Source organism: Fusobacterium sp. IOR10 (assembly GCF_010367435.1).
Classification (GTDB): Bacteria; Fusobacteriota; Fusobacteriia; order Fusobacteriales; family Fusobacteriaceae; genus Fusobacterium_B.
The window spans coordinates 1-54,780 of record NZ_WJWY01000014.1; the positions used below are offsets into that span (position 1 = coordinate 1).

At 27.9% G+C, this 54,780-nt stretch carries 44 protein-coding genes, 2 tRNA genes, 1 rRNA gene, 1 other RNA gene, 1 pseudogene and 1 other annotated feature; of the genes and pseudogenes, 40 read left to right on the forward strand and 9 right to left on the reverse strand.

The genetic code is table 11. The features are described 5' to 3' along the window. Positions 1-7 precede the first annotated feature (7 nt). The 31 genes from rrf to hcp all read left to right on the forward strand — a co-directional run bounded on the left by rrf (position 8) and on the right by hcp (position 31,539). Positions 8-124 (forward strand): 5S ribosomal RNA (gene rrf / locus GIL12_RS05360). A 14-nt stretch (positions 125-138) separates the two neighbouring features. Continuing rightward, positions 139-214: transfer RNA gene (locus GIL12_RS05365), tRNA-Asn, on the forward strand. Between the two features lie 179 nt (positions 215-393). Next, positions 394-561, forward strand: coding sequence for a 50S ribosomal protein L33 (rpmG, locus tag GIL12_RS05370; protein WP_203522527.1), 168 nt, complete (start codon positions 394-396; stop codon positions 559-561). Positions 562-593: 32 nt separating this feature from the next. Next, positions 594-669 (forward strand) — tRNA-Trp (locus GIL12_RS05375). A gap of 30 nt (positions 670-699) precedes the next feature. Continuing rightward, positions 700-885: a preprotein translocase subunit SecE gene (secE, locus tag GIL12_RS05380; protein WP_163469425.1), complete on the forward strand. Its 186-nt coding sequence runs from the start codon at positions 700-702 to the stop codon at positions 883-885. 1 nt (position 886) lies between these two features. Continuing rightward, positions 887-1,489, forward strand: a complete 603-nt coding sequence (nusG, locus tag GIL12_RS05385; RefSeq protein ID WP_163469427.1) for a transcription termination/antitermination protein NusG — start codon at positions 887-889, stop codon at positions 1,487-1,489. A 65-nt stretch (positions 1,490-1,554) separates the two neighbouring features. Then, a complete protein-coding gene (gene rplK / locus GIL12_RS05390) occupies positions 1,555-1,980 on the forward strand; it encodes a 50S ribosomal protein L11 (RefSeq protein WP_163469429.1) in 426 nt (141 codons plus the stop codon). A 68-nt stretch (positions 1,981-2,048) separates the two neighbouring features. Beyond that, positions 2,049-2,756 carry a 50S ribosomal protein L1 gene (gene rplA, locus GIL12_RS05395; protein ID WP_163469431.1) on the forward strand — a complete coding sequence of 236 codons (708 nt, stop codon included), beginning with the start codon at positions 2,049-2,051 and terminating at the stop codon, positions 2,754-2,756. Between the two features lie 58 nt (positions 2,757-2,814). After that, positions 2,815-2,957: a sequence feature (ribosomal protein L10 leader region), on the forward strand. Positions 2,958-2,975: 18 nt separating this feature from the next. After that, positions 2,976-3,482, forward strand: a complete 507-nt coding sequence (rplJ, locus tag GIL12_RS05400; protein WP_163469433.1) for a 50S ribosomal protein L10 — start codon at positions 2,976-2,978, stop codon at positions 3,480-3,482. A gap of 37 nt (positions 3,483-3,519) precedes the next feature. Then, on the forward strand, positions 3,520-3,885 hold the full coding sequence (gene rplL, locus GIL12_RS05405) for a 50S ribosomal protein L7/L12 (protein ID WP_163469434.1): 366 nt from the start codon (positions 3,520-3,522) through the stop codon (positions 3,883-3,885). A gap of 193 nt (positions 3,886-4,078) precedes the next feature. Beyond that, positions 4,079-7,603, forward strand: coding sequence for a DNA-directed RNA polymerase subunit beta (gene rpoB / locus GIL12_RS05410; RefSeq protein WP_163469436.1), 3,525 nt, complete (start codon positions 4,079-4,081; stop codon positions 7,601-7,603). Between the two features lie 79 nt (positions 7,604-7,682). Then, positions 7,683-11,630, forward strand: a complete 3,948-nt coding sequence (gene rpoC / locus GIL12_RS05415; RefSeq protein WP_163469438.1) for a DNA-directed RNA polymerase subunit beta' — start codon at positions 7,683-7,685, stop codon at positions 11,628-11,630. A gap of 60 nt (positions 11,631-11,690) precedes the next feature. Next, entirely contained in the window at positions 11,691-12,563 is an 873-nt protein-coding gene (locus GIL12_RS05420) for a YicC/YloC family endoribonuclease (RefSeq protein ID WP_163469440.1), read from the forward strand. Positions 12,564-12,587: 24 nt separating this feature from the next. After that, positions 12,588-13,142, forward strand: coding sequence for a guanylate kinase (gene gmk, locus GIL12_RS05425; RefSeq protein ID WP_163469442.1), 555 nt, complete (start codon positions 12,588-12,590; stop codon positions 13,140-13,142). A gap of 8 nt (positions 13,143-13,150) precedes the next feature. Then, positions 13,151-13,366, forward strand: a complete 216-nt coding sequence (rpoZ, locus tag GIL12_RS05430; RefSeq protein ID WP_163469444.1) for a DNA-directed RNA polymerase subunit omega — start codon at positions 13,151-13,153, stop codon at positions 13,364-13,366. Continuing rightward, positions 13,341-14,330, forward strand: a complete 990-nt coding sequence (locus GIL12_RS05435) for an FAD:protein FMN transferase (RefSeq protein WP_163469447.1) — start codon at positions 13,341-13,343, stop codon at positions 14,328-14,330. Before rpoZ ends, GIL12_RS05435 begins: the two co-directional genes overlap by 26 nt. A 74-nt stretch (positions 14,331-14,404) precedes the next feature. Then, positions 14,405-16,408 carry a sodium-translocating pyrophosphatase gene (locus tag GIL12_RS05440; RefSeq protein WP_163469449.1) on the forward strand — a complete coding sequence of 668 codons (2,004 nt, stop codon included), beginning with the start codon at positions 14,405-14,407 and terminating at the stop codon, positions 16,406-16,408. A 113-nt stretch (positions 16,409-16,521) separates the two neighbouring features. Further along, complete coding sequence (gene uppS, locus GIL12_RS05445) at positions 16,522-17,220, forward strand: polyprenyl diphosphate synthase (protein WP_255461035.1); 699 nt, start codon at positions 16,522-16,524, stop codon at positions 17,218-17,220. Then, on the forward strand, positions 17,210-18,025 hold the full coding sequence (locus GIL12_RS05450) for a phosphatidate cytidylyltransferase (RefSeq protein ID WP_163469451.1): 816 nt from the start codon (positions 17,210-17,212) through the stop codon (positions 18,023-18,025). Before uppS ends, GIL12_RS05450 begins: the two co-directional genes overlap by 11 nt. 10 nt (positions 18,026-18,035) lie before the next feature. Then, a complete protein-coding gene (gene dxr, locus GIL12_RS05455) occupies positions 18,036-19,187 on the forward strand; it encodes a 1-deoxy-D-xylulose-5-phosphate reductoisomerase (RefSeq protein ID WP_163469453.1) in 1,152 nt (383 codons plus the stop codon). 11 nt (positions 19,188-19,198) lie between these two features. Continuing rightward, positions 19,199-19,879, forward strand: coding sequence for a thymidylate kinase (locus GIL12_RS05460; RefSeq protein WP_163469455.1), 681 nt, complete (start codon positions 19,199-19,201; stop codon positions 19,877-19,879). Next, positions 19,880-20,905 carry an RIP metalloprotease gene (locus GIL12_RS05465; RefSeq protein WP_163469457.1) on the forward strand — a complete coding sequence of 342 codons (1,026 nt, stop codon included), beginning with the start codon at positions 19,880-19,882 and terminating at the stop codon, positions 20,903-20,905. It begins immediately after the preceding gene. 141 nt (positions 20,906-21,046) lie between these two features. Next, positions 21,047-22,432, forward strand: a complete 1,386-nt coding sequence (locus GIL12_RS05470; protein WP_163469459.1) for a sigma-54 dependent transcriptional regulator — start codon at positions 21,047-21,049, stop codon at positions 22,430-22,432. Positions 22,433-22,447: 15 nt separating this feature from the next. Then, positions 22,448-24,157: a peptidylprolyl isomerase gene (locus GIL12_RS05475; RefSeq protein ID WP_163469461.1), complete on the forward strand. Its 1,710-nt coding sequence runs from the start codon at positions 22,448-22,450 to the stop codon at positions 24,155-24,157. Positions 24,158-24,295: 138 nt separating this feature from the next. Further along, positions 24,296-26,101 (forward strand): DNA primase, encoded by a 1,806-nt coding sequence (dnaG, locus tag GIL12_RS05480; RefSeq protein ID WP_163469463.1) that lies wholly within the window; start codon positions 24,296-24,298, stop codon positions 26,099-26,101. Positions 26,102-26,125: 24 nt separating this feature from the next. Beyond that, positions 26,126-27,355, forward strand: coding sequence for an RNA polymerase sigma factor RpoD (gene rpoD, locus GIL12_RS05485; RefSeq protein WP_163469508.1), 1,230 nt, complete (start codon positions 26,126-26,128; stop codon positions 27,353-27,355). A gap of 45 nt (positions 27,356-27,400) precedes the next feature. Next, positions 27,401-28,174: a sigma factor gene (locus GIL12_RS05490; protein WP_163469465.1), complete on the forward strand. Its 774-nt coding sequence runs from the start codon at positions 27,401-27,403 to the stop codon at positions 28,172-28,174. After that, on the forward strand, positions 28,171-28,959 hold the full coding sequence (locus GIL12_RS05495) for a Nif3-like dinuclear metal center hexameric protein (RefSeq protein ID WP_163469466.1): 789 nt from the start codon (positions 28,171-28,173) through the stop codon (positions 28,957-28,959). Before GIL12_RS05490 ends, GIL12_RS05495 begins: the two co-directional genes overlap by 4 nt. A 15-nt stretch (positions 28,960-28,974) precedes the next feature. Further along, complete coding sequence (locus GIL12_RS05500) at positions 28,975-29,406, forward strand: hypothetical protein (protein ID WP_163469468.1); 432 nt, start codon at positions 28,975-28,977, stop codon at positions 29,404-29,406. Positions 29,407-29,434: 28 nt separating this feature from the next. After that, positions 29,435-29,767: RNase P RNA component class A (gene rnpB / locus GIL12_RS05505), an RNA gene on the forward strand. 140 nt (positions 29,768-29,907) lie between these two features. Beyond that, on the forward strand, positions 29,908-31,539 hold the full coding sequence (gene hcp / locus GIL12_RS05510; RefSeq protein WP_163469470.1) for a hydroxylamine reductase: 1,632 nt from the start codon (positions 29,908-29,910) through the stop codon (positions 31,537-31,539). Positions 31,540-31,732: 193 nt separating this feature from the next. On the opposite strand, the gene GIL12_RS05515 is transcribed toward hcp, so the two are convergent. Both GIL12_RS05515 and GIL12_RS05520 read right to left on the reverse strand, forming a co-directional pair. Then, positions 31,733-32,434, reverse strand: coding sequence for an ATP-binding protein (locus GIL12_RS05515; RefSeq protein WP_163469472.1), 702 nt, complete (start codon positions 32,432-32,434; stop codon positions 31,733-31,735). Positions 32,435-32,505: 71 nt separating this feature from the next. Next, a complete protein-coding gene (locus GIL12_RS05520) occupies positions 32,506-33,174 on the reverse strand; it encodes a Crp/Fnr family transcriptional regulator (RefSeq protein WP_163469474.1) in 669 nt (222 codons plus the stop codon). A gap of 159 nt (positions 33,175-33,333) precedes the next feature. Between GIL12_RS05520 and GIL12_RS05525 the strand changes: the two genes are divergently transcribed. After that, positions 33,334-34,629, forward strand: a complete 1,296-nt coding sequence (locus GIL12_RS05525; RefSeq protein ID WP_163469476.1) for an NCS2 family permease — start codon at positions 33,334-33,336, stop codon at positions 34,627-34,629. A 90-nt stretch (positions 34,630-34,719) separates the two neighbouring features. On the opposite strand, the gene GIL12_RS05530 is transcribed toward GIL12_RS05525, so the two are convergent. The 3 genes from GIL12_RS05530 to trpS all read right to left on the reverse strand — a co-directional run bounded on the left by GIL12_RS05530 (position 34,720) and on the right by trpS (position 38,776). Then, a complete protein-coding gene (locus GIL12_RS05530) occupies positions 34,720-37,332 on the reverse strand; it encodes a cation-translocating P-type ATPase (RefSeq protein WP_163469478.1) in 2,613 nt (870 codons plus the stop codon). A 184-nt stretch (positions 37,333-37,516) separates the two neighbouring features. Continuing rightward, the gene (locus GIL12_RS05535; protein WP_163469480.1) at positions 37,517-37,750 is read right to left on the reverse strand and encodes a hypothetical protein; all 234 of its coding nucleotides are present in this window, start codon (positions 37,748-37,750) and stop codon (positions 37,517-37,519) included. Positions 37,751-37,786: 36 nt separating this feature from the next. After that, entirely contained in the window at positions 37,787-38,776 is a 990-nt protein-coding gene (trpS, locus tag GIL12_RS05540; RefSeq protein WP_163469482.1) for a tryptophan--tRNA ligase, read from the reverse strand. A gap of 389 nt (positions 38,777-39,165) precedes the next feature. Here trpS and GIL12_RS05545 point away from each other — a divergent pair, with 389 nt between their 5' ends. The 5 genes from GIL12_RS05545 (at position 39,166) to kdsA (ending at position 45,426) form a co-directional block, all read left to right on the forward strand. Continuing rightward, positions 39,166-40,824 carry an alpha-glucosidase gene (locus GIL12_RS05545; RefSeq protein ID WP_163469484.1) on the forward strand — a complete coding sequence of 553 codons (1,659 nt, stop codon included), beginning with the start codon at positions 39,166-39,168 and terminating at the stop codon, positions 40,822-40,824. Between the two features lie 9 nt (positions 40,825-40,833). Continuing rightward, positions 40,834-41,793 carry an ROK family protein gene (locus tag GIL12_RS05550; protein ID WP_163469486.1) on the forward strand — a complete coding sequence of 320 codons (960 nt, stop codon included), beginning with the start codon at positions 40,834-40,836 and terminating at the stop codon, positions 41,791-41,793. Between the two features lie 102 nt (positions 41,794-41,895). Beyond that, positions 41,896-42,915, forward strand: a complete 1,020-nt coding sequence (locus GIL12_RS05555) for a YeiH family protein (protein ID WP_163469488.1) — start codon at positions 41,896-41,898, stop codon at positions 42,913-42,915. Between the two features lie 142 nt (positions 42,916-43,057). Next, positions 43,058-44,500, forward strand: coding sequence for a UDP-N-acetylmuramoyl-L-alanyl-D-glutamate--2,6-diaminopimelate ligase (locus GIL12_RS05560; protein WP_163469490.1), 1,443 nt, complete (start codon positions 43,058-43,060; stop codon positions 44,498-44,500). An 83-nt stretch (positions 44,501-44,583) separates the two neighbouring features. Then, on the forward strand, positions 44,584-45,426 hold the full coding sequence (kdsA, locus tag GIL12_RS05565) for a 3-deoxy-8-phosphooctulonate synthase (RefSeq protein ID WP_163469492.1): 843 nt from the start codon (positions 44,584-44,586) through the stop codon (positions 45,424-45,426). 57 nt (positions 45,427-45,483) lie between these two features. Here kdsA and GIL12_RS05570 read toward each other — a convergent pair whose 3' ends face one another. Genes GIL12_RS05570 through GIL12_RS05580 form a run of 3 tightly spaced genes read right to left on the reverse strand, consistent with a single transcriptional unit; the run spans position 45,484 to position 51,095 of the window. Further along, positions 45,484-48,522, reverse strand: a complete 3,039-nt coding sequence (locus GIL12_RS05570; RefSeq protein WP_163469494.1) for an efflux RND transporter permease subunit — start codon at positions 48,520-48,522, stop codon at positions 45,484-45,486. A 9-nt stretch (positions 48,523-48,531) separates the two neighbouring features. After that, entirely contained in the window at positions 48,532-49,653 is a 1,122-nt protein-coding gene (locus GIL12_RS05575; protein ID WP_163469496.1) for an efflux RND transporter periplasmic adaptor subunit, read from the reverse strand. 5 nt (positions 49,654-49,658) lie between these two features. Then, complete coding sequence (locus tag GIL12_RS05580) at positions 49,659-51,095, reverse strand: TolC family protein (protein ID WP_163469498.1); 1,437 nt, start codon at positions 51,093-51,095, stop codon at positions 49,659-49,661. A gap of 157 nt (positions 51,096-51,252) precedes the next feature. Here GIL12_RS05580 and GIL12_RS05585 point away from each other — a divergent pair, with 157 nt between their 5' ends. Genes GIL12_RS05585 through GIL12_RS05595 form a run of 3 tightly spaced genes read left to right on the forward strand, consistent with a single transcriptional unit; the run spans position 51,253 to position 53,918 of the window. Next, complete coding sequence (locus GIL12_RS05585; RefSeq protein WP_163469500.1) at positions 51,253-51,735, forward strand: GDSL-type esterase/lipase family protein; 483 nt, start codon at positions 51,253-51,255, stop codon at positions 51,733-51,735. Further along, positions 51,729-52,553, forward strand: coding sequence for a putative RNA methyltransferase (locus GIL12_RS05590; RefSeq protein WP_163469502.1), 825 nt, complete (start codon positions 51,729-51,731; stop codon positions 52,551-52,553). The genes GIL12_RS05585 and GIL12_RS05590 overlap by 7 nt, the downstream gene beginning before the upstream one ends. A gap of 39 nt (positions 52,554-52,592) precedes the next feature. Then, positions 52,593-53,918, forward strand: coding sequence for a YjiH family protein (locus GIL12_RS05595; RefSeq protein ID WP_163469504.1), 1,326 nt, complete (start codon positions 52,593-52,595; stop codon positions 53,916-53,918). Between the two features lie 68 nt (positions 53,919-53,986). Here the strand turns inward: GIL12_RS05595 and GIL12_RS05600 are convergent. After that, positions 53,987-54,780: pseudogene (locus GIL12_RS05600) on the reverse strand (glutamine synthetase type III); the annotation flags it as partial.

Consider the following 54,780-nt stretch of genomic DNA (forward strand, 5'->3'; position numbering starts at 1 on the left):
AATAATGATTGGCAAGAATAGCTATGAGGGTACACCTAGTAACATACCGAACCTAGAAGTTAAGCTCATAAACGCTGAAAGTACTTGGGGGGCAGCCCTCTGGGAGGATAAGTACTTGCCAATCTTTAATAATATAATGCTTCTTTAGCTCAGTTGGTAGAGCGCACGACTGTTAATCGTGTTGTCGTTGGTTCAAGTCCAACAAGAAGCGCCATATGAATTTAAAGCAATCAAAAGGTTGCTTTTTTTAATTACAAAAAGATACATAAAAAAAAGCTTGACAGATATAGAAATAAGAGGTATAATCTTTTAGTCTTAATTAAACTAGAATCATTAAAAGCTCTATTACCATACAATAAAGTATGGGAGGATTAAAAAATATCCGGTAAGTAAATGGAGGTGTATAAGTTGAGAGTAAATATTCAATTAGAATGTACAGAATGTAAAAGAAGAAATTACAGTACTTCAAAAAACAAAAAGAATACTACAGAAAGATTAGAATTAAATAAGTATTGTAAATGGTGTAACAAAGAAACATTACATAAAGAAACTAAGAAGTAAGATTTAGAAAAAGTTAATAGTTATCAACATGCAGGTCAATGGCTCAATTGGTAGAGCATCGGTCTCCAAAACCGAGGGTTGTGGGTTCGAGTCCCTCTTGACCTGCCATTTTTATTAAATTAAAAAGGTGGGAAAACTATGAAATTGTTAAAAGATGTAGAGATGGAATACTCAAAAGTAGAATGGCCGAAAAAAAAGGCAATAAAACACGCAACTGTGTGGGTTTTAGCTATGAGTGTTTTATTGAGCATATATTTGGGAGTTTTTGATATGGTTGCTTTAAGACTTTTAAAGATACTTGTATCTCTATTCGGAGGACAATAAAATGAAGACAGTTGTAGAAAAAAAGTGGTTTATGATACACACTTATTCAGGATATGAAAAAAAAGTAAAAACTGATTTAGAACAAAAAATAGAAGCGTTATCAATGAATGAAATTGTTACTGATATTTTAGTTCCAGAAGAACAATCAGTTGAACTTAGAAGAGGAAAAAAGAAAGTTATTAGTAGAAAATTATTTCCAGGATACGTGATGTTAAATATGTTTACTACTAGAGAAGAAAGTGAAGAAGGAATTAATTATAAAGTTGATTCAGACGCTTGGTATATAATTAGAAATACTAACGGTGTCACTGGATTTGTAGGTGTTGGTTCAGATCCTATACCTATGGAAGATTATGAAGTAGAAAATATATTTAGAGTTATTGGATATAGTTTGGAAAATAGTGAAAATGAAGATTCAGAATTAGTTGCTGTGGACTTTGGAATAGGAGATTATGTAACTCTTCTAGATGGAGGATTTGCAAATCAAAAAGGAAAAGTAGCAGAAATTAATCTAGAAAATAAAAAAGTTAAAGTAATGGTTGAGATGTTCGGAAGAATGACTCCAGTTGAAGTAAACATTACTGATGTAGAAAAAGAAGATTAGATTTGGTCTAGTCTAGTGGGAGAAAAATCATTAGTACCACAACATTTTGGAGGTGTAATAAAAAAATGGCAAAAGAAATCATTCAAATAATAAAGTTACAATTACCTGCAGGGAAAGCTAATCCTGCACCACCAGTTGGTCCAGCTTTAGGACAACACGGTGTAAATATAATGGAATTTTGTAAAGCATTTAATGCAAAAACTCAAGATAAATCTGGTTGGATAATTCCAGTAGAAATATCAGTTTATAATGATAGATCATTTACATTTATCATGAAAACTCCTCCTGCATCTGATTTATTGAAAAAAGCAGCAGGAATATCTAAAGCTGCTGGAAATTCATTAACAGAAACAGCAGGAACAATAACTAAAGAAAAATTAAAAGAAGTAGCAGAAACTAAAATGCCTGACTTAAACGCTGGGTCAATAGAAGCTGCAATGAAGATAATAGCAGGATCAGCAAGATCTATGGGAATAAAAATAGAAGATTAGTCTTAATCTTTTGAGATATTAAGTGGTAGGATAAAATCCATTGACCACAGAAGGAGGAAAATTAAAAGATGGCAAAACATAGAGGAAAAAAATATATAGAAGCTGCGAAACTAGTAGATAGTACAAAATTATATGATGTAAAAGAAGCATTAGAAACTGTAGTAAAAACAAAAACAGCAAACTTTTTAGAAACTGTAGAAGTTGCATTAAGATTAGGGGTAGATCCTAGACATGCAAATCAACAAATAAGAGGAACTGTTGTTTTACCTCATGGAACTGGTAAAGATGTTAAAATACTAGCAATTACTCAAGGGGAAAATATTGAAAAAGCACTAAACGCTGGTGCAAATTATGCAGGAGCTGAAGAATATATAGAAAAAATCCAACAAGGTTGGTTAGATTTTGATATAGTAATAGCAACTCCAGACATGATGCCTAAATTAGGAAGATTAGGAAGAATTCTAGGAACTAAAGGATTAATGCCTAACCCTAAATCAGGAACAGTAACTCCTAATATAGAAGGAGCAGTTTCAGAATTTAAAAAAGGTAAATTAGCTTTCAGAGTAGATAAATTAGGATCTATTCATGTTCCTATTGGAAAAGTAAACTTTGAAGATGAAAAAATATATGAAAATTTTAAAACTTTCATGGCTGAAATAATCAGATTAAAACCTTCAGATGCTAAAGGTCAATATTTAAAAACAGTAGCAATTTCATTAACTATGGGACCTGGTCTTAAATTAGATCCAGCTTTAGTAGTAAAAGAAATAGGATAAAATCAAAAAACTCTTGAAAAAAAATCTTTGATAGAGTATAATGTTTTGTTGGATAAAAATTTAATATAAATCCAAACTAAAGACAGTGGGTGAAAAGATAGTAAATCCCACCGAGGTTGGAATCAGGTATTCATAGACCTCATTGCAAGATTACAACCTTCGTTCCACTTTAAAATGGCACGAAGGTATTTTTTTTAAAAAAAGAGGAGGTGAAATGAAGTGGCAAATCAAGCAAAAAAAGAAGCAGTAGCATTACTTGTTGAAAAAATAAAAAGAGCACAATCTATAGTTCTTGTTGACTATGAGGGAATAAAAGTTAAAGAAGAAACTCAACTTAGAAAATCTTTAAGAGAATCAGGTGGAGAATATTTAGTAGCTAAAAATAGATTATTTAAAATAGCTCTTAAAGAAGCAGGAGTTGAAGATTCTTTTGATGATGTTTTAGAAGGAACTACTTCATTTGCATTTGGATATGATGACGTTGTAGCTCCGGCTAAAGTTATGCATGAAGTATCTAAAGCAAATGTAAAATCAAAAATATTTAACATCAAAGGTGGATATTTAACTGGGAAAAGAGTTTCTGTAGAAGAAGTTTTGGAACTAGCAACTTTACCATCAAGAGATCAATTATTATCTATGATATTAAATGGAATGTTAGGACCAGTAAGAAAACTTGCTTATGGTGTAGTAGCAATTGCAGATAAAAAAGAAGAATCTGCAGAATAAAAATTAAAATTAATAAAAAATTAGGAGGAAAAATAAAATGGCATTCAATAAAGAACAATTTATAGCTGACTTAGAAGCTATGTCAGTACTAGAATTAAGAGAATTAGTAACTACTCTAGAAGAACACTTTGGAGTAACAGCAGCGGCTCCAGTAGCAGTAGCAGCAGTAGGTGGAGCAGCAGCAGCAGAAGAAAAAACTGAATTTAACGTAGAGTTAGTTTCAGCAGGAGCTAAAAAAATAGCAGTTATCAAAGAAGTTAGAGCAATAACTGGTTTAGGTTTAAAAGATGCAAAAGCATTAGCAGATAACGGTGGAATGATTAAAGAAGCTGTGTCTAAAGAAGAAGCAGAAGAATTAAAAACAAAATTAGAAGCTGCTGGAGCAACAGTAGAAGTTAAATAGTTTAATTTAATACATAAATTTTGTATAAAAAAAAAGAAATAGGCACTCAGAAAGAGTGCCTATTTTAATCATCTTTACAATAAAGTTGTGTTTAATTTTTTAGTAGTTGATACTTAATCCTTTAAAATTAATAATTATTTATTAATTTCAAAAGGTTAGGTATTGACATTAAAAGTTGAAGGAGTGTGAGTAAATGGGGAAACTCGTTGAAAGATTTAATTATGGAAAAATACAAGAAAGAGGTGTGATGCCTCACTTCCTTGAATTCCAATTGAATTCTTATGAAGATTTTATTCAATCAAAAAACAATCCATTATCAAGAGAAGATAAGGGTTTAGAGTCTGCTTTTAGAGAGGTGTTTCCAATAGAGTCTTCTAATGGAGATATTCAATTAGATTATATCTCATATGAATTACATGATGCTGAGCCGCCTTTAAATAATGAATTAGAATGTAAAAAAAGAGGTAAAACATATTCAGCTTCATTAAAAGTAAGATTAAGATTAACAAATAAAAAAAGTGGAAATGAGATACAAGAAAGTTTGGTCTATTTCGGAGAAGTTCCTTTAATGACAAAAAGAGGAACATTTATAATAAACGGAGCTGAAAGAGTAGTTGTATCACAGTTACATAGATCTCCAGGAGTTTCATTTGATAAGGATACAAACTTACAAATAGGAAAAGATTTATTTGTAGGGAAAATTATACCTTATAAAGGAACTTGGTTAGAATTTGAAACTGATAAAAATGATTTTTTAAATGTTAAGATTGATAGAAAGAAAAAAGTATTAGCTACAGTGTTTTTAAAAGCTATTGATTTCTTTAATACAAACGAAGAAATTATGGAAAAGTTTTTAGAAACTAAAGAATTAGATTTAACAACTTATTATGAAGAATATAAAGATAAACAAGAATTAGTAGATGCTTTAAAATTAGAAATTGAAGGAAGTTTCTTAAAAGAAGATATTTTAAATGAAGAAGATGGAGAATTCATTGGAGAAGCTCAATCTATTGTAGATGAAGAACTTATAATGAATTTAATAGAAAACAAAGTTTTAAGTATTACAATCTATAAAGTAACTCCAAGAGAAAAAGTTTTAGCAAATAGTTTATTAAATGATGCTACAACATCTAAAGAAGAAGCAGTAACAGAAGTGTTTAAGAAATTAAGACCAGGTGATTTAGTAACTGTAGATTCTGCTAAATCATTAATAAGACAAATGTTCTTCAATCCACAAAGATATGACTTAGAACCTGTTGGAAGATATAAATTAAACAAGAGATTAGGTTTAAAAGTAGATGAAGAAGAAGTATTGTTAACAAAAGAAGATATTACTAGAACTGTTGAAATTATAATGGACTTATTCAATGGAGAAGGGCATACAGATGATATTGATAATTTATGTAATAGAAGAATAAGAGGTGTTGGAGAACTTCTATTAATGCAAATTAGAACAGGATTAACAAAAATGTCTAAAATGGTTAAAGAAAAAATGACAATACAAGACGCTGAGACTTTATCATCTCAATCTTTATTGAATACAAGACCTTTAAATGCATTAATTTTAGACTTCTTTGGATCAGGTCAACTATCTCAATTTATGGATCAGTCTAATCCATTGGCAGAATTAACTCACAAAAGAAGAATATCAGCATTGGGACCTGGAGGTCTTTCGAGAGAAAGAGCAGGGTTTGAAGTAAGAGACGTACATGATTCACATTATGGTAGAGTTTGTCCAATAGAAACTCCAGAAGGACCAAACATTGGATTAATCGGTTCTCTTGCTATATATGCAAAAGTAAATAGTTACGGATTTATAGAAACTCCATTTGTAAAAATAGAAAATGGTGTTGCTCAATTTGATAAAGTAGTTTATTTAGCAGCAGATGAAGAAGATGGTCTATTTATTGCACAAGCAGATACAAAAATATCTGAAGATGGTGTTTTAGAAGGAGAAGTTACTTGTAGATTTGGACATGAAATAGTTCAAGTTCCAGGTCAAAAAGCAGATTACTTGGATGTTTCTCCTAAACAAGTTGTATCAGTTTCAGCAGGATTAATACCTTTCTTAGAACATGATGATGCCAATCGTGCGTTAATGGGATCAAACATGCAAAGACAAGCAGTTCCATTACTTAGAACAGAAGCTCCATATGTAGGAACAGGGTTGGAAAGAAAAGTAGCAGTGGATTCAGGAGCAGTAGTAACAAGTGATGTTGAAGGAACTGTTTCTTATGTAGATGCAAACTTAATAAAGATCATGTCAGTAGATGGCATAGAATATTCATATAAATTATTAAACCATGAAAGATCAAACCAAGCAATGTGTTTACATCAAAAACCTATTGTTGATTTAGGTGAAAAAGTGGTAACTGGAACAGTAATTGCTGATGGACCAGCAACTAAAGGCGGAGATTTAGCGTTAGGTAGAAATATTCTAATGGCATTTATGCCTTGGGAAGGTTATAACTACGAAGATGCGATTTTAATTTCAGAAAGATTAAGAAAAGATGATGTGTTTACATCAATCCATATAGAAGAATATGAAATAGAAGCAAGAAATACAAAATTAGGTGACGAAGAAATAACAAGAGAAATTCCAAATGTTTCAGAAGAAGCTTTAAGAAACTTAGATGCAAATGGAGTAATTGTTGTTGGAGCGGAAGTTAAAGCTGGGGATATATTAGTTGGAAAAACAGCTCCTAAGGGAGAAACTGAACCACCAGCAGAAGAAAAGTTATTAAGAGCTATTTTTGGAGAAAAAGCTAGAGATGTTAGAGATACTTCTCTAAAAATGCCACATGGATCAAAAGGAACAGTTGTTGAAGTTTTAGAATTATCTAGAGCAAATGGAGATGATTTAAAAGCTGGTGTAAATAAAGTTATAAGAGTTTTTGTAGCTGAAAAAAGAAAAATAACTGTTGGAGATAAAATGTCTGGTCGTCATGGGAATAAAGGGGTTGTATCTAGAGTTTTACCAGCAGAAGATATGCCATTTTTAGCAGACGGTACTCATTTAGATGTAGTGTTAAATCCATTAGGGGTTCCATCTCGTATGAATATTGGACAAGTACTAGAAGTACATTTGGGACTAGCATTACAAAAAATTCCAGAAAAAGATAAAAGATATGTAGCGACACCAGTTTTTGATGGTGCTACAGAAATGGAAATAAAAGATCGTTTAGAAAGTTCAGGATATTCTAGAAGTGGTAAAGTAACACTTTATGATGGAAGGAATGGAGAAGCATTTGACAACAAAGTAACAGTTGGAATAATGTATATGTTAAAATTGCATCATTTAGTAGAAGATAAAATGCATGCAAGAGCAATAGGACCATACTCTTTAGTTACTCAACAACCACTTGGAGGAAAAGCTCAATTTGGTGGTCAAAGACTAGGAGAAATGGAAGTATGGGCTTTAGAAGCCTATGGAGCTTCTAATATATTACAAGAAATGCTTACAGTTAAATCAGACGATATTAATGGAAGAACAAAAACTTATGAAGCTATAGTAAAAGGTGAAGATATGCCTGAGGCAGGTTTACCAGAATCATTTAAAGTTTTGTTAAAAGAATTTAGAGCTATAGCACTTGATATAGAGTTATTTGATAAAGAAGGAAATATTATAAATGTTGACGAAGATCATAATAAAGAAGAAACAATAACAGAGTTTTCTTTAGGTTCTATGGAAGAAAAAGAACAGTCGTCAGAAAAATAAGATAATTTATCAATTATAATTTAGATAATAATATAAAGTGTAAGAACTTTATCTCGATTAAGGAGGCATTATATTTAATATGGGAATAAAAAGTTTTGAAAAAATAAGAATAAAACTTGCTTCGCCTGAAAAGATTTATGAATGGTCTCATGGGGAAATAATGAAACCAGAGACAATAAATTATAGAACACTGAATCCAGAGATGGATGGTTTATTTTGTGAGAGAATATTTGGACCAAGTAAAGATTGGGAATGTGCTTGCGGAAAATATAAAAGAATGAGATATAAAGGTCTTGTTTGTGAAAAGTGTGGTGTAGAAGTAACTAAATCAAAAGTTAGAAGAGAAAGAATGGGGCATATAGCATTAGCTGCCCCAGTATCTCATATTTGGTATTCAAAAGGAACTCCTAATAAAATGGCATTAGTATTGGGAATTTCACCTAAAGAATTGGAATCAGTTCTTTATTTTGCTAGATATGTTGTTATAAAAAGTTCTGAAGAATCTTTACCTGTAGGGAAGATTTTAAATGAAAAAGAATACAAATTATTTAAACAAATGTACAAAAATGCCTTTGAAGCTAAAATGGGTGCAGAAGCTATTTTAAGATTACTAGAGGACTTAGACTTAGTTGCTATTAAAGAAAGTTTAGAAAAAGATTTAGACGAAGTAACTTCTAGTCAAAAAAGAAAAAAAGTAGCAAAGAGATTAAAAATTGTTAGAGATTTTTTAGAATCAGGGAATCAACCTGCTTGGATGATATTAAAAAATGTACCAGTTATACCTGCTGACTTAAGACCTATGGTTCAGTTAGATGGTGGAAGATTTGCAACTTCAGATCTTAATGATTTATATAGAAGAGTTATAAATAGAAATAATAGACTTAAAAAATTATTAGAAATTAAAGCTCCAGAGATAGTTGTAAAAAATGAAAAAAGAATGCTTCAAGAAGCAGTGGATGCTCTAATTGATAATGGTAGAAGAGGAAAACCTGTTGTTGCTCAAAATAACAGAGAATTAAAATCATTGTCAGATATGCTTAAAGGGAAACAAGGAAGATTTAGACAAAATTTACTAGGGAAAAGGGTTGATTATTCTGCAAGATCAGTAATCGTTGTAGGACCATCTTTAAAAATGGATCAATGTGGAATTCCTAAAAAAATGGCGTTAGAATTATATAAGCCTTTTATTATGAGAGAGTTAGTTAAAAGAGAACTAGCGACTAACATAAAAACAGCTAAGAAATTAGTTGAAGAAGCAGATGATAAAGTTTGGGACGTTATTGAAGATGTAATAAAAGGACATCCAGTTTTATTAAATAGAGCCCCAACTTTACATAGATTATCAATTCAAGCTTTCGAACCAGTGTTAATAGAAGGAAAAGCTATAAGATTACATCCATTAGTATGTTCAGCCTTTAATGCAGATTTCGATGGAGACCAAATGGCAGTACATTTAGTGCTATCTCCAGAAGCTATAATGGAAGCTAAACTATTAATGTTAGCTCCAAATAATATAATTGCTCCTTCAAATGGTCAACCAATAGCAGTTCCAGGTCAAGATATGGTTATGGGATGTTATTACATGACTAAAGATAGACCAGGATGTAAAGGGGAAGGAAAACAATTTTCAAATAAAGCTCAAGTATTGACAGCTTATGAAAATGGTGTAATAGAAACACATTCAATTATAAAAGTTAGAATAAATGGAGAGTTAGTAACAACAACTCCAGGAAGAGTTCTGTTTGGAGAAATATTACCAGAAGAAATAAGAGATTATACTTTAACTTATGGAAAAGGACCTTTAAAAAAATTAATTGCAGACTTATATGATGGATTTGGATTTACAGTAACAGCTGAAATAATAAATAAAGTTAAAAACTTTGGATATCATTATTCTACATTTGCTGGTGTTTCTGTAGGAATAGAAGATTTAGAAATTCCTGAATCAAAAAAAGCAATTTTAGAAGAAGCAGATAAAGAAGTTACAAGTATAGAAGAAGAATACAAAGCTGGAAAAATCATAAACGAAGAAAGATATAGAAAAACAATATCTGTATGGGCAAAAGCTACTCAAGATGTTACAGATGCAATGATGAATGGTCTAGATGAATTCAACCCAGTTTATATGATGGCAACTTCAGGAGCCAGAGGATCTGTTCAACAAATGAGACAACTAGCAGCAATGAGAGGAAACATGGCCGATACAAGAGGAAGAATAATAGAAGTACCTATTAAAGCTAACTTCCGTGAAGGGTTAACTGTATTAGAATTTTTCATGTCATCTCATGGAGCTAGAAAAGGATTAGCTGATACAGCTTTAAGAACAGCCGATTCAGGATACTTAACAAGAAGATTAGTTGATATTTCTCATGAAGTAATAGTAAACGCAGAAGATTGTGGAACTCATGAAGGAATTGAAGTTTCAGACTTGATTTCTGAAGGAAAAGTTATAGAAACATTAGCAGAAAGAATAAATGGAAGAGTTTTAGCAGAAGATTTAATTGTTGATAAAGAAGTAATAGCCACAAGAAACACTTTAATAAATAAAGAATTAATTGCTAAGATTCAAGAGTTAGAAATAAAAAAAATAAAAATAAGATCACCACTAACTTGCTCATTGGAAAAGGGTGTTTGTAAAAAATGTTATGGTATGGATTTATCAAATCATCAAGAGGTCCTAGAAGGGGAAGCAGTTGGAGTTATTGCTGCTCAGTCAATAGGAGAACCTGGAACACAACTTACAATGAGAACTTTCCATACAGGTGGGGTAGCTATGGCAACTGCTTCAGCAACAACTAAAAGAGCTGATAACAGTGGTATTGCTAAATTCAAAGATATGAAGGTATTGATTAATGAAACTGGAGAAGAAATTGTTGTAAGTCAATCAGCAAAAGTTTCTATAGAAAATAATGATCATGAAATTCCTTCTGGTTCTGTATTGAAAGTAAAAGATGGAAGCAAAATAAATAAGGGAGATGTATTGGCAAACGTCAATCCATATCATATTCCTATTATTTGTGACCAAGATGGTGTAGTTGCTTTTAAAGAGATTACTATAAAAGAAAACTATGATGAAAAATATGGAGTTACAGAATACTTAGCAGTAAAACCTGTAGAGTCAGGAGATAGTAACCCAAGATTAGTAATATTAGATGAAAACAAAGAAGTAAAAGCAAGTTGTCCAATTCCATTTGGGGCTTATATGATGGTTCACGAAGGGGAAAAAGTAACAACAGGACAAGTTATTGCTAAGCTTATAAAAGAAGGGGAAGGAACTAAAGATATCACTGGTGGTCTTCCAAGAGTACAAGAATTATTTGAAGCAAGAAATCCTAAGGGAAAAGCACTGTTAACAGAAATAGATGGTAAAGTAGAAATAACTAATAAAAAGAAAAAAGGAATGAGAATTTTAATAGTTAGAGATGTTAATGATGTAGAAACATTTAAAGAATACTTAGTTTCTGTAGGGGATCACTTAGTTGTAACAGATGGTATGCTAGTAAAATCTGGAGATAAAATAACAGATGGTGCTATTTCTCCTTATGATGTATTGAACATAAAGGGTCTTGTAGCAGCAGAACAATTTATACTAGAATCAGTTCAACAAGTATATAGAGATCAAGGTGTTACAGTAAATGATAAACATATAGAAATTATAGTAAAACAAATGTTTAAAAAAGTAAAAATTATTAATTCTGGATCTTCATTATTATTAGAAGATGAAGTAGTTGAAAAGAGAATAGTAGACTTAGAAAATGAAGAATTAAAAGCAAAAAATAAAAAATTAATTCAGTATGAACCAGTTATACAAGGTATAACTAAAGCTGCAGTTAATACAGAAAGTTTCATTTCAGCAGCATCATTCCAAGAGACAACGAAAGTTCTTTCTAATGCCGCTATAGAAGGAAAAGAAGATTATCTTGAAGGATTAAAAGAAAATGTAATTATTGGGAAAAAGATTCCAGCAGGAACTGGTTATATAAAATATAAACATATAATCCCAAAAGAAGTTAAAGAAGAACAATAAAAAAATAGGCGACTCTTGTCGCCTATTTTGATATAATCTTAAAAATAAAGAGGTTACTATATGAGAAGTATGACAGGTTATTCTAAAATTTCATATCAAAATTATAACTTTAATATTGGTATGGAAATAAAAAGTGTTAATAACAAAAATTTGAATTTGAAAATTAAAATTCCAAATACTTTAAATTTTTTAGAAAATAAAATAAGAGCAACAGTAGCTTCAAGAATATCAAGAGGAAGCGTAGATTTAAGAATAACTTTTGAGGATAGAAGAGATTTTGAAAACTTGTATGAATATGATCAGAAAATGTGTGAAGCATATTTAAATATTTTAAATAAAATGGAACAAGATTTGAATGAAAAATTTTCTAACAAAATAGACTATTTAGTTAATAACTTTAATGTTATTAAAAAGAAAGAACAAAACTCAAATGATTATGAAGAAATAATCGAAACTCAGCTGCAAAATCTTTTGAATTCTTTTATTTCATTTAAAGAGGATGAAGGAAATAGATTAAGAGAATATTTTAAAGAAAGAATTATTTTTATTGAAAAAAGACTAGAAAAAATAAAATTACATAAAGAAGAGATTGTTGAGATATATAAAGAGAAACTTTTAAAAAGACTAGATAGAATAAAGGGAGAAATTGAATTTTCAGAGGAAGACATATTAAAAGAAATTTTATTGTTTACAGACAAAAGTGATATCTCAGAAGAGGTTTCTAGATTAGACAGTCATTTGAAACAACTTCATATTGAACTTGATTCTGACAGTGAAGTAATTGGGAAAAAAATCGATTTTATACTTCAGGAAATGTTTAGAGAACTTAATACAACAGGAGTGAAGTCAAACTCATACGAAATATCAAAGCTTGTGGTAGAATGCAAATCAGAAATAGAAAAAATAAGAGAACAAGCTATGAATATAGAGTAATTAAATTATTAAGGAGACATTAAAATGAAAAAGGGAAATTTGTTTATAGTTTCTGGGCCGAGTGGTGCTGGGAAATCTACAATATGTAGACTCGTTAGAAAAATGTTAAATATAAATTTAGCAACATCAGCAACAACAAGAAAGCCAAGAAAAGGTGAGATTAACGGGGCTGATTATTACTTTTTATCAGTAAAAGAATTTGAAGAGAAATTAAAAAATGGAGATTTTTTAGAATATGCAAAAGTTCATGAAAATTATTATGGAACTTTAAAATCTGAAGTAGAAAATAGATTGTTAAATGGAGAAAATGTTATACTAGAAATAGATGTACAAGGTGGTTTACAAGTTAAAGAAGTTTACAAAGATTCAAATATGATATTCTTTAAAACACCGACTTTAGAAGATTTAGAAAAAAGATTAAGGGGTAGAAAAACAGATGATGAGGAAACTATCCAATTGAGATTGAAAAATTCTTTAAAGGAATTAGAATTTGAAAGCAAATATGATATTTCTATAGTGAATTATACAGTTGAAAAATCTTGTGAAGAATTGATTAATATAATAAAGAGTAAAAATTAGGAGGAAAAATGAAAACAGAAGTAGTTTATGATCAACTTTTAAACAAAATTGAAAACAAGTATGTTTTAACAATAGTTGCAGGAAAAAGAATGAGAGATTTAAATAAGGGAAATCCAGCATTAGTAAAAACTAGTAAAAAAGCTAATTTAATGACAAAAGTATTTAAAGAAATTTTAGAAGATAGAATAACTTTTGGTTATGAAGAAAATCCAACAGAAGATTAGAAAAGGAATAGTTTTTTTATTACTAGTAATTTTATCTGGATGTGGAAATTCAGTAAAAAAAATAAGTGAAGAAAAGTTTTTATTTGGAACATATATTAACATTATAATCTATTCTAATAATGAAACTAAAGCTAAGAAATCAATAGAATTAGCCTTTGAAAAAATAAAAGAAATAGATGAAAAATATAATAGTAAAAATAGTAAGTCAGTAATATATAAAATAAATAATGAAAAAAATAAAGAAATAGAGATAGATTCAGAATTGAAAAATATTTTAAATAGTGTAAGAAAAATTTATGTTGAAAGTGGGAAAAGATATGATATAACAATTTCTCCCCTTCTTGATCTTTGGGGATTTGGAAAAAATCCAAGAGATGAAGTTCCAAAAAAATCAGAGATAAAAGAAGTGTTAAAGCTTATAAATTTTTCAGATGTTGTTGTGGAAAAAAATAATTTAAAATATTTAAACAATGTAAAAAAAATTGATACAGGATCTTTTCTCAAGGGATACGCAATAGAGAAAGCTAAAAATTTATTAGAAAAAAGAGGGGAAGAACATGCATTTATAACCTCTATTTCTAGTATAGCAACAATAGGAAAAAAATTAGAGAATAAGCCATGGAGAGTAGGGATACAAGACCCTTTTAATTCGGAGAAAACCTTAGGTATTATTGAATTATCAGGAAATTCTTTAGGTGTAAGTGGAGATTATCAAACTTATGTTGAAATAAATGGGAAAAAATATCATCACCTTATGGATAAACAAACAGGATATCCAATTGACGACAAAAAATTAGTGGCTGTAATTTCTAAATCAGCTTTTTTAGCAGATATGTATTCAACAGCTTTATTTTCCATGTCTGAACAAGAAATATTTAAATTTGCAGAAAAAAATCAAATAGAAGTTTTAATTGTAAAGAGTAACGGAGAGAAAATAACTACAAAGAATTTTATACTTAAATAATAAAACACTTGAAATAAAAGATATAAACTACTATAATACAAATGAGCAAAAATTTTTTTATGGGGGGGTTCAAGATGGAAAAAATTATGTATCTAGGTATAGGAGCTGGGATTTTATCGTTATTAGCAGCGTTTTTTTATTCAAAAAAAGTGGATAGTTATGAAATTAACATTCCAAAGGTAGCTGAAATAACTGAGGCAATTAGAGAAGGGGCGATGGCTTTTTTAACAGCAGAGTATAAAATTTTGGTTTGGTTTGTTATAGGTGTAGCATTAGCTTTAGGATTTTTAATTTCTTTCAATACAGCAATAGCCTTTGTACTTGGGGCGATTACTTCTGCTTTAGCTGGTAATATTGGAATGAGAATAGCAACGAAAGCAAATGGTAGAACAGCTGTGGCAGCTAAAGAAGGTGGATTAGCAAAAGCACTTGATGTTGCCTTTGCAGGTGGTGCTGTAATGGGACTTTCTGTTGTAGGATTAGGAATGCTAATGTTATCTGTTTTAGTTCTAGTAATGGGTAAAGATGTAACATCATTTACTGACATAACAGGTTTTGGAATGGGAGCTTCTTCAATAGCTTTATTTGCGAGAGTTGGCGGAGGAATATATACCAAAGCAGCAGACGTTGGAGCAGACTTAGTTGGTAAAGTTGAAGTAGGAATACCAGAAGATGATCCAAGAAATCCAGCAACAATAGCTGATAATGTTGGAGACAATGTTGGAGATGTTGCAGGAATGGGAGCAGATTTATTTGAATCATATGTAGGATCAATAATAGCAGCTATAACTATTGGTTTCACAATGAAAGAAAATACATTAAACTATGCTTTTGCACCAATCTTGATTTCAGCCTTGGGGATAATAGGATCAATAATAGCAACATTTACAGTAAAAACAAATGATCCAGAAAAAGTTCATGCTAAATTAGAAGGCGGAACTAGAATAGCTGGAATATTAACAATAATAGCTTCTTATGGAGTGGTTTCAATATTAAAATTAGAAATTGGAGTATTTTATGCAATAGTTTCTGGATTAGTTGCAGGATTAATAATAGCTTATTTTACAGGATTGTATACTGATACAGGAAAAAGAGCTGTAAATAGAATATCTGATGCAGCAGCAACAGGAGCAGCAACAGCTATAATAGAAGGTTTAGCAGTTGGAATGGAGTCCACTGTTGCTCCAATATTAACAATAGCGGCAGCTATTTTAGTTGCCTTTAAAGCAGCAGGACTATATGGAATAGCAATAGCAGCAGTTGGAATGTTAGCAACAACTGGAATGGTTGTAGCAGTTGACGCTTATGGTCCAGTAGCTGATAATGCTGGTGGAATTGCTGAAATGTCAGAACTTCCAGAGGAAGTAAGAAATTGTACTGATAAGTTGGATGCAGTTGGAAATTCAACTGCAGCAGTTGGAAAAGGATTTGCAGTTGGTTCAGCAGCTCTTACAGCTTTGTCTTTATTTGCAGCATATAGAGAAGCTGTAATTGTTCAAAGTGGAAAACCATTATCAATAGATGTTACCAATCCAGATGTAATAGTTGGATTATTCCTTGGTGGGATGTTAACATTCTTATTTTCAGCTTTAACAATGACTGCAGTTGGAAAAGCAGCTATGGAAATGGTTGAAGAAGTAAGAAGACAATTTAGAGAAATGCCAGGAATTATGGATAAAACAGTAAAGCCTGACTATAAAAGATGTGTTGAAATTTCAACTCATTCTTCATTGAGACAAATGGTTTTACCAGGTATATTAGCTCTAATGGCTCCAATTTTAGTAGGAATTTGGTCAGTTGAAGCTTTAGGAGGATTACTAGCAGGAGCATTAGTAACAGGTATTCTAATGGCTATAATGATGGCCAATGCAGGTGGAGCTTGGGATAATGGTAAGAAACAAATAGAAGCAGGTTATAAAGGTGATGGTAAAGGTTCTGATAGACATAAAGCAGCAGTTGTTGGAGATACAGTTGGAGATCCCTTTAAAGATACTTCTGGTCCAGCATTGAATATACTAATAAAGCTAATGACTATAGTTTCTTTGGTTTTAGTACCGTTCTTTGTAAAATTTATGTAATTTGAAATAATAGAAAAAAAAGAGTTGCTAAAATATTATTTTAGTAACTCTTTTTAATATAGAAAAAAAAGGATATATGTGATAAAATTTAGTAGATTGAAAGGAGGTAAAAATTGGAGGAAAAAATAAAAATACCAAAACACATAGCTATAATAATGGATGGAAATGGAAGATGGGCTAAATTAAATAATAAACCTAGAGTTTTGGGACATAAGGCAGGAGCAGAAACTCTAAGAAAAATAGTAACTCATTCTAAGAAAATAGGAGTAAAATATTTAACAGTATATGCTTTTTCTACTGAAAATTGGAAACGATCAAAGGAAGAAATAGAAGCATTAATGTTATTATTTAAGTTATATATAAATTCAGAAAGAAAAACTTTATTGAAAAATAAAATTAGATTTGTAGTATCTGGGAGAAAAGAGGGAGTTAGCCCCTCTTTATTAACATTAATTGAAAGCCTTGAAGAATTAACTTCAAAGGATTATGAAATGACTCTAAATATTGCCTTTAACTACGGAGGGAGAGCAGAAATTATAGATGCTTTTAACAAAGCAAATGAACAAGGTATGAAAATTACAGAACAAAATTTCAGTAATTTTTTATATAATAAAATTCCAGATCCAGAATTATTAATAAGAACAAGCGGAGAATTTAGAATATCTAATTTTTTATTATGGCAATTAGCTTATTCAGAAATATATGTCACTGATATCTATTGGCCTGATTTTACAGAAAAAGATTTAGATGAAGCAATAAAAGATTACAATAAAAGAGAGCGAAGATTTGGGGGGAGATTAAATGTTAAGTAGGATATTAGTAGCAATATTAGGTATACCTATACTAATATATATTTTTTATGTGGGGGGATTTCCTTTATTAGTTTTTTCTAATGTAATTATAGGGATCGGTCTATACGAATTTTATAAAATGTCAGAAGAGATAGGGAACAAACCGTATTTAAAAATAGGAATTTTAACAGGACTGTTAATTCCAAATTTTATTTACTTTTCAAATTTTTTAGAAAATAAAATTAATTTATTTTCACCATTAATATTTATATTTATATTAATAATGATAATGAGAATGGGTAAAAGTCAAATAGAAAATACAAGTAGAGATGTAGGGATAACCCTTTTAGGAATATTTTATATATCAGTTTTATTTAGTCATATATTATTATTGGAAAAATTACCAAATGGTGGGAAATTAATTCTTTTAATTCAAATTTCAGTATGGGTATGTGATAGTGCAGCATATTTTGTAGGAATGAAATTTGGAAGAAAATTTTTTAAAGAAGGACTTTCTAAAATTAGTCCTAAAAAATCAAAGGAAGGAACAATTGGAGGTATATTATTTACAACTATCACAGTTATAATATTAAATAGCTTATTTAATATTCTGGATGTAAATATAATTTTAATTTTATTTTTAGGTTTAATTATAAGTATTACAGCTCAAATTGGAGATTTAGCAGAGTCAATGTTTAAAAGAGAATTTAAAATAAAAGATTCAGGAAAATTATTAGGGGAACATGGTGGTATTTTAGATAGATTCGATAGTATGATTTTTGTTCTTCCAGTTGTTTATAATTTATTAAAAATATTTATTTATTAGAAAGGAAGATATGAAGAATATAGTTATATTAGGATCTACAGGTAGCATTGGAACAAACGCTTTGGAAATTATCAGAAATAAAAGAGAAGAATTTAAAGTATTAGCTTTAAGTGGGCATAGTAACTACGATTTATTAATAGAGCAAATAGAAGAATTTTCTCCTAAATATGTATCAATAGGAAGTGAAGTTGGATACGATAAAATCACAAAAAAATTTCCTAAATTAAAAGTTTTTTTAGGAAGAGAAGGGTTAAAAAAATTAGGTCAATTATTGGAAATGGATATTATTTTAATTTCAGTAACAGGAGCTATAGGTATAGAAGCAACAGTTGAAGCAATTAAATTAGAAAAAAGAATAGCTTTAGCAAATAAAGAAACAATGGTTGCAGGTGGGAGTTATATAAATAAATTATTAAAAAAATACCCAAAAGCAGAGATAATACCAGTTGATAGCGAACATTCAGCTATATTTCAATCATTACTTTCTGGAAAAAAGAAAGATGTTCAGAATATAATTATAACAGCCAGTGGTGGAACTTTTAGAGGAAAAAGTAGAAAAGACTTAGAAAATATAAAAGTATCAGAAGCGTTAAAACATCCAAATTGGTCAATGGGGAAAAAAATAACAATAGACTCATCCACTCTAGTAAATAAAGGTTTAGAAGTTATAGAAGCACATGAATTGTTTGGAGTTGACTATGATAAAATAAAAGTTATAGTACATCCAGAAAGCATTGTTCATTCTTTGGTAGAATTTAAAGATGGAGCTGTAATCGCACAACTGGGAGTAACTGATATGAAACTTCCAATTCAATTAGCTTTTACATATCCAGATAGAGAAAGTAGCTTAGCTTTGGAACATTTAGATTTATTGAAAATTAAAAATTTAACTTTTGAAGAACCTGATAGAGAGGTTTTTAAGGGATTAGATTTAGCATTTAAAGCTGGAAAAATTGGGAAATCTATGCCAACAGTTTTAAATGCAGCAAATGAAGTTGCTGTTGAATTATTTATGAAAGAAGAAATAAAATTTTTAGAAATATATGATATTATAGAAGAAGCAATGAAAAATCATACAATTAAAGATGTAGAAAATTTAGAAGACATTTTAAAGATAGATTTAGAAACAAGAAACTGGGTTTATAAAAATTTCAAAAAATAAAGAGGTCATATATGGGAAAAATTATAGTTATAGAGGGAACAGACTCAAGCGGAAAAGAAACACAGACAGAAGAATTATATAAGAAATTTAAAAAAGAAGGATATAATGTAAGAAAAATAAGTTTTCCAAATTATAAAAGTCCTGCTTGTGAACCAGTTAAAATGTATTTAGCTGGAGAGTTTGGGGAAACAGCTTTAGATGTAAATCCTTATCCTGTTTCAACAATGTTTGCAATAGATAGATATGCTTCTTACAAAAAAGATTGGGAAGATTTTTATAATAATGGAGGAATAATAATTACAGATAGATATGTTCAGTCAAATATGATTCATCAAGCTTCTAAAATAGAAAATAAAACTGAAAAAAATAAATTTATAAGTTGGTTAGAAGATTTGGAATTTGATAAGATAGGTATTCCTAGAGCAGATTTAGTAGTTTTTATAAATATGCCTCTAAAATTTGCCAAGGAACTTATGGAAAAAAGAAATAATAAAATAACAGGAAAATCAGAAAAAGATATACATGAAAAAGATGATATTTATATGAAAAAATCATATGATAATGCATGTGAAATAGCTAAAATTAAAGACTGGAAAGAAATAAAATGTGAAAAAGAAAATAAATTAAAATCAATTGAAGAAATATCAAATAATATATATGCTGTTGTAAAATCTAATGTTTTTGGAGGGTAAATGAAGATAATAATTTCTCTTATTGTACTAGGTATAGTTATAATAATACATGAATTAGGCCATTTTTTAAGTGCTAAATTTTTTAAAATACCAGTTTCTGAATTTTCAATAGGAATGGGACCAGAAGTTTATACTTATGATGGAGATAGAACAAAGTATTCTTTTAGAGCGATTCCCATTGGCGGGTATGTGAATATAAAAGGAATGGAGATAGGAGACGATATTGAAAATGGTTTTAATAAAAAAAATCCCTTTGTAAGATTTATTGTTTTAATTGCAGGTGTTTTTATGAACTTTTTGTTAGCATATGTTATTTTATTTGGAATGTATTATTCTAGTGGAGAAATCATTTTAAATAATAAACCGATTATAGGCCAAGTCTTAGAAAGACAAAGTAATTATAAAAATCCTTTGAAAGTAAATGATAAAATTTTGAAAATAAATGATGAAAAAATAGTAGAATGGAATGATATAAAAACTTCTGTTTATAATTTGAAAAACAAAGGACAAGCTGTAAATATATTAGTTTTAAGGGATAATCAAGAAAAAAATATACAAGTGAAGTTAGAGAAAAACGATAGAAATAATGAGTATTATTTTGGAATAATTCCTGAATATACAGTGAGAAAGAATGGAGTATTAAAAACATTGAAATTATCTTCCCAAGGATTTGTAGAGACTTTTAAACAAATTTTTCTAGGTTTTGAAAAACTAGTTAAAGGAGAAGTGAACAAAAAAGAAATAAGTGGACCTATTGGAATAATAAATATAGTAGGGGAAGCTAGTCAAAATGGTATAGGATCATTAGTTTGGTTGGTAGCAATATTATCTATAAATATAGGAATTTTTAATTTATTACCATTTCCTGCATTAGATGGTGGAAGAATATTATTTATTATTTTAGAATTGTTAGGAATAAAAATAGATAAAGAGAAAGAAGAAAGTATTCATAAGGTAGGAATGATAATGTTATTTCTTTTAATAATATTTGTTACGACAAATGATTTTTTTAATTTAGGTAACTAGTATATAGGATATTTAAAAGATATAGAAGAAATTAGAACGCCAATTAATAGAAATAGTACATCTTTTCAATAAAAGTCTTGAAAAAACACAGAATATCTATTATAATACAGGTAGTACTATAAAATAAAATAGGAGGTCGATATGAAAAAATCGATTTTAGCGATATCAGAGAGAAAAGAAGTATTAAAAGAAATAAGAAAAGAACTTTTAAAGTATTATGAAGTTATAACATTTAATAATTTATTAGATGGGCTAGATATGTTAAGAGAAAGTGATTTTGATGTGGTTTTATTAGATCAATATTTAACTTGGTTCAATTTTTCAGATGCAAAGAAAAAATTAAATGGAGTAGGGAAAGAATTTGTAACAATTGGTTTGGTAGATGAAGAAACAGAAGAAATCTTAGAAGAATTAAATAAAGCTAAAATATACAGCTATTCCTTAAAACCAATAAAGGGTGAAGAAATAGTAAAATTAATAAAACCTGCATTGGAAAATGTTGAGAACACAAAAAAATATAAAAAATTACAAGAAAAATTTAATGAATTGGAAGAACAAAAAGAGATAGTTGGTCAATCTTCTAAAATTAAAGAAGTGAAAGTGAAAATAGATAAAATGGCTTCTACAGATTTACCTATATTAATCACAGGAGAAGCAGGCGTAGGAAAAACTCTAGTGGCTAGAGAAATTTATAAAAAAAGTGATAGAAGAAAAAAAGATTTCATAACTATAAATTGTGGAACAATGACAAGTGAAAATTTAGAGAGAGAATTGTTTGGTTATGATAGAGGAGCTTTTTCAGGAGCCCTTTCTTCAAAAAAAGGAGTACTAGAAGAATTAGATGGTGGCACTCTATTTTTAGATGAAATAGCAGGAGTAGAAAATAAGATACAATCAAAAATATTAAGAGTTGTAGAATATGGTGAATATAAAAAAGTTGGTGGAACTAGATCTAAAAGAACAGATGTAAGATTTATAGTTTCAACAGATAAAGATTTAAGAGAAGAAGTGGAAAAAGGAAAATTTAGAAAAGATTTATATCATAGATTAACTGGATTTAAAGTAGAGGTTCCACCTTTAAGAGAAAGAAAAGAAGATATTCCTCTATTGGCAAATTATTTTATAAATGGGATAGCAAAGGATTTAAATAAATCTATACCAGTTCTTTCAGGAGAAGTTATGAAATATTTAATGGAATATTCATTTCCTGGAAATATAAGAGAATTAAGAAATATGTTAGAAAGAATGATAATATTATCAGACGATAAAATTATAGGAATAGAAAATTTACCGTTGGAAATCAAAATGAAATCAGATACTGTGGAAAATAAAACTGTAATAGGATTAGGTCCTCTTAAAGAAATATTAGAAAAAGAAATATTTAGTTTAGACGAAGTAGAAAAAGTTGTAATAGCAATGGCTTTACAAAGAACTAGATGGAATAAACAAGAAACTGCAAAAATATTAGGAATAGGAAGAACAACTTTATATGAAAAAATTAGAAAGTATAAACTAGATGACAAATAAAAAAAGGGGATACTAATGGCTATAAGAAAATTCAGAAAAAAAATGAAAGTAATTACTTATGTTATAACAATAGCATTTGTCGTTTCATCACTAGCATTGTATATAATAACTCAAATGGGTTATTCACAAACAAAGAATTACGCATTTAAATTAAATGATAATAAAATAAGTTTTAATGACATTGCAAGAAATAAATATATACTTTCAAGAGGAAATGGAACTAAAGTTGATGAAAATATATATGAAGTATTAGCTTTAAATAAAACAATTGAAGAAGAATTAACACAACAGTTAGCAGACAAGTTAAAAATAAAAATATCAAACAGGGAAGTAAATAAAGAATATTTTAAGATAGAAAAGAGTGTTAATGATAAAAAACAATTTAAAAGAATGATTAAAGCTCAAGGTTATACAAAGGCTTCTTTAAAAAAAGAAATAAGAAAAAATTTAAGAGCTATGAAGGTTATAGAATATTATGTTGAAAATGCAAAGGTTTCAGAAAATGATATATTAACTGTTTATAATGAAAATAAAGATACTATTTTTCAAGGTAAGGATTTAGAGGCTGTTAAAGAAGAAATAAAAGAATCTTTATTAAAAGAAGAAGGAAATAAAGAATATTTAAAAGAGATTAACAATCTAAAACAATCTATGAAAATAGAAGATATTAGAGAACAGATTAAAAATAATTTTGAGAAGAAAGCATTGGATAAAAATGGAGTAGAATTTTCTAATGTTGAGTATGATGAAATAATTTTAGGATTTGCTAATAGTGGCTTAGAAGAAGCAAAGGCAAAAGAAAAAGCAGAGTCTTATTTAGAAAATCAAGCTAAATTATTAAATTTAGCTAAGGAATATAAAATAGTTCTTGAAGAAAGTTTGCCTATTAATTTAAGAGTAAGAGAAGCTTATAAAGAAATTTTTCAAACTTTAAAAACTAATGTTAGTTATACAGAAGAAGATTTAAAGAAATTTTTTAAAGAAAATAGAAGTAATTATGATATATATGCTTCAGTAAACTCTTATATAGCAGAATTACAAATAAGTCCTTCTTTAATGGATAAAAAAACAGCTCACGGAAAAGCTGAAAAAATATTAGAAGAAGTTAATGTAGATAATTTTGCAAATATGGCTAAGAAAATTTCAGAAGGGCCAAGTTCTAAAAATGGTGGAGATTTGGGAACTTTCTCCAAAGAAACAATGGTTAAAGAATTTTCAGATGCAGTATTTAAAGGTAAAGTAGGAGAAATATATCCAGAGGTAGTGGACACTATTTTTGGTTCTCATATAATATATGTAACAGAAAAAGATGAAAAAGCTGGAACAGCAAGAGCAAGTCATATTTTAATAAAAAATAAAATATCAGATGCAACAATTTCAGAATATTTAAAAATAGCTGAAGAATCTGCTGAAAAAATATCAAGTGGAGATATTAAATTTACAGATTTACCTAAGGACAAATACACATTAAATTCATTGTATAAAAATATAAATGAGGCAGGATATATTCCTGGGTTGGAATTTAATGAAGAATTAGTAAATGAAATCTATAAATCTCCATTAAATAAAGTTTCATATGAAAAAATTGATAAAAAGATATATATATTCAAAAAAATAAAAGAGATATCTTTTAAAAAAGCTGAATATAATAATGTCAAGTCGAAGGTAAAAGAAGACTACATTATCAAGAAAGCAACAGAAGCACTAGCAGATCAGCTAAAATAAAAGAAAAAAGAAAAAGGGTAGTAAGATCTATCCTTTTTTTAAGCAAAAAAATTGCACTTTTAAAAAAAATGTAATATACTTAATAGCAGCAAAAAAAATAAAAATAAGAGTTATTCAGGATAAAGTTGGAGATAATTAATGAAATATTATTCAGAGGATGTAGATAAACTAATTGACGAGTTAAAGATAGAAGATGTTATAGGTGATATAGTTCCTTTAAAAAGAACAGGTGCTAATTATAAAGGGTTATGTCCATTTCATCCAGATACAAATCCTTCCTTTGTAGTAAGTCCGAGCAAAAAAATATGCAAATGTTTTGTTTGTGGAGCAGGTGGGAATGTAATAAAATTTTATTCTATGTACTATAAAATATCTTTTGAAGAATCCATAGAGGCTCTTTCTAAAAAATATAATATTTCTTTAAGAGTTTATTCTAAAAATAAGGTTAGAGATGAAAAAGATGAAAAATATTATAAAATAATGAAAACTGCCCATAAATTTTATCAAGATAAAATATTTGAAAACGAGGGACAAATTGCATTGGAATACTTTTCAAATAGAGGGATAACTCCTAAAATCATAAGAGAAAGTATGCTGGGATATGCACCAAGTTCTTGGGATAGTTTATATAATTTTTTAGTAACAAAAGGATATGATAAAGAAGATATTGTTACCTTAGGTCTTGCAAAAAAAGGAGAAAAAGGCATATATGATTCTTTTAGAAATAGAGTTATGTTTCCTATTTATTCTATTAAAGGTGATATTATAGCTTTTGGGGGAAGAAGTTTAGAAAACAGAAAAGAAGTTCCAAAATATATTAATTCTTCAGATACTCCTATATTTAAAAAAGGTAAAAATTTATATGGAATAAAGAATAGAGGTAGTATTTTAAAAAAGAAAAACTACGCTTTATTAATGGAAGGATATATGGATGTTCTTTCAGCTCACAATTATGGATTTGATGTGGCTGTGGCTTCATTAGGAACAGCTTTTACTTATGAACAAGGAAATCTTTTAAAAAAATATACTAAAAATGTAATTTTATCCTTGGATATGGATAATGCAGGGCAAATGGCAACAGAAAAAACAGCCTTTATATTAAAAAATTTAGGATTTAATATAAGAGTTTTAAAGTTGGATAATGCTAAAGATCCAGATGAATTTTTAAATAAATTTGGTAAGGATAAATTTTTAAAAGCAGTTAAAAATTCTTTAGAAATTTTTGATTTTCTCTTTGAAATTTATTCTAAAGAATATGATTTGTCTAATATAATGTCTAAAGAAAAGTTCCTAGATAGATTTAAAGAATTCTTTAAAAATGTGGAGTCGATATTAGAAAGAAATTTGTATCTAGATAGGTTATCAAAAATTTTAAATATTGACAAAAAAATATTAGAAGAAATATTGATAAAAAAAAATAAGTTTATACAGTTGAAGAACAATGAAGAAATTTATTTTAAAAAAGAAAAAATAAGTAAAAATAAAATTAGTCATTTGGAAGAATTGACAATTGAATTAATTTTAGCTAATGTAGATTACTATAAATATTTTAAAGATAAAAAAATTGAGTCTATTTTATGTAAAAAATTGTTCTATTATTTTGAAAATAAAATAAGTGATGGAGAAGAGATAAAGTCTAAAGATTTAAAAGAATTTTTTAATTCTCAAGACATTACAAAAGAAGAAAAAGAAGAGATTTTTATTTTTAATTGTCGTTCTATAGAATTTTCAGATAAGGAAAAATTAGAAGAAAATCTTAAAGAAGTATATAAATCTTGGTTTATAAAAGAAATAAAAGAGTCTCAAAAAATAAGAAGAAGTATAGTTATGACAACTAAACTAAAAAAGATAGAATCTGAATTGTATAGGGATACAAAATTTGAAAATCTTTTAAAAGAGTATGATAATTTTAAAAATATTTTAATAGAGAATGATGTGTTATAGAGGAGGCTCGCTAAAATGAAAGAGTTGAAAGAACTTGTAAAAAATGAGAAAGTTTTAATTCTTCTTCGTAAAGCTATGAAAGATAATATAGTTACCTACGAAGAAATTAACAGAGAATTAAAAGAGGAATTATCTCTTGAAAATATACAACGTTTAATTGAAGGTATGATTGATCAAGGAATAGAAATAATAAGAGAAGAAGATTTAAAAATAAGGGAAAAATTAAAAAAATCTTCTAAAAAAGTTAGGAAAGAAAAAGTTGTAAAAGCTGATAAGAATTCTAGAAAAAGTACTACAGATATGAAAGAATTTGAAAATGCTGAGTTTAAGGATTTAAGCGCTAATGAATTGGAAGATATGGAAGAATACGCTAAGGAAGATGCAGCTTCTTATGAAGAATATATTGCAAGTTTATCAACTGCTATGGGAGTAGACGAACCAATAAAAATGTATTTAAGAGAAATAGGACAAATTCCATTGTTAACTCATGCAGAGGAAATTGATTATGCAAAAAGAGCCTACGAAGGTGATGACTATGCAGTAAAACAATTAGTTGAAGCTAATTTAAGACTAGTTGTAAGTATCGCTAAAAAACATACAAATAGAGGATTAAAATTATTAGATTTAATTCAAGAGGGTAACATAGGATTAATGAAGGCAGTTGAGAAATTCGAGTACACAAAGGGGTATAAATTTTCTACTTATGCTACTTGGTGGATAAGACAAGCAATAACTAGAGCAATAGCAGATCAAGGAAGGACAATAAGAATACCTGTCCATATGATTGAAACTATAAATAAAATAAAAAAAGAAGCAAGAATTTATCTTCAAGAAACAGGAAGAGATGCCAAAGCTGAAGTTTTAGCAAGCAGGTTAGGTATGGAAGTTGAAAAAGTTAAGGCTATTCAAGAAATGAATCAAGATCCAATTTCACTAGAGACTCCTGTTGGTAGTGAAGAAGATAGTGAATTAGGAGATTTTGTAGAGGATAATAAAATGTTAACTCCTTACGAGGAAACAAATAGAGTATTATTAAGAGAACAATTAGACGAAGTTTTAGATAGTTTAAATAGTAGAGAAAAACAAGTTTTAAGATATAGATATGGTCTTGATGATGGAGCTCCCAAAACTCTAGAGGAAGTTGGAAAAATATTTAAGGTAACTAGAGAGAGAATAAGGCAAATAGAGGTTAAAGCCCTTAGAAAATTAAGACATCCAAGCAGAAGGAAAAAATTAGAAGATTTTAAAAAATAGGAGCTTATAGCTCCTATTTTAGCTAGATAATTAAGAGGAGAAAGAATGTTAATAGAAAATTTTAGTAAATTAGTGAGCAAGAAATATAGAGATGATATTGATTTTGATAAATTTATAACTGAAAATAAAGACTTTCAAGTTGAATTTGAAAGGGAGGATGATTCTTTAAAATTTCAAAAAAAATTATTAGCTTATGATTATGGGGAAGTTTTAGAGTATTTAGAAGATATTAGTTTAAATGAAACCCTATCAGCTGAAGAATCAATAGAGTTATTTAAAAATAATAATGAAGAAAGCATAGAAAAAATAATTTTGGATAATATTTGTGATATAGCTGTGATATCATTAAACTTTTGTAAGAGAGGAATAGAATTTTTAGAACTTACTCAAGAGGGAATGATAGGTGTTTTAAAGGGAATAAATAATTATTCTTTAGAAAAGGGAGATTTCAAAAGATATTTAAGAAACTGGATATCTAGAGAAATATCAATTTATATTGAAGATAGATTTTTACAACAAAAAGCTGAATTTAAATATTATTTAGAAAATACAAATAATGAAGAGTTAGATTTAACAAATGAAGAAAAAAAAGAAAAATTAGAAGAAATCAATAAATTAAGAATAGAAGATATTCCATTTACAATAAATAATTTAGAAATAAGATTATTAAAATTATACTTTGGATTAAATAAAAGCAAAAGATTCTCAATTTATGAAATAGAAAAGGAATTAAATTTAGAAAAAGGAAAGGGAGAAGAAGAATTTTATAAAATATTAATAAGATTATCAATCATTGATGGAGGGATGTTTTTAATATGAAACTCTCAAATATAATTAAAATATTAGAAAATAGATTTCCTTTAAATAATGCAGAGGAATGGGATAATGTAGGATTAATAATAGGAAATAGAAAACAAGAGATTAAAAAAGTTCAAATTTCTTTAGATATAACTGATAAAGTAATTGAGAATGCTATAAATTCTAAAGTTGATTTAATAATTTCTCATCATCCATTTATATTTAGTCCTAAAAATAAAATAAATACAGATTTTTCAGTTGGAAGAAAAACATTAAAACTTATTTCAAATGGCATTTCTGTGTATACGCTACACACAAATCTAGACTCTTCTATGGATGGATTGAATGATTTACTGGTGAAAAAGTTAAAGCTTGTTAGCACAAGAATAATAGATGGCAAAACAGATGGAGACAAAACCTGTGGAATAGGAAGAGATTGTAAAATGAATGAGCCTATTTTATTGAAAGATTTTATAACCAATGTAAAATCATTATTATCCCTTGAGAAAATAATAGTTTCAGGAAAAGATATAGAAAGTAAGAAAATTTCTAAAGTAGCTGTTGTAAATGGCAGTGGAAGTAGCTACTGGAGAAAATCTAGATCAGTTGGAGCAGAAGTTTTAATTACAGGAGATTTAAAATATCACGATGCTCTTGATGCTAAAGAAGATGGAATGATAATAATGGATATAGGACATTATGAAAGTGAAAGATTTTTTTATGAAATTATATTAAAGCTTATTGAAAATATTGAAGAATTAGAAACAATAGTTTATAATGATGAGAAAGTTTTGGAAATTTTTTAAAATAAAGGAGAAAAAATGTTTAGAATAGTATTTTTATTTTTAATGATAAACATATTATCTTTTGGAAAAATAGAAGACGGGCTAAATTTATTAAATTTAAAAGATAAAAGAAGAATTGAAAAATTAATAACAAAAATAGAAAACAGTAAAGATATAATCATTTATATAAAAACAGTTAATGGAGAAGAAAGTATACAATTGGAAAATCCACAAAAAACTGTAATGATTATTGTTCAAAAAATTAATGATGAAAAAGTAGCTTCAGAGTTAAAATTCACTGAAGATTTGAGAATGGAAGACAGAGAACATGATTTGAATTTAATTTTAGTTAATAACAAGGATTATATGTTTGATGCAAAATATGAAGATTATTTTGAAAATGTTTTAATGGAAATAGATAAATTGGTAGATTATTCAGAAAAAGAAGAAAAAGTTACAGACAAATAACGGAATTTATGATAGAATAGTTAAGGTTTGGGTATTACAGTTGGTTACTTGGATTTATTCAAGAGGAAAGTCCGGGCTCCGTAGAGCAAAAGGGTAGCTAACGGCTACTGAAAGTAATTTTAAGGAAAGTGCCACAGAAAAGAAACCGCCGTAAGGTAAGGGTGAAAAGGTGGTGTAAGAGACCACCAGTTTTTTAGGAGACTGAAAAAGCTAGGTAAACCCCCTTTGGAGCAAGACTAAAAGGTAAAGGATAAGGGCTGCTCGTCCGTCTTTCGAGGTAAGTCGCTAGATCTTTTAAGCAATTGAAAGGGTAGATAAATTATCAACAAAAACAAAACCCGGCTTATGTAATGCCCAGCTAAAATAATAAGTAAATTTTGAAATCGTTAATTTTATTAATTAACGATTTTTTATGTTGCAGATGCAACATAAAAAAGAAAAAGAATAAGATATAATAAATCATATTAAATATGAATTAAAAATATTAGGAGGATGAAATTAATGGAAGATAAAATGTTTTGTTATCAATGTCAAGAAACATCAAAAAATCAAGGGTGTACAATGGCAGGAGTTTGTGGGAAAAATTCAGAAGTAGCATGGCTTCAAGATTTATTAGTTTATGTAACAAAAGGATTATCAGAAGTAGCTACAAAATTAAGAAATGAAGGAAAAGAAATTTCTAAAGAAGTAAACCATAGAGTTTCATTAAATATGTTTACTACAATAACAAATGCAAATTTTGATGATGAATCAATAAAAGATACAATAGAAACAACTATAGAATTAAAAAATAATTTATTAGAAAAATTAGAAAATAAAGAAAATTTATCAAAGGCAGTTTTATTTAATATAAAAAGAGAAGAATACGATATTAGAAATAAAGAAATAGGAGTTTTAGCCACTGATAATGAAGATGTTAGAAGTCTTAGAGAATTAATAACTTATGGAATTAAAGGATTAGCAGCTTATTTAAAACATGCCAATGTTTTAGAAAATGACAATGAAGAAGTAGATGCATTTATGCAAAGAGCTCTAGCTAGCACATTAGATGATAGTTTAACAGTGGAAGAATTAATAGCATTAACTTTAGAAACTGGAAAATTTGGAGTAGATGGAATGGCATTATTGGATCAAGCTAATACAACTGCTTATGGTAACCCAGAAATAACAGAAGTAAATATAGGAGTTAGAACTAACCCTGGAATACTTGTATCTGGTCATGATTTAAGAGATTTAGAAATGTTATTAGAACAAACTAAAGGAACAGGAATAGATGTTTATACTCATGGGGAAATGTTACCAGCTCATTATTATCCTAAATTCAAAAAATATGATAATTTTGCAGGAAACTATGGAAATGCTTGGTGGAAACAAAAAGAAGAATTTGAATCTTTTAATGGTCCAATTTTAATGACAACAAATTGTATAGTTGCTCCAAGAGCTTCATATAAAGAAAAATTATTTACAACAGGTGCAACAGGATTCCCAGGATGTAAACACATTTCAGGAGAAATTGGAGAAGTTAAAGATTTTTCTGAAATAATAGAATTAGCAAAACATTGTGAAGCACCAAAAGAGATAGAAACAGGAAAAATAATAGGTGGATTTGCTCATAATCAAGTATTAGCTTTAGGAGATAAAATAGTAGAAGCAGTTAATTCTGGAGCAATAAAGAAATTTGTAGTAATGGCAGGTTGTGACGGTAGAGCTAAGTCTAGAAACTATTATACAGATTTTGCAAAAGCATTACCAAATGATGCAGTAATATTAACAGCAGGTTGTGCTAAATATAAATATAATAAACTAGCTTTAGGAGACATTGGTGGTATCCCAAGAGTTTTAGATGCTGGACAATGTAACGATTCTTACTCACTTGCAGTAATAGCTTTAAAATTAAAAGAAATTTTTGGATTAGATGATATAAACGAACTTCCAATAGTATATAATATAGCTTGGTATGAACAAAAAGCTGTAATAGTTTTACTAGCATTATTACACTTAGGAATTAAAAATATTCATTTAGGTCCTACATTACCAGCATTCTTGTCTCCAAATGTAGCTAAAGTATTAGTAGATAATTTTGGAATAGCTGGAATCGGAACTGTAGAAGAAGATATTAAATTATTCTTCTAAAAAGAGTAATTAAAAGAATATAATTTTTTAAAGATATATATTTTAGGTATTAGTACTTTTGTAAGTACTAATACCTTTATTTTTTTAGATAATTTAATTTTATATAAAATAAATTTAATAAATAAAAACAACTCTTAAATTTATTTCAATTTAAGAGTTGTTTTTTTAGTTGGGTATTTAAAGTTTATATTGTTTAGTCCTTAAGTATTTTCCCATCATTTGAAATTGTTACAATTTGCCAAGGAATAAATTTCCCACTTTCTTTTAAAGCTATTTTGCTGGCATTTTCTATTCCTCCACAACAAGGAACTTCCATTCTTACAACTGTAACAGATTTAATATCATTATTTTTAATAATAGCTGTTAATTTTTCACTATAATCAATCATGTCTAATTTTGGGCACCCTATTATAGTAATTTTATTTTTCATAAATTCATTATGAAAATTAGCATAGGCATAAGCAGTACAATCAGCAGCAATTAATAAATTAGCATTTTGAAAATATGGAGCGTTAACAGGAACTAATTTAATTTGAACTGGCCATTGTCTTAATTGACTTTTAGGTTTAGGAGAATCAACAGTTATAGATTCCTCTTTTTCTTTTTCCAAAGATTTTGCTAAAGTACCAGGACATACAAAGGGTTTTTCATTTGCATTTTTCTTTTGATTTTCTAAAACAGCTTTTTCATCATAAGCTTCTGCTTCTCTTTCTTCAAATGAAATAGCATTTGTAGGGCATCCAGGAAGACAATCTCCCAAGCCGTCGCAATAATCATCACGCATTAATTTAGCCTTACCATTAACCATTTGAATAGCCCCTTCATGACATGCTTTTACACATAATTCGCAACCATTACATTTTTCTTCATCTATTTTTATTATTGTTCTAATCATATTTTATCCTCCTTAAGCATTATACGTTATTATATAATATTAATTTAAAAAAATGAGTTGCCAATGCAACATTAGTATTTTTTTATTAATTTAAACTCATTGTTTTTGAAAGAAATTAAATTTTCTTCCTGCATTTTACTAAGCTCTCTAGAAAGAGCAGTTCTTTCTACAGATAAATAGTCAGCTAATTCTTGTCTATTGAAAGGAATTTTAAAAGAATCATTTTCACATTTAAAAGAGTAGGCTGAAAGATAAGAGAATACTTTTTCTCGAATAGATTTTTTAGTTATATGTTCAATTTTTTCAGTCAAAAGTACACTTTTTTTAGTAACAATAGAGAACATATTCAAAACAAGCTTTTTATTATAAGATTCTAAAACTTCATCAGAATCAAATATTTTTTTAAAGTCTAAAAATAAAATTTCACTTTTTTTAGAAACTTCAACATTAATGTTTGGATTTTTATTTTTTTGAAAACTCATAACTTCTCCAAAGATATTTCCTTTTTTTAGTTGAGTTAATATAGTTCTGTTTCCCCAAAAATCTTCTTTTATAACATGTGCATTTCCAGAAATGACTAAACCTATTTTATCAATTGGCTTTCCAAGTTCATAAATAAGATTATTCTTTTTGAAACTTTTCTTTTTTGCATTTAAATCTTTTAAAGATTTTTTTATTTCATCAATTGTTAAATTTTTAAATAATTCAGTTTTTTCTAAAACAATTAAAACTTCTTCCATTATATCTCCTTTTTAAAAAATAATTAATTAATTAAATTTTACCTTGAATCTAAAATAAAAACAACAAATAAAATTAAAAAAGAAAAGATTTCATGATATAATATAGCGTACGTTTAAAAGAAAGGCTATAAAATCTACTAATATAAAGGAGAAAAAATTGTGAAAGATCTTTTGGAAAAACATTTTAAGATTTTAGAAAGAGGAAGTACAATAAAAACTGAAATTGGAGCAGGATTAACAACTTTTATGACAATGGCGTATATATTAATAGTTCATCCTATGATTATGAAAATTGCAGGAATGCCTATGGGATCAGTTTTTACAGTAACTGCTTTAATGGGATGTGTGATTACTTTATTAATGGGAATTTATGCTAATTTACCTTTTGCACTAGCTCCAGCTATGGGGACAAATGCATTCTTTTCAATAACACTTGTAGCAACAGGAGCAGTTACTTGGCAACAAGGTTTAGCAATGAACTTCATATCTGGAGTAGTATTTTTAGTGTTATCAATGTTTGGATTTAGAGAGTTAATTGTAAAATTTCTTCCTAAAAGTTTAAAGTTAGGAATAGGAGCAGTTGTAGGAATTTTTTTAATAGAATTAGGTTTCAAATCAGGTGGGATATTTAAAATAACAGATAATGGTTTGGCTCTTGGAGACTTAACTAGTAATATAGCAATAGTAGCTATAATAGGAATAGTTGTAACATCTATTTTGGTTGCTAATAAAGTTAAATTTGATATGCTGTTAGGTATTTTTATAACTACAATTATAGGAATTCCTTTTGGAGTAACTCATCTTCCAGATAGTTTTATATCTTTACCTGCTTCAATAAGGCCAATTGCTTTTCATTTGGATTTTACAGATATGTTAAGCATAAAAGTTTTGCCAATTTTATTTGTGTTTTTTGTTGGGGATTTTTTCTCAACATTGGGAACTCTTTTAGGGGTTTCAGAAAAAGCTGGTTTACTAGATGAAAATGGAGATTTACCAGATATTCAAAAACCTTTTCTAGTAGATGCTTTAGGAACAGTAACAGGAGCATTATTAGGAACAACAACAATAACAACATTTATTGAGTCAGCATCAGGTGTTGGTGCAGGGGGAAAAACTGGTTTAACTGCTATAACAACAGGGATATTATTTTTCTTTGCTCTTTTTTTTAGTCCAATTGCATTACTAATACCTGCAGCAGCAACAGCTCCAGTATTGATAATTATGGGGATTATTATGTTAGAATGTATGAGAAATATAGATTATGATGATTTCACAGAATTCTTTCCTGTATTTTTTATGATTGTATTTACAGCTTTTACAAATAGCATTTCAAATGGAGTTGGGTCTGGTATAATTTCTTATGTTTTAATTAAAGTAGGAACAAGGAGACACAAGGAAGTTGGAATAGGATTATATATTTTAGCTTTGATTATGGTCTTCTATTTTATAAATTAAATAAAAAATACCATAAAAAAATGGCTACAAAAGTTAGATTTTGCATTAACTTTTGATAGCCATTTTTTTTATTAAAGATAGAATATTAATTTATATTTTAATTTTTCTATCATATTTTATATATCTAGAAATTTGAACTATTACTGTTGGAATAAAAGCAAATAAATATATATATAATAATTGACTCAAAGTAAGAGAAGACACTTCAAAGAAACTTCCAACAGAATCATTTAAAAGTAAAAGATTTAAAAGAAAAGTTCCAATTAAAAATGCATATACAGAAAACATATTAGACCTAATTCCTAATTTAAGTAAACTATTTTTTCCACGGCAGTTAAACCCATGAAATAATCTTGCTAAGCATAAAGTGGCAAAGGCCATTGTCATACCAACAGAAGGAGAGGTGTGTAGTCCAATATGAAAACTAATCATTGTGAATATTCCAATTAATCCTCCCTCTAAAAGGATTTTAAATGATAGATCTTTATTTAAAATTGGCTCTTTAATGTCTCTTGGTTTTTCTTTTAAAACATTATTTTTACTAGGTTCCATACCAATAGCAATGGCAGGTAAACTATCAGTTAAAAGATTGATAAACAAAAGATGTACTGGAGCAAAAGGCATTGGTAAATTAACAATTGAAGAATAAAGCACTGCTAAAATTCCAGCCATATTTCCAGATAATAAAAATCTAATAGAATTTTTTATATTAGAATAAATATTTCTTCCTGTAGCAATAGCTTTAATTATTGTGGCAAAATTATCATCAGCAAGTATCATAGAAGCAGCGTCTTTGGAAACTTCAGTTCCAGTTATTCCCATGGCAATACCAATATCAGCTTTTTTTAAAGCAGGAGCATCATTTACTCCATCTCCAGTCATAGCACAGATATTACCTTTTTTTTGCCACATGGAGATAATTCTAATTTTATCTGATGGGGATACCCTAGCATATACAGTTATGTGCTCAATTTCTTGAATAAATTCTTCATCAGATAACTGAGAGAGTTCCGTTCCTGTTAACGCCTTGTCACCTGGTTTCAAAATTCCAATTTCTCTAGCAATGGCAGATGCAGTAATTTTATGATCACCAGTTATCATAATAGGTTTTATTCCAGCTTTAAGACAATCTTTAACTGCCTGTTTCGATTCCTTTCTTGGAGGATCGATCATTGAGATAAGTCCTAAGAAAATAAAATCTGTTTCATCTTTTAGACCAATAAAATTCTTTGAATTAAAAATTTTATATCCAAAAGCTAAAACTCTTAGGCCATTATTAGATAGATCAAAATTTGTTTTTTCAATTATATTAATATCTTCTGAAGAAATGTCTTTTATTCCCTCAGATGTTAGTATGTACTTAGTTCTTTTTAAAATAACATCTAAAGCTCCCTTGGTAATCATAGTGCTTTCATTATTAATGTTATATAATGTGCTCATTAATTTTCTATCAGAATCAAAGGGAATTTCTGATAATCTTTTGTACTTTTTCCTAAGTTCAATTTCTTTTAAATTAAATTTATTTGCAAGTGTTGTTAAAGCTGTTTCAGTAGGGTCTCCAATCTCCTTTCCATTACTGCTAATAGCATCACTGCAAAGGCAACTAAATTTAAGTAATTTAGATTCTATAGGGTTATGAATATCAATATTTTCAACGCTTTTTAAGATGTGATCAGAAAAAATATTTTTAGCTGTCATCTTGTTTTGAGTTAAAGTTCCAGTTTTATCTGAACAAATTATAGATACAGAACCTAGTCCTTCCACAGCTTTTAATTTTTTTATAATAGCATTTTCTTTTGACATTTTTTGAGTACCTATAGCGAGAACAATAGTAACAATAGAACTTAAAGCTTCTGGAATAGCAGCAACAGCTAATGCAACAGCAAATAACAGAGAATCAATTGTACTAGTACCGTGATAGATATTAATAGTAAAAACAAAGGCACAAAGGATCATGATAGCTATAGATAAATTTTTTCCAAATTTATCTAAGGATACTTGAAGAGGAGTTATTTTCTCTTTAGTTTGTTTTATTAATTTAGCTATTTTTCCAATTTCTGTTGTCATACCAATATCTGTAATTAAAATAGTTCCTTTTCCATAAGTTATAAGACTTCCAGAAAAAATCATATTTTTTTGATCTCCAATGGATAGATTTTCTTCAGTTAAAATAGCATCAGTTTTTTCAACACTTTCAGATTCACCTGTTAGAGAACTTTCATTAACCATTAGAGAAGAGCATTTAAGAACCCTTCCATCAGCAGGAGCTATATCACCTGCTTCTAAAATAACAATATCTCCAACAACAATTTCCTTTGATGGGATTTCAAAAATTTCATTATTTCGAATTACTTTAGCCTTAGGTGAAGAGAGATTCTTAAGACTTTCTAAAGAGGCTTCAGCTTTTAAATGTTGAACAGTTCCCAAAATAGCGTTCATAGTGATAACAAAAAAAATAACAATTGAACTTTCAATATTCCCTGTAAACATGGAAATAAATCCAGCTATAATTAGCACAATAACAAGAAAATCTTTAAATTGAGAAAGAAATATAGTTAAAGAATTTTTCTGTTCAGTTTTTTCTAACTCATTAACACCATAAGTTTCTTTGTTTTGTTTAACTTGATTTTCTGTTAATCCTTCCAATGTAGTAGAAAATTCTTTTAATAAATTTTCTTTTGATTTTAAAAAATATTTTATCATGATTCCCCCTAAAATAAAAAAAGACTTTTAGTATAGCAAAAAACTATACTAAAAGTCTCGTTACTTAATTAACATAAGTTTATAGTACCAGATAAAATTAATTATCGAGATTGTTGATACTATAATTAAACTACTCCCTTTTATTACAAGTAGATAATATTACATTTTATGTAATTTGTCAAACTTATTCTTCGTGATTATTATGTTTATTTTCTTTAACTTTCTTTAAAAATCCATTGCGAACTTTAAAAATAACAGCTAGTAAAAGAAAATAATGTATAAACTTAAATTTGTTAAATTCTTTTGGAAAAAAATGATTTCCAGCAACTAAAATTAAAATCCAAACTGTAAGTATTAAAATTAATAAAATTACAAATTTTGACCATAATTTCCAAAAGTTATGATTGTTTTTAGTCATATATCTCCCTAGTAATTAATATTAATAAGTAAGTGATTATTTGTTATATACATTTCCCATAAGTCCTACTATTTTTTTAGCTTCAGTTACTTTTTTTATAGCTATTGCTCTAGCTTTTAGAGCACCTTTTTTAAGTACTTCTTCCACATAACTAGGATTTTTTTCAAGTTCTTCTCTTCTTGCACGGGCTTCTTTAAAATATTCCAAGATAGCTTCTAATAATTCTTTTTTTGCATGACCATAACCATAACCACCAGCTTTAAATTTTTCCCTCATTTCTTGATATTTTTCTTCTGTTACAAATAATTTATAAAGTTGAGAAACGTTATTATCAGGATTTTTAGGTTCTTCTAAAGGAGTAGAGTCTGTTACTATGGACATAACTTGTTTTTTAAGTACTTTTTTTGGTGCAAACATATTAATAGTATTTCCGTAGGATTTACTCATTTTTTGTCCATCTGTTCCTGGAACTATAGCAAGATCATCTAAAATTAAAGGTTCAGGAAGTTTGAAAAAATCCACATTATACTGTTGATTAAATTTCATTGCTAAATCTCTAGTCATTTCTAAATGTTGTTTTTGATCTTTTCCAACAGGAACAACATCAGTATCGTAAATTAAAATATCACAAGCCATAAGAATAGGATAAGTAAGAAGTCCAGTATTTGGAAATAATCCTTTAGCCACTTTATCTTTATAAGAATGACCTCTTTCCATAAGTCCTACAGGAGTAATATTTGAAAGTAACCAAGATAATTCAACGTGTTCAGGGACATCAGATTGTAAGTATAGTGTTGATTTTTCAGGATCAAGACCGATTGCCAAGTAATCTAAAATAATATTTTTAGTACTTTCTCTCAATACTTCTGGATTGGTAAGAGAAGTAAGAGCGTGGTAATCAGCTATAAAATAAAAACCTTCATATTTTCCTGAATTTTGATTTTCTATAAATTGCCTCATTGCTCCAAAATAATTTCCAAGATGTAATGTTCCACTTGGTTGTATTCCTGATAAACTTCTTTGCATAAAATTTCGCTGCTAAATTTAAACTATTTAGCAACTCCCTCCTTTAAAAATAAATTTAATTGTTTTAAATAAAAAAACCTGTGAATGTATCACAGGAGACTTAAATGTCAAATACTTGTAATACAAATTATTTTAGGGATAATTAAAATAGATTTGCATTAAAATTACAAATCTGTAAACTAATTATTCCACCAACATAAAATTGTATTTGTCAAATTCTTCATAATTAACCCCTAAAATTAGATTAAGATGGATAAAGTATAACATGATTTTTTTTTATAATCAAGTTAAAAGTATTGATGGTAAAAGATTAAAAATATTAAAAAAATATGCTATAATTTGTTTATAAATAAAGGATAGAATAAAAAAAGTTTCTAAGGAGATAGGCTATGTGGTGGAAAGAATTAACAGGTTACCAAATTTATCCTAGAAGTTTTAAAGATTCAAATGGAGATGGGATTGGAGACTTAAAAGGAATTATAGAAAAATTAGATTATCTAAAAGAGCTGGGAATTGATTTGATTTGGGTATGTCCTTTTTACAAAAGCCCAAATGATGACAATGGCTATGATATAAGTAATTATCAAGATATTTCACAAGAGTTTGGTACAATGGAAGATGCAGATAAATTATTAAAAGAAGCGCACAAGAGGGGAATGAAATTAATAATAGATTTGGTAATAAATCATACAAGTGATGAACACCCTTGGTTTATAGAATCAAGAAAATCTAAAAACAATACTAAAAGAGATTGGTATATATGGAAAGAAGGAAAAAATGGAAAAGAACCAAATAATTGGGAAAGTATATTTAAAGGTTCAGCTTGGGAATTTGATGAAAAAACTAAAGAATATTATTTGCATTTATTTTCTAAAAAACAGCCAGATTTAAATTGGGAAAATAAAAATATGAGGAAAGCTATTTACAAAATGATTAATTGGTGGTTAGATAAAGGAATAGATGGATTTAGAGTTGATGCAATTAGCCATATAAAAAAAGAAAAAGGATTTCCAGATATGCCAAATCCCAAAAAAGAAAAATATGTAGAAGCTTATAACATGCATATGAATAGACCTGGAATTCAAAAATATCTAAAAGAATTAAAAAATGAAACTTTTGATAAATATAATATAGTAACAGTTGGAGAAGCTAATGGAGTGGGAACTGAAAATGCTTTAGAGTGGGTAGGTGAAAAAAAAGGTAAATTTAATATGATATTTCAGTTTGAACATTTAAGTCTTTGGGACTATGAGAAAGAAATTAAATTTTCAGCTAAAAATTATAAAAGAATATTAAATAAATGGCAAATGGCATTGGAGGAAGATGGATGGAATGCTTTGTTTATAGAGAATCATGATATTACTAGAAGTGTTTCTAGATGGGGTAATGATGATAAATATTGGTTGGAATCTGCTAAATCTTTAGGAGTAGCTTATTTTTTACAAAAGGGAACACCTTTTATTTATCAAGGGCAAGAAATAGGTATGACAAATATAAAATTTGAAAATATTTTTCAAGTAAATGATATTAGAAGCAAAAATGAAGCGAGAGAAAAACTTCTAGAGGGAAATTCAATGAAAAAAGTTTTAGACTTTTTAAACAATACTTCAAGGGATAATTCAAGAACTCCAATGCAATGGAGTAGTGGAAAAAATGCAGGATTCACAACTGGAATTCCTTGGCTTAAAGTGAATGAAAATTATAAATTTATAAATGTAGAAGACCAAATAAAAGATAAAAACTCCATCTATAATTTTTATAAAAATTTGATAAAAATTAGAAAGAGTTCCAAGGTATTAATTTATGGTAAATTTAATTTAATATTAAAAAACATAGAAGATGTATTTATTTATTCAAGGACTTTTGAAAATGAAGAATATTTAGTAATTTCTAATTTAAGTGAAAAAATAAAAAAAATAAAAATAAAAGGATATGAAAATAAAGAAAAGGAATTAATACTTAAAAATTATGAAAAGCACAGTCATAATTTAAGAAGGATGATTTTAAAACCTTATGAATGTTTAGTATATAAAATAATAAGTTTTTAAGGAGGCTTTGTGAAATATATAGCAGGGGTTGATATAGGGGGAACAAATACAAAAATAGGATTAGTTAATAATGGTAAATTAGAAATAAAAAAATCAATAAAAACTCTTTCAGAAGATGGAGTAATTAAAACTATGAATAGAATTTGGGAAGCTATAAGAGAATTATTAACAGAAAAAAATATAAAATTAGAAGAGTTAGTTGGTGTAGGAATGGGAATACCTGGTCCAGTTAAAAATGAAGAGATAGTTGGTTTCTTTGCAAATTTTCCTTGGGAAAAAAACTTAAATATTTCAGAGATCTTTGAAAATATTAGTGGAAAGAAAACAAAAGTAAACAATGATGTTAATGTAATAGCTTTAGGAGAAGCAGTCTATGGAGCTGGAAAAGGCTCTAAATCAAGTGTAACTATTGCAATAGGAACAGGAATAGGTGGAGGAATTTTTGTTAATGGGAAAATAATTTCAGGATTTAGTGGAGCTGGTGGAGAAATAGGACATTTAAAGATAGTGAAAGATGGGAAATTTTGTGGATGTGGACAAAAGGGATGTTTTGAGGCTTATGCTTCTGCAACAGGAATAGAAAGAGAAGCAATTTCAAGACTTATGATAAATAAAAAAAATATGCTATATGATAAAATAGATGGACATTTGGAAAAAATAGAAGCTAAAGATGTGTTTGACTGTGCAAAATTAGGAGATAAATTTTCAATAGATATAGTTGATTATGAAGCAGAATACCTTGCAATGGGTATTGGTAATATATTAAATATAATTAACCCAGAAAAAATCATATTAGGTGGGGGAGTTGCTTTAGCAGGGGACATTCTTTTAAAAAGAATTAAGAACAGATTAGGTGAATACGCAATGCCTGTGACCTTGGAAAAAGGTTTTGAGATAGTCTTGAGTACTTTAGGGAATGATGCAGGAGTATTAGGAGCAGCTGCTTTAGTATCGCAAAACAAAGCTTAATGATAGAAATTTATGATTAATTAATAATAAATGATTATTTTATTTTATGGTCTTTCAGTGATATAATTTTATAAATTAAAAGTATAAGAGGAGTTATAAAAGATGAAAGACAAGTGGAGAGGATTTTTATTATGTTTATCAATAGCAGTACCGTCATGGATATTAGGAAGAATGTTTCCAATAATAGGAGGGCCAGTAATATCTATAATTTTAGGAATGATTTTAACTAATTTTATTAAAAATAAGGATATGTATACAGCTGGTGTCAAATTTACATCTAAAAAAATATTACAATATGCAGTAATATTATTGGGATTTGGGTTAAATCTATCAATTATATTTGAAACAGGAAAACAATCATTACCTATAATTTTATCTACAATTTCAATTTCTTTAGTAATTGCATATATTTTACAAAAAGTAATGAATATTCCATCTAAGATATCAATATTAGTAGGAGTAGGGTCAAGTATCTGTGGAGGATCTGCAATTGCTGCAACAGCACCAGTTATAGATGCTGATGATAATGAAGTTGCTCAAGCAATATCAGTAATATTTTTCTTTAATGTTATAGCAGCAATTTTGTTTCCTCATCTAGGAGTATTATTAGGATTTAATTCTTTTAGTGGAGAATCCTTTGGAATATTTGCAGGGACAGCTATAAATGATACTTCTTCAGTAACTGCAGCAGCTTCCACATGGGATAGTATGTACGCACTAGGAAGCTCTACTTTAGATAAAGCAGTAACAGTAAAGTTAACTAGAACTTTAGCTATAATTCCAATAACTTTATTTTTGGGATTTTTAAGAACTAGAAAAGAAAAAGGAAACGGGAAAAAAATAAAATGGATTGAAATTTTCCCAATGTTTATAATTTATTTTGTAATAGCATCAATAATAACAACAGTTTGTGAGAATTTTGGACTACCATCTACATTATTTAATCCTATAAAAATGTTGAGCAAATTTTTCATAGTGTTAGCAATGGGAGCTATAGGTTTAAATACAAATATAATTAAACTTATAAAAACAGGTGGGAAACCTATATTTATGGGGCTTTGTTGTTGGATAGGAATAACTGGAGTAAGTTTACTTATGCAACATGTATTAGGCGTTTGGTAAATAAATTATTTTATAAATATGAAAAACATAAGTTCACTAGCTAAATATTAATAATATTTAATATATTATATTAATTTGTAGACAAAAATATTAATTTAATATAGAATTTAAACATAAAACTAATTATTTAGGAGATGAATTTATGAATATAAAAAAAATATTTTCAGGAATAGATTATCAGGTATTACAAAGTTATGATACTGAAATTTTCTCAAAGAATATGGAATATGATTCTAGAAAAATAGTTGAAGGGGATATATTTGTAGCTCTAGAAGGGAATGTAGTTGATGGTCATGACTATATAGATAAGGCAATTGAATTAGGAGCTAAAGTAATAATAGTTTCTAAAAAAGTTTCAATGAAAAAACATATAAATTATTTTTTAGTTGAAAATTTAAGAAAAAACTTACCTTTTATAGCTTCAAATTTTTATGATTTTCCTCAAGATAAATTGAAAATAATAGGGGTTACTGGAACTAATGGGAAAACAACAACAACTTATATGCTAGAAACTATTTTAGGTAATGAAAATATTGCTAGAATAGGTACAGTTGAATATAAAATAGGAGAAGAGATAATAGTTGCATCTAATACCACACCAGAGTCACTAGATCTAGTTAAATTTTGTAAAAAGGCAGTGGATAAGAAAATAAAATATTTAATTATGGAAGTTAGCTCCCATGGATTGAGCATAGGAAGAGTTGATATGCTAAAATTTGATGTTGGAATATTTACTAACTTAACACCAGAGCATTTAGATTATCATAAAACAATGGAAAATTATTATTTAGCAAAAAGAAAGATGTTTGATTTGTTAAAAAATAAAAATAATTCAGTGATTAATGAAGATGATGATTATGGAAAAAAATATTTACAATATACAAAGGGAATGTCATATGGTTTAAAAAATTCATCAATAACAGGAAATATAAAAAATATTTCAAGACATGGACAAGATGTAACAATAAACATATTAGGTTCAGAATACAATGTAACATTAAATATATTAGGAAGATATAATTTATACAATTTACTAGGAGCAGTTGGATGTGCAAAATTACTTGGATTATCAGATAATGAAATTATAAAAAAAATCAGTAAAATAAAGGGAGCTCCAGGAAGATTTGAAAATGTAAATACAAATTCAAATTTCACAGCAATAGTTGATTATGCACATACTGGAGATGCTCTTGAGAATATTTTGAAAAGTATCAATGAGTTTAAAATAAATAGAGTAATTACTGTTTTTGGTTGTGGGGGAGATAGAGATAAAACTAAAAGACCCATTATGGGAAGAATAGCAGAGAAAAATAGTGATATTATAATTGTAACCTCAGATAATCCAAGAACTGAAAATCCAGAAGAAATTGTAAAAGATATTGTAGTTGGACTAAAAGAAGATAATCATATTATTGAAGTGGATAGAGAAAAAGCTATTTTTAAAGCTATTGAACTTGCTAAAAAAGATGATATAATTTTAGTGGCAGGGAAAGGACATGAAAATTATCAAGTTTTAGGAAGAAAAAAAATTCATTTTGATGATAGAGAAAAAATAATTGAAGGTATAGAAAAATTAAAAAAATAAATTATATTTGACTTATGTGAAAATTAATTTATAATATCTAGTAGAAGAAGTTTTAAATTAATGCTTGTTATGAAAGGAAGAATATGATAAATAAATTAGAAAAAACAAGAGAAATTCAAGTTAAAAATTTTACAATAGGTGGAAAACAAAGATTTACACTTATAGCAGGTCCTTGTGCTATTGAAAATGAGGAAATGTCATTAATGGTAGCTAAAAAAATAAAGACAATTTGTGACAAACTAGGAATAAATTATATTTTTAAATCTTCCTTTGATAAGGCTAATCGTTCTTCAATTCATTCTTATAGAGGAGTTGGATTAGAAGAGGGGCTTAGAATATTAGGGAAAGTAAAGTCTGAGGTAGGAGTTCCTGTTATAACTGATGTTCATGAACCTTGGCAGTGTGAAAAAGTTGCAAAAGTTGTAGATATGCTCCAAATTCCAGCATTTTTATGTAGACAGACAGACTTAATAATAGCAGCTGGAAAAACAGGATTACCAGTAAATGTAAAAAAAGGTCAGTTTTTAGCACCCTGGGATATGAAGAACGTTGTAACAAAGATGGATGAAATTGGAAATGAAAGATTACTATTAACTGAAAGAGGAAATGTTTTTGGATATAATAATTTTATTGTTGATATGAGAGGGCTTTTGGAAATGAGAAAACTTGGAGTACCAGTTGTTTTTGATGCTACTCATTCAGTACAAATTCCAGGAGGACTTTCAAATTGTTCTGGAGGAAATAGAGAATATGTATTTCCTTTAATGAAGGCTGCTCTTTCAGTAGGGGTAGATGCAATATTTGCAGAAGTTCATCCAGATCCAGATAAAGCTCCATGTGATGGACCAAATATGTTGTATTTAGATGACCTTGAAGAAATACTTGAGACAGCTATAAAAATAGATAATATAGCTAAAGAATTATAAAAATATTACAATAAAAAATAAGCAGTTAAGTTATAAAAAACTTAAGCTGCTTATTTTTTATTCTTTATTTTTATAAGCAAAAAGATATATAACAGGGAAAATAAATAATGTTAATATTGTTGATGCAAATAATCCAAAAATAATTGTAGCAGCCATATCTCCATATAATGGATCCATAAGAAGAGGGATCATTCCAAAGATAGTTGTTAAAGCTGCAAGTCCAACTGCTCTAATTCTACTTACAGAAGAATCAACAACAGCAATTTGTGGTTCTTTATTCAAAGCTTTTATTTGGAAATTTATTTCATCCATAAGAACAATAATGTTTTTTATCATTATTCCAGATAGGGCAATTAATCCAACTGCTGACATAAATCCAAAGGATTTTCCAGTTATTAAAAGTCCAGGAGCAATTCCAATTAATGCAAGGGGAACCATTAAAAAAATAAGTGCAGCTATTTTTACGCTGGCAAAAAGAAATACACAAATAGTAAACATTAATATTAAAGGTAAAGGCACAGAGGCAAGCAATGCCTTAATATTTTTTAATTGTTCAGAAAAAAGACCACCCCATTTTCCATTATAATTTTCAGGCAATTTAATAGCTTCAATTTTTTTCAACATTAAATTTCTAATTTTATCTGGATTTTCTCCTATAGGAACATCACACTGTACTTTAATTGTTCTTACTCTATTTTTTCTCCAAATTTGGCTGTTTTCAAATTCTAATTTCTGATTTTTTATAATAGAAGAAAGTGGTTGTGCTTTCCCAAGAAATCCCCAAATAGGTATTTTCCCTATATCAGCAATTTCACCAGATTTTTTTTCTTTCATAACAACAGTTATAAGAGAATCATTATCTTTTATTTTACCAATTGGCATTCCATTGGAACTTCTCAAAATTGAAGTTGTAACATCAAAGGGGGTAATTCCTATTTTTTTAGCGTTAACTTGAGAAAAAGTTCCATTTAGAGCTAATGTTTTATTTCTCCAATTAGTTTTAACATTTAAAGTTCCAGGTGTATTATTCATAATTGCCATAGCTTTTTCAGAAAGAGTTCTTAGAACTTCAGGATCAGGTCCTGAAAATTCATATTCTATAGGATATTCCACAGCAGTACCATTAGGATACTTTCTAATACTAACCATTACTCCTGGTAAATTTTTATTTGAAAACTCTAATACCTTAGTTGCGATAGTATTTAAATCTTTAAGGTGGTTAATATTAACTATTATCTCTCCAAAAGAAGAATTTGGAAATTCAGGAATTGTTGAAACATAGTATCTTGAAGGGGAAGCTCCAATAGTTAAAGTAATATTTTTAATTTTTTTATCTTTAGATAAAAAATCATTTAATTTTAAGCTAGCATTTTCCACTGTATTTATTTTACTACCTTCAGGACACCAAAGGTTAACAGTAAAACCTTTTTTGTTAGAATCAGGGAAAAAAGTTTTAGGTATAAATGTTAGTAAAAAAATAGAGAACAATAAAGAACAACCTATTACAGTAAGAGTTATTTTACTGTGGTTGATTAAGAAAATTAATATGTTTCTTGCTTTTGAATAAAATTTTATTTCTCTACTAGAAGGTGTTTTCAAATCTTTTTTAGTAAGGAAAAGCTTGCAGTAAGTTGGCGTTTGTGTTAAACATAATCCCCAACTTAAGATTAAAGAAATTCCAATGACCCAAAAACAAGATCCAACATATTCTCCCATATATGTTGGCATTAAGTATGCAGGTAAAAATGCTAAAACAGCAATTAAAGTGGCTCCTAAAAGAGGAATTGCAGGTTTTTTAGTTGCATTTTCCAAAGAGATATCAATACCTAAATTTTTATTTAAATTTACAAGGGTGTTATCTACAATAACAATTGAATTGTCAACTAACATACCCATGGCAATAATGAAAGATCCAAGGGAAACTCTTTGTAAATCTACTTTTATAAATAACATGGCAATTAAGGTTCCTAGTATTGAAAGAATAAGACCACTACCAATTATAAGACCACTTTTAATTCCCATTATTAAAAGTAAAACTCCAACCACAGTAATAATTGATATAATTAAATTTATCACAAAAACATTTATAGAAGAACTAACTAAATCAGGTTGATAATATACTTTTTCAATATTTACACCAATAGGAAGTACTTCTTTTAATTTATTTATTTTAGCATCTATATTCTTTCCAGTATTAATAATATTAGTTCCAGCTAAAGGGGATAGGGAAAGACCAATAGCAGGTTTTCCATTATAATACATTTTTTCTTTCATAGGATAAGAATATCCTTTTTTTATAGTTGCAATATCCCCTAATCTTATAATTTCTGTATTACCTTTGGGAAGTTTACCTGAAAAAATAATTAAATTTTTCAATTTTTCCACAGTATTTATTTCATTATTATATTTAATATTAACTACTAAATTTCCATAATCAATACTTCCGCCCCCGGTAATTAAATTCTCTGAAAGAAGGGACAAAGCTATTGTTTTAGTGCTTATTCCCATGGAATTAATTTTACTTCTATCAATTAATATCTCCATAGTTTCTTTGGGATCCCCAAAAATATTTGTTTTGGCAATCCCAGGAATAGAGTGCAGTTCTTTTTCAATATAATCTGTATATTTGGAAAGTTCAGAATAAGAGTAACCATCGCTAGTTATAGCAAAAAACATTCCATAGACATCTACATAATCATCTAGAACAATTGAAGGGACTACTCCATTAGGAAGACCAATTTGAGCGTCACTAATTTTTTTTCTAACATTATCCCAATATTGTTGTAAATTTTTACTTTTAACAGATTCATTTAATTTTATTTTAACTTGAGAATATCCATACTTAGAAACACTTTCAGTGAATTCTATATTTGGAATTTTTTGGAGAGCCTGCTCTATTTTATCAGTTACAAAAAGTTCAGTTTCATGAGGTGAAGCTCCAGGATACAAGGTTATGACTAAGGCTTCTTTTATTTTAAATTCAGGATCTTCTAGTTTACCTAGCTTAATATATGAAAAGAATCCTCCAATTATAATTAAGATTACTATGAATCTCACAACTATAGTATTCTTTATTGAGTAATCTATAAATTTCATAATACCCTCCTATAACATTTCACCAATGTTAGTTTTTGAAAAAGTTTTTAAAATTTTAACCTTTTCATTTTTTGAAAGTTGATGGATTCCCTTAGTAATAATTAGATCATTTATCTTAAGACCATTTACCAAAACTAGATGGTTATTTAAAGGTTCGAGAACATTAATTTCTTTTAAATTAACAATACCATTTTCATATATCCAAACATTTGTCTTATTATCCCTATTGAAAATAGATTCAATTGGTATCGCTGTACCATTGAGATTATTTTTTTTAATATATAGCTTAACGTTTCCGTTAACATTACTAGGTAAGGATAAATTTTTGTTTTTACTTACAAAAGTGGCAGGATAGGATATATTTCCAAATCCTTTAATTTTACTAGCAGTTTCAATAGTAAGGGGATAGTTTTGAGAATTATAAATAAATATTGATTTTTCTAAATTGGAAAGTTCATTTAAATCCTCTTCGGAAAGATTAATTCTAACTTTATTATCAGTATTAGAAGCCAATGCAACAACTGGAATTCCAGGTGAAGCAACAGCCCCTTCTCCTAAAAATTTATTAGTTATATATCCAGAAAAGGGAGCTTTTAAATTAGAATCTATAATATGATTTTTGCAATTTTCCACAGCTTGTTTAGAAGCTTCGTAATTTGCAAGAGCTGCTAAACTAGAAGAACTTGCAGATTTTTTTTGAGCAAGAGCTTCTTCATATATTTTTTTTGGTATAGTTTTACTTTCATATAATTTTTTGATTCTTAAAAATTGAGATTCAGTATTTTCAGCAATAGCCAAAGAAGCTTCATAGACATTTTTAGTGGCTAAGGATTTATTTTCAAAGGATTTTAAGTTTAAAATATAGTCTCTTGTATCCATTTTAGCTAGGATATCATCCTTGTTAACAAAACTACCAACTTCCACATTAATTTTTTCAATTGGCCCAGAAATCTTAAAAGATAAGTTAGTTTTATTTGCTGGAATAGTGTTTGCTGGGTAAGTGCGAATTATATAATTTTCATTCTCAATTATTTTAAATACTTGAACAGGCCTTATAATTTCCTTTTGATTTTTACTAGAGCAACTAACAAAGGTTACTATAATTATAAATATACCTAATAATTTTTTCATAAATTCTATTCTCCTTTATCTATAGGACTCTTACCCATAGTAATATTTAAACTGCTCAATGAAAGATTATAATTAAATTCTAGATTTTTAACAGCAGTTAAACTTTGATTATAAGAGGCAAGGGAATTAAAATATTTATCCTCACCAATTATCCCAACAGATAATTCAGCTTTAGATTGTTTTAACTTTTCCTTTTCTGCATTTAAATTTAATTTAGAAATTGCTAGAAGTTCATCTATTTTTTTTAAGTTATAGTAAGCATTTGCAGTTTCTATAATAGTTTTCATAAATTCTTTTTCTAAATTTAAATTTGCAATTTTTTCTTTTTTGACAGCTTTTTTATATTCATTTATATTCTTAAAACCATTGAATAAACTAATGACTCCGCTTACATTAACATTTAGAAAACTAGGATCAGAGAGTATTTTATTTGAATTATTTACATAACCTCCTCCAAGAATAATTTTAGGTAAAAAATTAGAAATAGCAATTTTTTTTGCATTTTGGCTAACATCAACATTTAAATTACTTATTTTTAAAGCTTCGTTGTTGGTTAAAGAATTTAGTATACATTCTTCTAAATCAGGGAAAGGTTTTTGTTTGAAATTATAAGATTCTAATGTTATATTATCAATGGGATTTAAGTCTAAAGATTTTAATAAATTCATCTTGGCTATTTTTAAATTTCTTTTATTTTCTTTTAAATTATATTTTTTAGTTTTTAGAAGAACCAATGCTTTCTTATATTCCCAGGGCATTATAGATTCAACTTCCAATGAAATTTTAGCTCTTTTTGTAGTTTCTTCAATGGATTTAATTTCATTTTTTAAATAAATCTCTTGAGATTGTAAAGTGAGAATATAAAAATATTGAGAAGTTATTTGAAGTTCTATTAATTTTTTAGATAAGCTTTCTACTAATTTAGACATATCTTCTCCATTTTTTTTAGCAGAATATAAATACCAATAGCTTGGAACAAAAATTGGAATTTGAGCGTTAACTCCATAAGTATAAGATGATTTTTCAATTAAGGTAGATGACATTGTTGTTTGAGAATTTAAATTAGCAGCAATGGCAGATTCTCCAATTGCTGAAAAAGCATTTCCAAGAGATGTAGTTAGTTCACTTACATCAAAATCAATATTAATATCATTATCAAGTTGTGAATAGTTTCCAACTAGATTAATTGATGGTAAAAAATTTCCAAAAGAAACATTTTTATCCAAAGTTGCAACTTCTCTTTGCAATGTTTTTATTTTTAATGTTAAGTTTCTTTCTTCACCAATTTTTAAAGCTTCAGCTAGAGAGATACTTTCTCCATATTTTTTTAAAGATTCAACTTCAGTTAATTTTTTGATTTTTTGATTATGAAAAGATTTAGTGTTAGAACAACTAAAATTTAAAAAACTGACAAAAAGTAAAAATATTATTTTTAATTTCATTTGACCTCCAGTGCCACAAATATTTTAAATCTATTTTTTTTCTAATTAATAACTGTTGTTCTTTATAATTTAAATAGGAACTGTTCGATAAAAATATACCACTTGTTTTTAGGTTTGTCAATATGAGATAATTAGTAAATAAGCTAAGGAGGAAAGAATGAAAAAAGAGATTATTTATTTAGGGGATAGCATTATAGCATGGGATGGATTTTTAAATAATGGAAATTATGGAGTTCCAGGTTTCACTACTATGGATCTTTTATGGAAACTTCAAGGGAATAATGATATAATTGGAGATATTGTCGTTTTAATGATTGGAGTAAATGATGTTTTATCAGATTGTTCAATCAAGTCAATTAATGAGAATATTGAAAAAATCATTGAACTTTTAAAAGTTAAATTTAAAGAAATTATTGTAATTTCTATTTTACCTACAATGTACAAAGATATAAATAAAAATATTATAGAAATTAATAATATTTTAAGTACCTATAAAAATATAAAATTTTTAGATATATATAGTTTATTTTTAGGAGAAGAAGAAAAAATAGATAATAAATTTAGCTCAGATGGGGTTCATTTAAGCACATATGCTTATGATATTTTAAATAAAAAAATAGAGGAGGCATTGCAATGGTAATTTGCCCAAAATGCAAAGAAACATTAGTTAAAGATGGTAAAACATATAAATGTATAAATAATCATTCATTTGACATTTCAAAATCAGGTTATTTAAATTTATTATTGGATAACCAAAAAAATAGTAAAAATCCTGGGGATGATAAGGGAATGATTAAAAGTAGAAAGTTTTTTTTAGAGGAAGGATATTATAAGGATATATCTGATAAACTAAACGAAATTATACTTGAAAAACTTAGGGGAACAAAGGAAAATTTTATTCTAGATATAGGGTGCGGAGAAGGCTATTACACTGGAAAATTAAAGACATATTTAGATGAAAATAATATAGAAAATAATATTTTAGGTATAGATATTTCCAAACAGGCAATACTTGAAGCATCTAAGAAATATAAAAATATTAATTGGGTTATAGCCAGTGCATTAAATGTTCCAGTAAATGAAGAAACTTGTGATATTTTAATATGTATGTTTTCTAAAATAATTCCCAAAGAAAAAATGAGAATTTTGAAAAAAAATGGGATGGTAATTATAGTTTCAACAGGGGAAAATCATTTAAAAGAAATAAAAGAAGTTGTTTACGAAAATGTTAAAAATGACTTTTATTCTCCAATAGAAGATATGAAAGAATTTAAACACATAAAAACATATGAAGTAAAGAAAGAAATAAGCATAGATGAAAAAGAAAATATTGAAAACCTATTCAATATGACTCCATATAGATGGAGAAGTCCAAAAAAAGGAATAGAAAAATTGTTCCAACTTAATTCAATTAAGGTAACAATTGATGTTAATTTTGATGTTTTTGAAAAGGTTTAGATTTCAAAATTTATAAAAGACAAAAAATATGGGGGGATTATGGGAATTTTTAAATTTTTATTTTATTCTATTTTAGGAATAATTGCATTTTTAGCACCTATAAAAATAGGAGGAGAATCTTCAATTTTAATGGGGCATATAAAATCTTTAGTTATTGATGGATACAAGGTTCAAACAGAATACTTAGTTATAATAGTATCTTTAATAACAATAATAGGAACAGGAATCAGTTTTGTAAAAAGAGGTTTTAAAAATCATATTTTAAATGAATTTTTTACTTGTGGATGGATTAATACTATAGTGAGAATAGGTGGGAGTATCTTTTTTTTAATGGTTCATTATGGATTTGGCCCTGCTTATATTTCAGATGAGAATACAGGAGGGTTAATGGCAGGAGATTTAATACCTTCCCTAATAGTGACCTTTTGTGTAGGTGTTTTATTAATGCCATTATTAACATCTTTTGGATTAGTTGAGTTTGTAGGAGTTTTAATAGCTCCATTTATGAGAAAAATATTTAAAGTTCCAGGATATGCAGCAATTGATGCAATGGCTTCTTTTTTAGGAGATGGAACAATAGGAATAGTAGTGACAGATCAACAGTATCAAAGGGGATATTATACTCAAAAGGAAGCAGCAATTATAGCAACTTCATTTTCCATAGTTGGAATTTCATTTGCAGCAGTTGTAGCAGATTTCTTAGGTTTTTCTAAAATATTTATGATTTTTTATGGAACAATAGCTATCTCAACAATTATAGCTGGGGTTATTATGGCAAGACTTCCATTTAAAAAATTTAAAAATGAATATTATCAAGGAAAGGATATTGGAGGAGAAGAAGCAAGCACTTCCTTTCTAGTTGCAATAAAAAAAGCAGCAAAAGCGGCAGAAAAATCAAAAGAAATAGAAGTGTTTTCAGATTCTATTAGAAAAGTAGGGATTATCTATATAACATTTATACCAGTAATAATGTTTATGGGGACATTGGGTCTTGTTTTAGCTGAGTATACAAATGTTTTTGGAATTATTTCAATGCCTTTAGTTCCATTTTTTAGATTACTTGGATTTCCATTGGAAATAGCTAAAAGCATGGCTCCAACAATGATAATAGGTTTTGCAGATATGTATCTTCCTTCATTACTTATAGAAAGCGTTCCTAGTGAAATGGTAAGATTTATAGTTGGAACATTATCGTTTGCTCAATTAATATTTTTAAGCGAAACAGGAATGATTCTAGTGGCATCTAAAATAGGTTTTAATTTTTTAGATGCGTTAAAAGTATTTGTGATTAGAACTCTTTTAACATTTCCAGTTATTTTTATTATTGCAAAGATACTTCTTTCAGTTGGTATATTAGTTAATTAAAAATATTTATTAATAAAAAAGGATTGAATAATAACATTCAATCCTTTTTTTGTATTGTATAAGTTAGATTATAATTTAAATAATAAGTCTTCATAAATAGGGAAAGGCCAAATATTTTTTTCACAAATTAACTCTAAAGTATTAACCCAAGTTACAAGATGATCAATTTTAGGAGTTATATTAGAGTGATAAAACTTAGCTTTTTCATATTGATCCTTCATATTAATAGCAGTTTCAAAATCATTTTCAAGCTCTCCTAGGGAATTTCTCAAATGTTCTTTAGCATTTAAAACCTTAAGAACATGTTTTCTATCCCCTTCAATTAATCCATTATTCTCAGAACCAATAACTGATTTTATGTTATTAATAGCAGTTGAAAGGTTGTTTAAATGCTTCATAACAGCTGGATAAATTTCATTTCTAGCCATTCTAATAGCTGTTGAAGTTTCAATATGTAGTTGTTTATTATATCTTTCAGTATAAATAACAAATATTGAATTTAATTCTTGTTCATTTAAAACTCCATTTCTTTGGAAAAGATCAATAGTTTCTTGTTTTTTGTAAGTTGGAAGAGCTTCAACAGTACAACTTAAATTAGGAAGTCCTCTTTTTTCAGCCTCTCCAATCCATGAACTATCATATCCATTTCCATTGAAAATTATTCTTTTATGTTTATTGTATCTCTCTTTTATTAAAGATATAATACTTTTATTTAAATCTTTTTTATCTTCAACCTTTTCTAAAATATCAGCATATTCCCTTAAAACATCAGCAACAATTGTATTTATCATTGTTGTAGGAGTTGCAGGGGAAGCGCTTGAACCAGGCATTCTATATTCAAATTTATTTCCAGTAAATGCAA

What these genes read in the sequence shown, in the direction of transcription:
- GIL12_RS05450 (WP_163469451.1), top strand. Translation starts at nt 17,210, where the DNA reads ATGTTAAGTAGGATATTAGTAGCAATATTAGGTATACCTATACTAATA.
- rplK (WP_163469429.1), top strand. Translation starts at nt 1,555, where the DNA reads ATGGCAAAAGAAATCATTCAAATAATAAAGTTACAATTACCTGCAGGG.
- GIL12_RS05595 (WP_163469504.1), top strand. Translation starts at nt 52,593, where the DNA reads ATGGGAATTTTTAAATTTTTATTTTATTCTATTTTAGGAATAATTGCA.
- GIL12_RS05435 (WP_163469447.1), top strand. Translation starts at nt 13,341, where the DNA reads ATGAAGAAAATCCAACAGAAGATTAGAAAAGGAATAGTTTTTTTATTA.
- GIL12_RS05465 (WP_163469457.1), top strand. Translation starts at nt 19,880, where the DNA reads ATGAAGATAATAATTTCTCTTATTGTACTAGGTATAGTTATAATAATA.
- GIL12_RS05590 (WP_163469502.1), top strand. Translation starts at nt 51,729, where the DNA reads ATGGTAATTTGCCCAAAATGCAAAGAAACATTAGTTAAAGATGGTAAA.
- GIL12_RS05535 (WP_163469480.1), bottom strand. Translation starts at nt 37,750, where the DNA reads ATGACTAAAAACAATCATAACTTTTGGAAATTATGGTCAAAATTTGTA.
- GIL12_RS05585 (WP_163469500.1), top strand. Translation starts at nt 51,253, where the DNA reads ATGAAAAAAGAGATTATTTATTTAGGGGATAGCATTATAGCATGGGAT.
- GIL12_RS05520 (WP_163469474.1), bottom strand. Translation starts at nt 33,174, where the DNA reads ATGGAAGAAGTTTTAATTGTTTTAGAAAAAACTGAATTATTTAAAAAT.
- kdsA (WP_163469492.1), top strand. Translation starts at nt 44,584, where the DNA reads ATGATAAATAAATTAGAAAAAACAAGAGAAATTCAAGTTAAAAATTTT.
- GIL12_RS05440 (WP_163469449.1), top strand. Translation starts at nt 14,405, where the DNA reads ATGGAAAAAATTATGTATCTAGGTATAGGAGCTGGGATTTTATCGTTA.
- GIL12_RS05500 (WP_163469468.1), top strand. Translation starts at nt 28,975, where the DNA reads ATGTTTAGAATAGTATTTTTATTTTTAATGATAAACATATTATCTTTT.
- rplL (WP_163469434.1), top strand. Translation starts at nt 3,520, where the DNA reads ATGGCATTCAATAAAGAACAATTTATAGCTGACTTAGAAGCTATGTCA.
- rpmG (WP_203522527.1), top strand. Translation starts at nt 394, where the DNA reads ATGGAGGTGTATAAGTTGAGAGTAAATATTCAATTAGAATGTACAGAA.
- trpS (WP_163469482.1), bottom strand. Translation starts at nt 38,776, where the DNA reads ATGCAAAGAAGTTTATCAGGAATACAACCAAGTGGAACATTACATCTT.
- rpoC (WP_163469438.1), top strand. Translation starts at nt 7,683, where the DNA reads ATGGGAATAAAAAGTTTTGAAAAAATAAGAATAAAACTTGCTTCGCCT.
- GIL12_RS05495 (WP_163469466.1), top strand. Translation starts at nt 28,171, where the DNA reads ATGAAACTCTCAAATATAATTAAAATATTAGAAAATAGATTTCCTTTA.
- GIL12_RS05545 (WP_163469484.1), top strand. Translation starts at nt 39,166, where the DNA reads ATGTGGTGGAAAGAATTAACAGGTTACCAAATTTATCCTAGAAGTTTT.
- rplA (WP_163469431.1), top strand. Translation starts at nt 2,049, where the DNA reads ATGGCAAAACATAGAGGAAAAAAATATATAGAAGCTGCGAAACTAGTA.
- GIL12_RS05575 (WP_163469496.1), bottom strand. Translation starts at nt 49,653, where the DNA reads ATGAAAAAATTATTAGGTATATTTATAATTATAGTAACCTTTGTTAGT.
- GIL12_RS05470 (WP_163469459.1), top strand. Translation starts at nt 21,047, where the DNA reads ATGAAAAAATCGATTTTAGCGATATCAGAGAGAAAAGAAGTATTAAAA.
- GIL12_RS05530 (WP_163469478.1), bottom strand. Translation starts at nt 37,332, where the DNA reads ATGATAAAATATTTTTTAAAATCAAAAGAAAATTTATTAAAAGAATTT.
- dnaG (WP_163469463.1), top strand. Translation starts at nt 24,296, where the DNA reads ATGAAATATTATTCAGAGGATGTAGATAAACTAATTGACGAGTTAAAG.
- GIL12_RS05570 (WP_163469494.1), bottom strand. Translation starts at nt 48,522, where the DNA reads ATGAAATTTATAGATTACTCAATAAAGAATACTATAGTTGTGAGATTC.
- dxr (WP_163469453.1), top strand. Translation starts at nt 18,036, where the DNA reads ATGAAGAATATAGTTATATTAGGATCTACAGGTAGCATTGGAACAAAC.
- GIL12_RS05460 (WP_163469455.1), top strand. Translation starts at nt 19,199, where the DNA reads ATGGGAAAAATTATAGTTATAGAGGGAACAGACTCAAGCGGAAAAGAA.
- gmk (WP_163469442.1), top strand. Translation starts at nt 12,588, where the DNA reads ATGAAAAAGGGAAATTTGTTTATAGTTTCTGGGCCGAGTGGTGCTGGG.
- GIL12_RS05560 (WP_163469490.1), top strand. Translation starts at nt 43,058, where the DNA reads ATGAATATAAAAAAAATATTTTCAGGAATAGATTATCAGGTATTACAA.
- GIL12_RS05515 (WP_163469472.1), bottom strand. Translation starts at nt 32,434, where the DNA reads ATGATTAGAACAATAATAAAAATAGATGAAGAAAAATGTAATGGTTGC.
- nusG (WP_163469427.1), top strand. Translation starts at nt 887, where the DNA reads ATGAAGACAGTTGTAGAAAAAAAGTGGTTTATGATACACACTTATTCA.
- secE (WP_163469425.1), top strand. Translation starts at nt 700, where the DNA reads ATGAAATTGTTAAAAGATGTAGAGATGGAATACTCAAAAGTAGAATGG.
- hcp (WP_163469470.1), top strand. Translation starts at nt 29,908, where the DNA reads ATGGAAGATAAAATGTTTTGTTATCAATGTCAAGAAACATCAAAAAAT.
- GIL12_RS05490 (WP_163469465.1), top strand. Translation starts at nt 27,401, where the DNA reads ATGTTAATAGAAAATTTTAGTAAATTAGTGAGCAAGAAATATAGAGAT.
- rpoZ (WP_163469444.1), top strand. Translation starts at nt 13,151, where the DNA reads ATGAAAACAGAAGTAGTTTATGATCAACTTTTAAACAAAATTGAAAAC.
- GIL12_RS05555 (WP_163469488.1), top strand. Translation starts at nt 41,896, where the DNA reads ATGAAAGACAAGTGGAGAGGATTTTTATTATGTTTATCAATAGCAGTA.
- GIL12_RS05420 (WP_163469440.1), top strand. Translation starts at nt 11,691, where the DNA reads ATGAGAAGTATGACAGGTTATTCTAAAATTTCATATCAAAATTATAAC.
- GIL12_RS05475 (WP_163469461.1), top strand. Translation starts at nt 22,448, where the DNA reads ATGGCTATAAGAAAATTCAGAAAAAAAATGAAAGTAATTACTTATGTT.
- GIL12_RS05580 (WP_163469498.1), bottom strand. Translation starts at nt 51,095, where the DNA reads ATGAAATTAAAAATAATATTTTTACTTTTTGTCAGTTTTTTAAATTTT.
- rpoB (WP_163469436.1), top strand. Translation starts at nt 4,079, where the DNA reads ATGGGGAAACTCGTTGAAAGATTTAATTATGGAAAAATACAAGAAAGA.